At 61.4% G+C, this 48994-nt stretch carries 42 protein-coding genes, 2 tRNA genes and 3 pseudogenes; 21 read left to right on the top strand and 26 right to left on the bottom strand.

From position 1 onward, the window contains the following. Nucleotides 1-39: 39 nt before the first annotated feature. The 8 genes and pseudogenes from D8Y22_RS04385 to D8Y22_RS04420 form a co-directional block, all read right to left on the bottom strand. Entirely contained in the window at nucleotides 40-1683 is a 1644-nt protein-coding gene (locus D8Y22_RS04385) for a M48 family metalloprotease (protein WP_141463506.1), read from the bottom strand. A gap of 166 nt (nucleotides 1684-1849) precedes the next feature. After that, complete coding sequence (locus D8Y22_RS04390; protein WP_141463507.1) at nucleotides 1850-2575, bottom strand: ribosome assembly factor SBDS; 726 nt, start codon at nucleotides 2573-2575, stop codon at nucleotides 1850-1852. A 167-nt stretch (nucleotides 2576-2742) separates the two neighbouring features. After that, nucleotides 2743-3498 carry an archaeal proteasome endopeptidase complex subunit alpha gene (gene psmA, locus D8Y22_RS04395; protein WP_141463508.1) on the bottom strand — a complete coding sequence of 252 codons (756 nt, stop codon included), beginning with the start codon at nucleotides 3496-3498 and terminating at the stop codon, nucleotides 2743-2745. 4 nt (nucleotides 3499-3502) lie between these two features. Then, a pseudogene (locus tag D8Y22_RS04400) lies at nucleotides 3503-4088 on the bottom strand (Rpp14/Pop5 family protein). Continuing rightward, the gene (locus tag D8Y22_RS04405) at nucleotides 4085-4735 is read right to left on the bottom strand and encodes a class I SAM-dependent methyltransferase (RefSeq protein ID WP_141463509.1); all 651 of its coding nucleotides are present in this window, start codon (nucleotides 4733-4735) and stop codon (nucleotides 4085-4087) included. The pseudogene D8Y22_RS04400 and the gene D8Y22_RS04405 overlap by 4 nt, the downstream one beginning before the upstream one ends. Continuing rightward, nucleotides 4719-5420 (bottom strand): RNase P subunit p30 family protein, encoded by a 702-nt coding sequence (locus D8Y22_RS04410; RefSeq protein WP_141463510.1) that lies wholly within the window; start codon nucleotides 5418-5420, stop codon nucleotides 4719-4721. Before D8Y22_RS04410 ends, D8Y22_RS04405 begins: the two co-directional genes overlap by 17 nt. 96 nt (nucleotides 5421-5516) lie before the next feature. After that, complete coding sequence (gene tbsP / locus D8Y22_RS04415; protein WP_141463511.1) at nucleotides 5517-6335, bottom strand: transcriptional regulator TbsP; 819 nt, start codon at nucleotides 6333-6335, stop codon at nucleotides 5517-5519. 761 nt (nucleotides 6336-7096) lie between these two features. Beyond that, nucleotides 7097-9196 carry a hypothetical protein gene (locus D8Y22_RS04420; protein WP_141463512.1) on the bottom strand — a complete coding sequence of 700 codons (2100 nt, stop codon included), beginning with the start codon at nucleotides 9194-9196 and terminating at the stop codon, nucleotides 7097-7099. 248 nt (nucleotides 9197-9444) lie between these two features. Here D8Y22_RS04420 and D8Y22_RS04425 point away from each other — a divergent pair, with 248 nt between their 5' ends. Both D8Y22_RS04425 and glyA read left to right on the top strand, forming a co-directional pair. Further along, nucleotides 9445-10722 (top strand): RNA-guided endonuclease InsQ/TnpB family protein, encoded by a 1278-nt coding sequence (locus D8Y22_RS04425; protein WP_141463513.1) that lies wholly within the window; start codon nucleotides 9445-9447, stop codon nucleotides 10720-10722. Between the two features lie 189 nt (nucleotides 10723-10911). Next, the gene (glyA, locus tag D8Y22_RS04430; protein ID WP_141463514.1) at nucleotides 10912-12162 is read left to right on the top strand and encodes a serine hydroxymethyltransferase; all 1251 of its coding nucleotides are present in this window, start codon (nucleotides 10912-10914) and stop codon (nucleotides 12160-12162) included. A 109-nt stretch (nucleotides 12163-12271) separates the two neighbouring features. Here the strand turns inward: glyA and D8Y22_RS04435 are convergent, their stop codons facing one another. The 4 genes from D8Y22_RS04435 to D8Y22_RS04450 all read right to left on the bottom strand — a co-directional run bounded on the left by D8Y22_RS04435 (nucleotide 12272) and on the right by D8Y22_RS04450 (nucleotide 17463). Next, nucleotides 12272-13537, bottom strand: coding sequence for an APC family permease (locus D8Y22_RS04435; RefSeq protein ID WP_246084351.1), 1266 nt, complete (start codon nucleotides 13535-13537; stop codon nucleotides 12272-12274). Between the two features lie 253 nt (nucleotides 13538-13790). Continuing rightward, nucleotides 13791-15050 (bottom strand): inorganic phosphate transporter, encoded by a 1260-nt coding sequence (locus D8Y22_RS04440; protein WP_141463515.1) that lies wholly within the window; start codon nucleotides 15048-15050, stop codon nucleotides 13791-13793. A gap of 428 nt (nucleotides 15051-15478) precedes the next feature. Next, the gene (locus D8Y22_RS04445; protein ID WP_141463516.1) at nucleotides 15479-17134 is read right to left on the bottom strand and encodes a potassium channel family protein; all 1656 of its coding nucleotides are present in this window, start codon (nucleotides 17132-17134) and stop codon (nucleotides 15479-15481) included. 134 nt (nucleotides 17135-17268) lie between these two features. Beyond that, on the bottom strand, nucleotides 17269-17463 hold the full coding sequence (locus D8Y22_RS04450; protein ID WP_246084352.1) for a hypothetical protein: 195 nt from the start codon (nucleotides 17461-17463) through the stop codon (nucleotides 17269-17271). A gap of 207 nt (nucleotides 17464-17670) precedes the next feature. Here D8Y22_RS04450 and D8Y22_RS04455 point away from each other — a divergent pair, with 207 nt between their 5' ends. Together D8Y22_RS04455 and D8Y22_RS04460 are read left to right on the top strand one after the other, a co-directional pair. Next, the gene (locus D8Y22_RS04455; RefSeq protein ID WP_141463517.1) at nucleotides 17671-18564 is read left to right on the top strand and encodes a bifunctional methylenetetrahydrofolate dehydrogenase/methenyltetrahydrofolate cyclohydrolase; all 894 of its coding nucleotides are present in this window, start codon (nucleotides 17671-17673) and stop codon (nucleotides 18562-18564) included. 106 nt (nucleotides 18565-18670) lie between these two features. Further along, nucleotides 18671-20305 carry a cobyric acid synthase gene (locus D8Y22_RS04460; protein ID WP_141463518.1) on the top strand — a complete coding sequence of 545 codons (1635 nt, stop codon included), beginning with the start codon at nucleotides 18671-18673 and terminating at the stop codon, nucleotides 20303-20305. Between the two features lie 70 nt (nucleotides 20306-20375). Here D8Y22_RS04460 and D8Y22_RS04465 read toward each other — a convergent pair whose 3' ends face one another. Beyond that, nucleotides 20376-20765 (bottom strand): CopG family transcriptional regulator, encoded by a 390-nt coding sequence (locus tag D8Y22_RS04465; protein ID WP_141463519.1) that lies wholly within the window; start codon nucleotides 20763-20765, stop codon nucleotides 20376-20378. Between the two features lie 254 nt (nucleotides 20766-21019). Here D8Y22_RS04465 and D8Y22_RS04470 point away from each other — a divergent pair, with 254 nt between their 5' ends. The 3 genes from D8Y22_RS04470 to D8Y22_RS04485 all read left to right on the top strand — a co-directional run bounded on the left by D8Y22_RS04470 (nucleotide 21020) and on the right by D8Y22_RS04485 (nucleotide 24906). Then, nucleotides 21020-21271, top strand: a complete 252-nt coding sequence (locus D8Y22_RS04470; RefSeq protein ID WP_141463520.1) for an MTH865 family protein — start codon at nucleotides 21020-21022, stop codon at nucleotides 21269-21271. A 278-nt stretch (nucleotides 21272-21549) separates the two neighbouring features. Continuing rightward, the gene (locus D8Y22_RS04475; RefSeq protein WP_141463521.1) at nucleotides 21550-23526 is read left to right on the top strand and encodes a bacterio-opsin activator domain-containing protein; all 1977 of its coding nucleotides are present in this window, start codon (nucleotides 21550-21552) and stop codon (nucleotides 23524-23526) included. A 624-nt stretch (nucleotides 23527-24150) separates the two neighbouring features. Next, on the top strand, nucleotides 24151-24906 hold the full coding sequence (locus tag D8Y22_RS04485; protein ID WP_141463522.1) for a peptidase M10A and M12B matrixin and adamalysin: 756 nt from the start codon (nucleotides 24151-24153) through the stop codon (nucleotides 24904-24906). A 32-nt stretch (nucleotides 24907-24938) separates the two neighbouring features. On the opposite strand, the gene D8Y22_RS04490 is transcribed toward D8Y22_RS04485, so the two are convergent. The 3 genes from D8Y22_RS04490 to D8Y22_RS04500 form a co-directional block, all read right to left on the bottom strand. Continuing rightward, nucleotides 24939-25286: a winged helix-turn-helix transcriptional regulator gene (locus tag D8Y22_RS04490; protein WP_141463523.1), complete on the bottom strand. Its 348-nt coding sequence runs from the start codon at nucleotides 25284-25286 to the stop codon at nucleotides 24939-24941. 175 nt (nucleotides 25287-25461) lie between these two features. Continuing rightward, nucleotides 25462-26274, bottom strand: coding sequence for a trehalose-phosphatase (otsB, locus tag D8Y22_RS04495; protein ID WP_141463524.1), 813 nt, complete (start codon nucleotides 26272-26274; stop codon nucleotides 25462-25464). A 5-nt stretch (nucleotides 26275-26279) separates the two neighbouring features. Beyond that, nucleotides 26280-27953 (bottom strand): alpha,alpha-trehalose-phosphate synthase (UDP-forming), encoded by a 1674-nt coding sequence (locus tag D8Y22_RS04500; protein WP_141463525.1) that lies wholly within the window; start codon nucleotides 27951-27953, stop codon nucleotides 26280-26282. A 145-nt stretch (nucleotides 27954-28098) separates the two neighbouring features. Between D8Y22_RS04500 and D8Y22_RS04505 the strand changes: the two genes are divergently transcribed. Continuing rightward, nucleotides 28099-29247 carry a M24 family metallopeptidase gene (locus tag D8Y22_RS04505; protein ID WP_141463526.1) on the top strand — a complete coding sequence of 383 codons (1149 nt, stop codon included), beginning with the start codon at nucleotides 28099-28101 and terminating at the stop codon, nucleotides 29245-29247. Nucleotides 29248-29324: 77 nt separating this feature from the next. Here the strand turns inward: D8Y22_RS04505 and D8Y22_RS04510 are convergent, their stop codons facing one another. Further along, nucleotides 29325-29519 carry a hypothetical protein gene (locus D8Y22_RS04510; RefSeq protein WP_141463527.1) on the bottom strand — a complete coding sequence of 65 codons (195 nt, stop codon included), beginning with the start codon at nucleotides 29517-29519 and terminating at the stop codon, nucleotides 29325-29327. Between the two features lie 193 nt (nucleotides 29520-29712). On the opposite strand from D8Y22_RS04510, the gene D8Y22_RS04515 reads away from it, so the two are divergent. From D8Y22_RS04515 to D8Y22_RS04525, 3 genes are read left to right on the top strand one after another with little or no spacing between them, the layout of a single operon-like run. Then, nucleotides 29713-30561 (top strand): SCO family protein, encoded by an 849-nt coding sequence (locus D8Y22_RS04515; protein WP_141463528.1) that lies wholly within the window; start codon nucleotides 29713-29715, stop codon nucleotides 30559-30561. 2 nt (nucleotides 30562-30563) lie between these two features. Beyond that, a complete protein-coding gene (locus D8Y22_RS04520) occupies nucleotides 30564-31208 on the top strand; it encodes a TlpA family protein disulfide reductase (protein ID WP_141463529.1) in 645 nt (214 codons plus the stop codon). After that, nucleotides 31205-31879 carry a cytochrome c biogenesis protein CcdA gene (locus D8Y22_RS04525; RefSeq protein WP_141463530.1) on the top strand — a complete coding sequence of 225 codons (675 nt, stop codon included), beginning with the start codon at nucleotides 31205-31207 and terminating at the stop codon, nucleotides 31877-31879. Before D8Y22_RS04520 ends, D8Y22_RS04525 begins: the two co-directional genes overlap by 4 nt. A gap of 428 nt (nucleotides 31880-32307) precedes the next feature. On the opposite strand, the gene D8Y22_RS04530 is transcribed toward D8Y22_RS04525, so the two are convergent. The 3 genes from D8Y22_RS04530 to D8Y22_RS04540 all read right to left on the bottom strand — a co-directional run bounded on the left by D8Y22_RS04530 (nucleotide 32308) and on the right by D8Y22_RS04540 (nucleotide 33759). Next, a tRNA-Gly gene (locus D8Y22_RS04530) sits at nucleotides 32308-32378 on the bottom strand. Nucleotides 32379-32472: 94 nt separating this feature from the next. Then, nucleotides 32473-33177, bottom strand: a complete 705-nt coding sequence (locus tag D8Y22_RS04535; protein WP_141463531.1) for a class I SAM-dependent methyltransferase — start codon at nucleotides 33175-33177, stop codon at nucleotides 32473-32475. A 45-nt stretch (nucleotides 33178-33222) separates the two neighbouring features. Next, complete coding sequence (locus tag D8Y22_RS04540; protein WP_246084353.1) at nucleotides 33223-33759, bottom strand: hypothetical protein; 537 nt, start codon at nucleotides 33757-33759, stop codon at nucleotides 33223-33225. A gap of 361 nt (nucleotides 33760-34120) precedes the next feature. Here D8Y22_RS04540 and D8Y22_RS04545 point away from each other — a divergent pair, with 361 nt between their 5' ends. The 3 genes from D8Y22_RS04545 to D8Y22_RS04555 all read left to right on the top strand — a co-directional run bounded on the left by D8Y22_RS04545 (nucleotide 34121) and on the right by D8Y22_RS04555 (nucleotide 36435). Next, nucleotides 34121-35131 (top strand): tyrosine-type recombinase/integrase, encoded by a 1011-nt coding sequence (locus D8Y22_RS04545; protein ID WP_141463533.1) that lies wholly within the window; start codon nucleotides 34121-34123, stop codon nucleotides 35129-35131. 237 nt (nucleotides 35132-35368) lie between these two features. Continuing rightward, nucleotides 35369-35884, top strand: coding sequence for a DUF7437 domain-containing protein (locus D8Y22_RS04550; protein WP_141463534.1), 516 nt, complete (start codon nucleotides 35369-35371; stop codon nucleotides 35882-35884). A gap of 5 nt (nucleotides 35885-35889) precedes the next feature. Next, nucleotides 35890-36435 carry a FliH/SctL family protein gene (locus D8Y22_RS04555; protein WP_141463535.1) on the top strand — a complete coding sequence of 182 codons (546 nt, stop codon included), beginning with the start codon at nucleotides 35890-35892 and terminating at the stop codon, nucleotides 36433-36435. Between the two features lie 41 nt (nucleotides 36436-36476). Here D8Y22_RS04555 and D8Y22_RS04560 read toward each other — a convergent pair. Further along, nucleotides 36477-36551 (bottom strand) — tRNA-Arg (locus D8Y22_RS04560). 149 nt (nucleotides 36552-36700) lie between these two features. On the opposite strand from D8Y22_RS04560, the gene D8Y22_RS04565 reads away from it, so the two are divergent. From D8Y22_RS04565 to gltB, 6 genes and pseudogenes are all read left to right on the top strand, one after another. Beyond that, the gene (locus D8Y22_RS04565; protein WP_141463549.1) at nucleotides 36701-36883 is read left to right on the top strand and encodes a DUF7511 domain-containing protein; all 183 of its coding nucleotides are present in this window, start codon (nucleotides 36701-36703) and stop codon (nucleotides 36881-36883) included. Between the two features lie 115 nt (nucleotides 36884-36998). After that, nucleotides 36999-37847 carry a geranylgeranylglycerol-phosphate geranylgeranyltransferase gene (locus D8Y22_RS04570; protein WP_141463536.1) on the top strand — a complete coding sequence of 283 codons (849 nt, stop codon included), beginning with the start codon at nucleotides 36999-37001 and terminating at the stop codon, nucleotides 37845-37847. 163 nt (nucleotides 37848-38010) lie between these two features. Further along, nucleotides 38011-38631, top strand: a complete 621-nt coding sequence (locus tag D8Y22_RS04575) for an RAD55 family ATPase (RefSeq protein WP_141463537.1) — start codon at nucleotides 38011-38013, stop codon at nucleotides 38629-38631. 71 nt (nucleotides 38632-38702) lie between these two features. Next, nucleotides 38703-39113, top strand: a complete 411-nt coding sequence (locus tag D8Y22_RS04580) for a CoA-binding protein (RefSeq protein WP_141463538.1) — start codon at nucleotides 38703-38705, stop codon at nucleotides 39111-39113. 145 nt (nucleotides 39114-39258) lie between these two features. After that, nucleotides 39259-39438 (top strand): annotated as a pseudogene (locus D8Y22_RS04585) (hypothetical protein); the annotation flags it as partial. A gap of 274 nt (nucleotides 39439-39712) precedes the next feature. Continuing rightward, on the top strand, nucleotides 39713-44269 hold the full coding sequence (gene gltB, locus D8Y22_RS04590; protein WP_141463540.1) for a glutamate synthase large subunit: 4557 nt from the start codon (nucleotides 39713-39715) through the stop codon (nucleotides 44267-44269). 24 nt (nucleotides 44270-44293) lie between these two features. Here the strand turns inward: gltB and D8Y22_RS04595 are convergent, their stop codons facing one another. From D8Y22_RS04595 to D8Y22_RS22230, 3 genes are all read right to left on the bottom strand, one after another. Continuing rightward, the gene (locus tag D8Y22_RS04595) at nucleotides 44294-44896 is read right to left on the bottom strand and encodes a peroxidase-related enzyme (RefSeq protein ID WP_141463541.1); all 603 of its coding nucleotides are present in this window, start codon (nucleotides 44894-44896) and stop codon (nucleotides 44294-44296) included. Between the two features lie 69 nt (nucleotides 44897-44965). Further along, nucleotides 44966-45379, bottom strand: a complete 414-nt coding sequence (locus tag D8Y22_RS04600) for a GIY-YIG nuclease family protein (protein WP_141463542.1) — start codon at nucleotides 45377-45379, stop codon at nucleotides 44966-44968. Between the two features lie 134 nt (nucleotides 45380-45513). After that, a complete protein-coding gene (locus D8Y22_RS22230; RefSeq protein WP_174811753.1) occupies nucleotides 45514-45684 on the bottom strand; it encodes a hypothetical protein in 171 nt (56 codons plus the stop codon). A gap of 236 nt (nucleotides 45685-45920) precedes the next feature. Between D8Y22_RS22230 and D8Y22_RS04605 the strand changes: the two genes are divergently transcribed. Continuing rightward, nucleotides 45921-46982, top strand: a complete 1062-nt coding sequence (locus tag D8Y22_RS04605) for an NAD(P)-dependent glycerol-1-phosphate dehydrogenase (protein ID WP_141463543.1) — start codon at nucleotides 45921-45923, stop codon at nucleotides 46980-46982. Nucleotides 46983-47003: 21 nt separating this feature from the next. Here the strand turns inward: D8Y22_RS04605 and D8Y22_RS04610 are convergent, their stop codons facing one another. Together D8Y22_RS04610 and D8Y22_RS04615 are read right to left on the bottom strand one after the other, a co-directional pair. Further along, the gene (locus D8Y22_RS04610) at nucleotides 47004-48032 is read right to left on the bottom strand and encodes a lysylphosphatidylglycerol synthase transmembrane domain-containing protein (protein WP_141463544.1); all 1029 of its coding nucleotides are present in this window, start codon (nucleotides 48030-48032) and stop codon (nucleotides 47004-47006) included. Nucleotides 48033-48094: 62 nt separating this feature from the next. After that, nucleotides 48095-48898: pseudogene (locus D8Y22_RS04615) on the bottom strand (alpha/beta hydrolase family protein); the annotation flags it as partial. Between the last annotated feature and the right edge of the window lie 96 nt (nucleotides 48899-48994).

A 48994-nucleotide genomic window follows, 5' to 3' on the forward strand; every position in this document is an offset into this window, starting at 1 on the left:
TTGAATCCCGTGCTCGGATCGCTCGCGTCGGACCGTTGCTCACGCCGGTGTCGCCGCGAGTTCGTCCTCGAGGTCGGCGTCTTCGATCAGTTCGACGAGTCGCTGTCCGTCGACCACCGTGGGATCGGACGGCAACGCCTCGACCGACTCGTCGATACGACCGGTCGTGATGACCAGAACCGTCTCGACCGTGGTGTCACACTCAATGCGGCCGCGTTCGGACGTGAGTTCGTCGGCCGTTACCGGCTCGTCAGACGGCCGATGGACCGTCCGAAGCAGCTCGTGTGTCCCATCCTCTCTGGTCGCGACGACGTCGATCCAGTCCTCGGCCGCCTCGGTTACGGTACACGCTCGTCCCCACTCCGACCGAAACGTCGCGACGAACTGTGCAAACGCCGTCGCGTCCATCGCGGCGAGGCGTCGACCGATCGCGACGCGAGTCGAGGTGTGCCATCCCGAATCCCTGTCGACCGAGTCCCCCTCGGTTCGTTCGTCAGCGACGTGGCTCAATTCCATCGGCTCGAGGTCGTGTTCGCGTTCGATTCGGCGAATGCGATCCGCCATCGGGGGTTCGACAGCGAGTTTTCGGTTGGGGTCTTCCCGGGTCTGTTCCTGATCGACGACGGTGATCGTCTCCGCATACCGATCGTAGACGCGTCGGACGACGTCGGGGTCGACTACCGACGTCGCAGCGCGGTCGGCGGGATAGATCGTCCGTCTCACGAGCCGGTTTCCACCGAACATGCTAACGATCGATACACCCGCGAGGGCGACCCACGCGAGCGGGGTGTCGGGGTCGCCGTTCAGCGCCAGGACGGTGATCACCTGGGCGACGATAACGACCATCGTCACCAGACACGCACACCACGCGAGATAGACGAGCACGTACCGCTGGTAAAAGTACCGACGATTCTTTTCGGCTTCCGCGGCTATCACCGCAGCGAGCTCGTCATCGGTCGTGTCTGCAAGCAACGATGCCTGGACGTAGAGCGTCCGAACCGCGTTCGTGCCGACGAGCTTGGCGGCGAGGTCTTCCGCTTCGTCGTCGAAGACGATGATTCCCGGTAACTCCCGATCCAGTCGCTCGAAACAGCCCTCGAGGCGCGACCGCTCCGGCACCGTGGGATCTCGAGTCCGACAGGCTCCAGAGACCACTGGAAGGCGAAGGAGTAACCAGCAATAGACGATCGGCGTGATCACGACGAGATACCAGAATACCGCCAGTTGCGTCGTCAGCACCAGTATCAACGCCATCGACGCACCGATCGAGACGACCGCGACGGACACCCAGTAGCGTCTGCGGGAGTGGGCCGGCACCGTATGCCGGCGCTCCATGACGTCTCTGATCGTTGGCGCAATGGCTCGGTGGACAGCGAGGACGACCCCGAATACGACCACACCGAATCCGAATCCAGTCCCGAGTACTGTCCCGAGTTGGAGCGGTTCGAACTCGAGTCCGGTGGCGGCCGAATCGAACGGTGCGAACATCGAATACAGCGCGACGGTGAAATAGACGCCGATGCCAATCAGTGCGAGGCGCGAATACATCGTGAGACGCCCCATCCGCCGTCCCGTCCGGCCAGTCCGTCGTATACCGGCGCCGACTAGCCGGGAAAGAACGTACAGTCCGACGAGCAACGCACAGACGAGTCCAATCCCCATCGCAGTTCCAGCGACTCCCATCGGAGTTTGATTCACGCCCTCCGATGAAAATTATTGCGAAACGTGACGATAGATCGACGTAGGGAAGTGCCGAAACGTACGCAACGCGAACGTGGGTGTCGATGTCACCGACTGATCGCTGCGAGCGAGCGGCCACCGTGGTCGCACTCGAGTCGTGGGCCGATGACTACCGCGTCTTCAGATCGTCCGTATCCTTGACGATCTCCGTCTCGGCGTTGCCGCTCGTGTGCTCGTTGACGGTATCGTAAAAGTCGTTTTGCATCCCCGCAGGGAACGTCAACACGCCGATCCAGGAGCCGTCGGGTTGCCACTCCTCGCGCTCTAGGTCGCCGAAGGTTCGAATCTTCGCCTGCGCACTGCCGGCGTGTTCGGCCGGGATCTGGACCGCGACGGTCACCTCCTCGAACCGGATCGGAATCACGGGCCGCAGATCGTCGAGTGCATCGTCGACCTGCTGTTCGACCGGTTCCATCGGATCGACGGTGAAGCCGGCCTCCTCGAGGGCGTTCTCGATGCGCTCGGGCGGATGGGGCGCGTTGTCCATCTGGGGATTGACCGCGTTGCGCGTGATCGTATCGATCAACTGCTTGCGCTTTTGTTCTTGCATCTCGCGGCGCTGATCGGCCGTGATCTGGATCTCCCCGTCTTTGATCACTTCGGGGATGATCTCGAGTGGCTCGGTGGTGTCGAAGACCGTCTCGAGGTCGTTTTCGGCGGGCCGGTCGCCGCGCGAGGCGTCCTCGAAGACGTCTTCGGCGGCGATGACATCCGCTAAGTCCCCCTCGAACTCGTCGCGTTTGATCTCGAGGGCCGCGTCCGGGTCGACGAGTACTTCGAACCGAGCGCCGTGTGACTCGAGTCGCGCCGTCACCGCCTCCTCAAGTGATATCATACCGGGGAGTACCCGCGGCCACCTAAAAGAGCTTTTCCTGCCGGCGACCGGTCGTGGTCTACGACCGCTCTTGCCGGTTCGACGGGAGTGGCTTCACGAGTACAGATACCAAGCCGGGGGCTCTCGGACGGAAATCGGAAAAGTCGCCCGACAGCGACTCGGTTACGTTATTCGTCGTCGGTTTCTTCGCCGTCGTCGAGGAGGTCGTTCTCCTCGAGGTGATCGGCGATACGGTCTTGTTCGAACTGCTCGAAGGCTTCCGTTTCGACGTCGACGGTCGCCAGACCAACTTCGCTCGGCAGCAAGGAGCCGTCGTTGACCGACGCGAGGGCATCGAGTGCGAGGCCGATGCCGCCATCGAGATCGGCGTCGTCGTCGTAGTTCTCCTCTAAGTACTCTTGGAGGTCACCTCGATCGGCGCCGACGGCCAGTGCTTTCCACTCGTAGGGCGTTCCCGAGGGATCGGTCTCGAACAGACGCGGTTCGCCGTTGTCGATCCCGCCGACGATCAGCGCGACGCCGAAGGGGCGAGCGCCACCGACCTGCGTGTACTGCTGGATGTGATCGGTGACTTCCTTGGTCAGCGTCTCGACCCCGACCGGTTCGCCGTAGCGCAGGTGATTGACCTGCGCCTGGCGACGCGCGAAGTCGATCAGCTGGCGGGCGTCGGCGACGTGGCCCGCGCTGGCGATGCCGACGTGGTCGTCGGCCTTGTGTATCTTCTCGACGCTCGAGTCCTCGAGCAGCGGGGAGGGGACGCGCTTGTCCACGGCCAGGACGACGCCATCGTTCGTTCGAACACCGATGCTTGCTGTGCCTCGTTTGACCGCCTCGCGAGCGTACTCGACCTGATAGAGTCGGCCGTCGGGCGAGAAGATCGTAATACCGCGGTCGTAGGCCTGCTGTTGGGCTTGTCCCTGCATAGTATCACACTAAATCGGAATCGAGGTCTGTCGCGTCCACGAACACTCCCTCGAGTCGCACGTCTACGGACCGCTGACGGACGACGGCGACTCGCTCCTCGTTCGCGAACACGACGTTTCTCTCTTCCGTGACTTGCCCGCGGCGTCCTAAATAGTTTTCTTACCACGACGCTCGTGTGCGGGCCAAAACCACCCAAGACTTACAATCCCATAGTAGCCGCCTGATCCAGTTCGCAGACTCACGACGTGAGAAATTTCGCTTCGGCGGCGCGGATCGTTCCGCTGATTCCCCGGACGTGGATGCCGACCGACGCACCGTCTATCTCGTCGATGCAAGCCAGTGCCGCTCGCGCCGGATCGGTCTCGCCGCGACGGGCCCTGACGATCGCTTCGCCAGCACCGTCGGCGAACTCGAAGCGCAACACTCGCAGATCGGCTCGAGCACTCCCCGGATCCCCGAGTAGGTTCTGACCCGCGTACCAACACTCCCGTTGAAACGCCCGCCTGTCGATCGACTCGTCGGGCCACGTCTCGAGGCCGACGGCGAGGTATCGCCACCGTGGCTGGAGGTGTTTGGGGAGGTGTTTCATTCGTCGTCGGTCGCTTCGGGGCCATCTCCATCCGGCCCGTGGCTCGGCGTTCGCTCGGCGACGAGCACGCCGACCTGTTCGTGTACTCGTTCGACGGCGGTCAACGAAAAGCCAGCGTCGGTAAACGCGTCCGCGAGGGTGCCGACAGTCGCCGGATCGTCGACCTCGGGCGAGTAAAACGGTACCGCCGGATCCGGCTCGCCGAAGAACATCACGTCGCCGAGGACGAATTTTCGGGGCTCGAGGCCGGCTATCACCGAAATCGCCTCGCGTTTTTCTCCGTCCGAGAGGTGATGCATCGCGAAGTTCGAGGTAACGATATCGACCTCGCCGGCGTGATTTGGATCGCGAAATCGGCCCTGATCGAACGCGACGTTGTCGAGTCCGGCCTCGGCGGCTTTCGTCCGCGCTCGCTCGAGCATGCCTTCGCTGATATCTCGCCCGACCACGCGATCGGCGTCGGGGGCGAGTGCGAGCGCGATCGCCCCGGTTCCGGCCCCGAGATCGAGGACGACATCGTCGTCCTCGGGTGCGGCGTGTTCGATCACCAGATTTGCGCAGGCGCGGTACTCCTCGGAGCCATCGTCGTCGTACTCGCTTGCGATCTCGTCGAAGCGGGTAGCGTGTTCCTCAAGACTCTTTTTCATATCGTCCCCGTTCGATCCCCGGCTCAATGAACGACTCGGAGTCGACCCGTCGATTTCGCTCTGCGAGCCGTCCCCACTCCGCAAGGCCGTCCTCGACGAACGTCCTCGAGAACCCGATCGCCTCCCCCACCGCCTGCAGTTCTCGCGGGGCTCGAAGCTCGAGGTGGGCCGCCGGATCGGCGCTGACGACGTACGGCGCGTCGTAGTAGTCGACGATCTCGGCGAGCTTTCGAAGCGACTGGATGGTCCGCACTCGCCGACCGCCGTGGGTTCGGAGCACGCCCGCGAGATTGAATTCGAACCGAACGCCGTTCTCGGCGGCCGCTTTCGCGAGGACGTGATTGACATCGCCACCGTCCATCGGATTCGCGAGGACGTCGACTTTCTCGTTCTCGACGGCGAAGCGATTCAGTGCGTTGGTCCCGCCCTCGACGGCGACGATCGTCTCGTCGGGTCGGTAGTTCCCCACCGCACCGCTTGCCTGCTGGGGATCGTCGGCCCGGACCGCGACGCCGCGAACGACATCGATCCCGTACTCCGCCGCGATTTCGGCGGCGTCGTACTCGGCTCGAGCGCCCGAGTGATTGCACACGACCACGCCCTCGAACCCGTACTCGGCCGCCGTCTCCGCGAATCTGGAGACCGTGCTCGCTCCGTCGGGCTGGGCGTGGACGGCTTCGTACATACTCGAGTGCTCTCGCGGTGGGAACTTGGGGTTTGTGTCACGAGTCGCTGATGGGGACGCTGTCGTCAACCCGCCGGAACACAGTCGAAAAGAGAGTTAGTTGAGAATCGATTGAGCGACGGTCGCGAGCTGGCCGTTGTCTGCCTCGCGCAGGCGGTCGTCGCCGATCTTGAGTCGGAGACGCGGTCGACCGACATCGATCGGGACTTTCTCGGTGTCGATCAGGCCCATATCCTCGAGTTTGGTCTTCGTGCGGCTGAACGTCGCTTTCGAGGCGATGCCGACGTCTTCGCCCCACTTGCTGATGTCGTACAGCAGCGCTTCGTTCTTCGCTGCGACCAGCAGCGAGATGGTGACTTCGTCGAGTCCGTCGCCGTCACCACGGGCGGTCTCGAGGGAGTTTAGGATGGCGGCGAAGTCGTCTTCGGCGTCGGGGCTGATCTCCGCCGAGAGGGTGTCTCGGACGTCGGTGATCGGTGGGGTCCGAAGGTTGAACTCGGTGGCGTCGTCCCAGCGATCGGCGTAGGTGGCGTAGGTATCCTCGACGAAGCTCTCGTCGTCGGTGATGAGGCCACCGACGCGGTCACCGGCGTGGACGACGGCGACGACGCGGTCTTCGGTGAGCAACAAGGAGTTTTCTGGAGCCTCCTCGATCGTCCGCAGGGAAAGTGCATCTTCGGCGATGAGGTCGGCCGCGTTCGAGGCGACGATAAAGTCGTCCATTACGTCTTTGAGCGTCCGCTCGTCGGCGAGCATCCGTACCGACGGTACCGATTCGTCGAAGCCCGTCGCAACGCTGACGAACTCTTCGATTGCGGCCCGGGACGGGTTGACCATGTACACGTCGCCGGTTGCGTCCTCGAGAACTGTCTCGAGGATATCATCAATCTGGTGGTTGAGTAAATTCGAAGCCATGTCTATACAGAAGTAAACGCAGTTGCTGTACTTAATTTTGGTGGCCGTTCTCACACCATAAGTTCTTCTCTCGGGAGAGAACCGGTGATTTTTGTCCCAAATTGTATTGTTTTTCCAACTGCTTCTCCGAGTTAGGTAGTCGTTCGATCGTTGGGAACTGGAATGGAATACGTGTTTCGATCGCTGGAAACCCCACGACTGCTCGCCGCTGTCTCGACAGGGGTGGGAGATCGCTGTCGCCTGTTCGAGCGCAGTCGCCAACTGTGGGTTGGTCGTATCGGGCGTCGACACGACAAATATTCCATCTTTGCTGATGGTGACGGACCGATAACCAGTAGCTATAAATGGATGACTTGTTACTACAGTATCGTATGAGAGGCAGTCCCTATCAGCGAACGTGGGTGGCAATTGGATGTCTCGAGACGTGTTTTGCGGCGGTCTTTCGGGGAGCCACGGGCCGACTTCAAGCGAAACGAATCAGCACGTACGGCGGTCCGTAGCACGTACGGCGGCGCCTAGTGGATACGCATACGGATCGCTGTGGTCTGTTCCAGGACACCGCGAGCAGTCCTGCGATCGAATCAGTGTGTCGACACGGTCTAGTACCACCTGCAACGGATGACACGCTGATCGCACAGCTTGCTCACGGCTCACGTCGTTCCCCGTTCGCTTTGCCGCAGTTTTCTTCTTCCGTTCGCTCCGAACCGCGTCCGTCGTGCGATCAGGTCTGCAGTGACCGGCAGTGGCTACGATAAACCGTCTCAGGACTCGAACTGTGACCAGAGCTGCTCGGACCAGTAGATATCGCCGTCGTAGACGACCGACGCTTCGGTTTCTTTGAGCAGCGACGCCAGTTCCGCACTCGAGAGGGTAAAGTGTGACTCCTGCCCACAGAGATACGCGTGGTCGTTGTCCGCCGTATGTGGAAAGTAGTACGACCCCGTCACTCGTGTCGAGTAGCAATCGACAGTAACGAAGTAGCTACCAGGCTCACCCTCCAGGGGATCGATCGTGATCGTCGTCGGGACGCGGTGTTCGCCCTGGGTGAGCGAGTGAGTGCCGTCGCCGACGACGGCGTAATCTTTGCCCATCATGATCCGCCGGCGAGCCAGCCCCATCGCGCGTTCGATGCTGAATCCGTGAACGAGCAGTTTGGCGAACGTCGAACCGACCTTGATCGCGTGGTCGTTCAACACCTTGGTAAACGTGACGGCGCCGGCGACGCTGCCTTTCTTGAGGAGGGTCGTTCCCTCGTAGAACGAGCCACAGGCGTTGAGAAAGAATGTCTGGACGCGACAGTGATCCACACTCGAGGCCGAGAGATAGCCGTTCGAGCAGCGCAGTCCGTCGGTCTCGCAGTGACCGATGTAGTGGACGAAGTCGTGCTCGGATTCGAACAGGCGGGCGAGTTCGTCGGTTCGCAGGGACTCTCGAACCACGACGTCGATCGGAAGGTCTTCCGATCGCTGCCGATAGATCTCGGTCACGTCTGCGTGTTCGCCGGCCATATCGGGATCGTTCAGGACGACCCGGATCGAAATCTCGTCGCTTGCACCCTGGAGATAGTCGAGGCGGTTCTCGTAGGCCTCGGTCGTCGATTTGAAGACGTCGATCGGGACGCCGTCGGCCAACCACCCGTGGACGCGGCCGTGTCGAAGATCGGGTTTGACGACATCGACGGAGGCGACCTGGCCGGCACTCGCTCGAGTGGGTGCCGATTCGGCGCCGCCGCGATAGAAGTCGTCGAGCGAGCGTTCGACGAGTTCCTGACCCTCGAGCTCGGACGTTCGCGGCGTATAGAGCAGGCTCAGTCGATCGAGGAGGAACGGCAACACCTCGAGGTGATCGTAGTCGGGCGTGACGTACGTCGAGAGGTGCCAGTCGGGGATGCGGTGTTCGATCGCGGCGTAGGGAACCTCGAGGTAGGTCGCGAGTCGTCGCTGGGGACTCGCGTCGTAGAGTGCCGCGGCGTCGAGTTCGAGGGCGTCGAGGACGCTCAGTTCGGACAGCGATGTCCCGTAAGGGCCGGCGTTGCGAACGAGACAATCGAGAAAGAACGTCGTTCGAAGCAATCGCGCGACGTCGTACTCGAGATCGGGCATCGAGGAAAGCCGTTCGTCGATGCCGTAGTCGGGAATGCGAAGCCGCGGGCCGGCGGATTCCGAGCGGCGCTGCTCGAGGAGGGAGACGTCGGCCTGCAGATAGTACGCCAGCGGCGCGATCGTATACAGCGACGCGTAGTCGGGCGGGACGAGCAACTCGACCGGATGGGAGGGCGTCGTCTCCCGGATGCGTTCGGGTATTTGGAGGCTCTCGCCAGGCTCGAGCAACGGCGGATGACCCCGGAGAGTCGGATAGGATCGATCCGGACTCGCGGTCTTGTGCGAGGAAGCGAGGTGGGGGAGGGCAGCAGCGACGCCGTCCGTGGAGTCGGGGACGGTGATGGTATCGGCCGGGAGTTCGTGGCGACTTCGAAAGCCGAGGACGACCCGCGTCCGTTCGGGAAAGGAGACGACGACTGATTCAAAGTCCGCCGTTCGTTCGATGGTCGCTCGCCCCGAAAATCGGAGGTAGGTTTTGATCTCCGTATCGACATCGACGACGTACTCGCCGGCTTCGAGCTCGAGTGGCTGCCCACAGGGATCGAGTTCGTATCGGTCGTCGCGACCGAGTGCGAAGGCGTAGACGACCGCGTGTGGGAACGAAAGCGAGTCGGTCGTCGTGACGACCGTCTCGTCGACCGGACGCGGAATGTCTGTCGCTGCCGGCTGGACGCTGAGATCGCTCCCGCGGACGGTTACCTCGGCGGTATCCGCATCAGTAACACGGAGAGCGTGGTCGCCCACCTCCCACTCTATCATTCGATCGATCGAATGTCAGCCCGTTAAGTTAGTTGTATCGGATGAGGTGTTAGCTGAAAAGAGGGGCTAAGCCCCCGTCCTCAAGGAGCGCTCGAAGAGCGCGAGTAGGGCGGAGATACAGCGTTCACAAGAGCAAGCTCTTGTGCAGCCCATCAGAACCTTCGGTTCTGAGGACGCCCGCACGAGTCTCAATCACTCTCAACCGACATGTTTAACAAACTACGTAGCGAAAACCCGAGTACACGCGCATGGATTACAGCCCACGTTTCAGGCTCTTGCCAACCTCCGAACAGCGAGAGCTACTGGGCTGGCAGCGCGACACCGTGCGCCAAGTTTACAACCACGCGCTCTACCGGTTCGACCAGTTACCCGAACGCGACGACCAAACGGTCCGCCAACGCGTCTGGCAAGTCCGCGACGAACTCCCCAACTGGAAGGCCAAGTGGGGCAAATGGAGACAGGTGTACTCCACCGTCCTACAAGCCACAGTGGAACGCATCTACCACAGTATCACCGGGCTCGCCCAGCAGCGCGATAATGGACACAACATCGGGGATTTGAACTGGAAGAAGCCGCGAGAGTTCCAGAGTTTTACGTATCGCCAGCGGGGCTTCGAACTCAACGAAAAGAGTGGTCCTGCTGGCCGTGGACTCTTAACACTCAAGAAAGTGCGCGGGGAGACGCTCGAAATCCCCATCCGACTCCACCGTGACATCGACCCGAACGACATCAAACACGTCACCGTCAAGCAAGAGGCGACCGGGGCGTGGTATGCGTCGTTCAGCGTCGAACGCAACGAACCAGAGAAACCAGACCCCGAAGATATCGACCCAGAGGATACAGTAGGCCTCGACCTCGGCGTGTTGAACTTCGTCCATGACTCGAATGGGCGATCAATCGATTGCCTTGACTTGTCCGATGACCGCGAACGCCTCAAGCGTGAGCAACAGTCGCTCTCCGGGAAAGAGTACGAGTCGAACAACTGGCACAAACAACGCCAGCGCGTCGCTAAAGTCCACATGGACATGCGGAACAAGAAACGGGATTATAAGCACAAGCTCGCTCACGCGTACACGACGACGTACGACGCCGTGTTCGTCGAGGACTTGAACGTGAAGTCGATGCTGGAGGGCGATGGTAACGCGCGGAACAAAGCCGAGGTAGGCTGGCGCGATTTTATCACAATTCTCAAGCACCACGGCCGGAAACACGGGTGTCACGTGGTAGAAGTCGAACCAGATGGGACGACGAAAGAGTGTGCCTCGTGTGGAGTGGAGACGGAGAAACCGTTGTGGGTGCGCGAACACTCGTGTCCGTCGTGCGGGTTCGAGTTGGACCGGGATTTCAATGCGTCGCTGAACGTTCTTTCTCGCGGCCTTGCCAAGCTAGGAGTGGGTCACTCCGAAGAAACGCCTGTAGAGACTGCTACCTCTGTGGATACGGGTTCCGTATCTTCAAGTCGCGTCGTTGAATCAGGAAGCCCCTGCCTCAAGGAGCCGCCGAAGGCGGCGAGTAGGCAGGGGTAGTTCACTTACGGAAATATCCGGGACGGGGCGGCGTACTCCACTCCCTAGCGAGCGATGTCCCGAACACCCATTGTCGCGTCGACTACCACATCCACAGCTATCGTCCGATCGATGTCTCGAGCGTTGTGATGGAGACGATACTCGTCGGGGAAAGGTACACTTATACAGCCGCCAACCGCCACAACGGACATGGACCACGATCAGGTTCGGGACGTCGATCCCGACGTCGCTGACGCACTCGAGAGCGAGGTAGATCGCCAGCGGGAGACGCTGCAGATGATCGCAAGCGAGAACCACGCCAGTCAGGCGGTCATCGACGCACAGGGGAGTGCCCTGACGAACAAGTACGCCGAGGGCTATCCCGGCTCGCGGTACTACGGTGGCTGTGAGCACGCCGACGAGGTCGAACAGCTCGCGATCGATCGCGCCACGGAGCTGTTCGGCGCCGAACACGTCAACGTCCAGCCCCACTCGGGCACGCAGGCCAACCAGGCGGTCTACTTCGCGATGTTAGAGCCCGGCGACAAGATTCTCTCGCTGGATCTCACCCACGGCGGGCACCTGAGCCACGGCCACCCGGCGAACTTCGTCGGTCAACTGTACGATGTCGCACAGTACGAAGTCGACGCCGAGACGGGCTACGTCGACTACGAGGGCCTCGCCGAGCAGGCCGAGGCGTTCGACCCCGACATCATCGTCTCGGGCTACTCCGCGTACCCGCGCGAGATCGAGTGGGAGCGCATTCAGGAGACCGCCGACAGCGTCGACGCGTTGCACCTCGCTGATATCGCACACATCACCGGCCTCGTCGCCGCCGGCGTCCACGAGTCGCCGGTCGGCGTCGCCGACTTCGTCACCGGCTCGACGCACAAGACCATCCGCTCGGGTCGTGGCGGCATCGTCATGTGCGACGAGGAGTACGCCGACGATGTCGACTCGGCGGTCTTTCCCGGCGGACAGGGCGGCCCACTCATGCACAACATCGCCGGCAAAGCCGTCGGCTTCAAGGAAGCACTCGAGCCCGCGTTCGAAGACTACGCCGAACAAACGGTCGCCAACGCGAAGGCCCTTGGCGAGTCGCTGTCCGAGCACGGTTTCTCGCTCGTCTCCGGCGGGACCGACAACCACCTCGTGCTCGTCGACCTGCGCGAGAGCCACCCCAACACCTCCGGCGGCGACGCCGAGGAAGCGCTCGAGGCTGCCGGCATCGTCCTCAACGGCAACACGGTCCCCGGCGAGACGCGCTCGGCGTTCGACCCGTCGGGTATCCGCGCCGGCACGCCCGCGCTAACAACCCGCGGTTTCGACGAGGACGACTGTCGGACGGTCGGCGATCTGATCGCTCGCGTCGTCGACGCCCCGGACGACGACTCCGTCATCGCAGACGTTCGCGAGGAGGTCACGGACCTCTGTGCGGCGAATCCGCTCTACGACGAGTAACTGCCGAGCCGCCCTCTTTCAGTTCAGTGGACCACGGGTTGTCATCGGTTGCGTTGGCAACCGCCGCCCGGATCTCGGGTGCGCCGGCAATGACGTACAGGAAACCGTATCAGTCGTCGGTCGATCCACTCGAGTCGCCGCCGATCGCTTCGTGTTTGTGAAGCAGCGACATCTTCTCGCGGAGGTCTTCGTCCTCGTCGCCGTACGTTCGGATGCGGTAGACGTACAGCAGTGTCGCCAGGCCGATCCAGACGAACTGGAAGAGAAGTGCCGACGGGGCGCCAAGCGCGACGAAGATCATGAACACGGCCGAGACGATGACGTTGCCGACGGCGACGACCTTGAGCACCGGCAGCGGCAGCTTGTAGAACGAGTACTTGTACCGATCCGGAAACACCGTCGGCAAGTTCCACAGCGCGACGCCACTGATCATGAAACTGATGAAGATGCCGGTGACGGTGACGGTGACGAGCCAGTCCAGTACGTCGACGGCGATCAGTTCGCCGAGAGGACCGGTAAGCGGCGCGGCGAGCAACGGTGGCACTGCGAGCAACAGGAGCGCGCGGTTGGGCGTTCCGAACCGCTCGCTGATTCCCGCGAAAAAGCCGGGGACGACGTCGTCACGGGCCGCTCGCATGATCGTTCTGGAGTAGGAGGTATACAGCGTGTTGGTCGTCGTCGCCGCCGCGACGAGTGCCCCGAGTGCGACGAACGCGATCGCCCATCCCGGCAAGATACCGTCTGCAACGGCCGCGAGGCCGCCGTCGATCGCTTCACCGTCCTCGGCGATCGCTTCCCAGGGAACCGACCCAACCAGCGCAACGACAACGGCGATCGTGAGGACAGCCACGAGCGTCATTCCCGCAGCCAGCACGCGCGGGATGTTCTTGGCCGGGTTCTCGAGTTCTTCGCCGATCTCGATGATCATCGCAAAGCCCTGAAACGGGATGTAGAGGGTGACGGCCGCGAGGAAGAACGTCCCGTAGCCGTCGGCGAACGGTTCGCCCTCACCGGCCGGGAACAGTGGGTCGAGATTCGACGCGTCGAAGGAGGTGAAACCGCCGAGGGCGAAGGTAAGCATCGCCGCCATCAGTACGCAGACGAGGACGATTTGGATGTTCGCGGCGAGTCGAACCCCGACGTAGTTAAACACCAAAAAGGCACCAAGCAGGAGATACACCGAAAGCAGCGTCGGTAAATCAGCGAAGACGGGAACGAACTCGGCGAACCCGAGTGCAGCAAACAGGAGATACGCCCACACCGACATCACCGGCACGGCGACGCCCAGAAACCCCCAGTATGGCCCAACCAGCCTCGAGGCGTAGACGTAGGCGCCACCAGCGACCGGTATCGCACCGCCAAGTTGTAACAGCAATACAGCGTGTCATAGAATCGTTCACAACGATCAGTAGAGCTGCGAACTGACCGGTGAAGGAGCCACCAAATGCGATTGATATTCGAACTGGTATGCAAGATATAGAGTGAATTCATCGGTCTCGCCTTTCTGGATTTGAGGATGGGAGTTTTGTAGCGACCGGATATAGAACGCACATGGAAGGAGAGTTGCATCGAAAGCTTGTCGAAGAATCTTCGGATATTGCGACGATCATCGATTCAGAAGGGTTCTCTTAGCCGAGAAGTGAAAACAAGGCATAGGATCCCACGAGCGACATCATCGGCGTGATCACCCAGAGTGTCACAACGCGAACTGCCGCTGCCTGGTGGAACAGACCTTCGGCAGACAGTTCCTCCGGGTCTTTTTCGCCGATGCTAGACACACCATCCCCGGATGCGTGCTGTCTGTCCGGGTGAGGAGTCTCGCCTTCAGCGAGTTCGCCCACAGTCGGGCCCGAATTGACCCCCTTGTTGCCTTCAACTGGGTGAAGTCTGAGTGCACCAGTCGTAAACTTTGGAGCGGATTCATCGGCGGGAGATCGTGTGACTATTTCTGCGAGCGTCCGCGCTCGGCTTGCACGGCCCCACCCGAGTCCAATAATACAACTGGTCGTACTCACGGCGAGACTGGCTGGAATTCCGAGCCACGATAGGACGGTGATAATCGTCGCACCCACGGTCGAAACAATGAGCGCAGCCAGAATCGGCATCTCAGTAATATCGTTGCCAACGGTCGCCAGCGTCCGCCGGGCAATCGTGAAGCCGCCCACGCTGATGGCCCCAATTGCGAGGAGAATCGCCGGGCTAGGGTCAAGGGAACCGTTACCGACAAGCGGGGCGACTGCGTTCGCCGCGTTCGAGGCCCCAGCACTGAACGCCATGTAGCAGGCAATTGCCACCACAAGCGCCGACCCGATCAGATCCCGAGGCGAGACGTTATCGTTGACCGATAGCCGTGGGAGTCTCCCCTGGGTATCGATTGCGATCAACGGGTTCGTGAGGCGACCGAATTCGAATTTGGCGTCGAGGTGCGGGTACAGATATCTGCCAATAAACACACCTGTGAAGACGGCGATCAGCGGGGCGACGATCCATGCCGACAGGATGGTAAACATTAGCGCAGTGTTGAGCGTCCCCGTTGCCAATCCGAGTCCGACGATTGCTGCGACGGCTGTCATCGAGGTTGACGCCGGGACACCGTAGAGGTTCGAGATCAGGAGTGCGAGCCCGGTAAAAAAGAGGACGCCAACGCTCGCTGCAGGTGTAAAGGCTGCTGCATCGATGATTTCGGTACTCATCGTCGTGATGACCTTCCGCCCAATCGTCCACGCTCCGAGGAACGCAAACACGGTAAACAGTGCTCCGGCGGTGACTTTTCTGACGGCCCGGCTGCCGACTGCCGGTCCGAAGGCGACCCCGGTTGATGACCCGCCGATATTGTACCCGACGAACACCGCCACCAGCAATCCCACGAGAATGAGTAATTCTGCCACGTGTCTGCGTTCGGTTCGCATGCGAAAAAATAGTGCCGTTTCACTGCTGAACTGTTGGCTCCGACCGATAGACGCAGTAACACGGATATCTAGGACCGATTCGTCCCCATACGGGTTGCCCAAAGATCAGTGATCGATATGCGCCTTCTCTCCATCAACCGTTGAACGGACATTTTCACAAGCTGTTAGAAGGTGGTCTGCATCCAGAGGCTGAGGGCATTGGAGAAGGGGGGTTTCGCTATATGATTGCTGGTAAGAGAGCCTGTACCGCCCGAAAACCAGTATCAACTCCCTAAGGACTCCCCTTTTTGCGCGCTCAGAGGCTGTAGTCAACACATGTATTTCATTCCGTCAGAGCCCAGCGGAACAATTTGCTGGAACTCTCGGCCAAGATTGAACACCAGAACGTGATGTAGCACCAGAGCGACTCATCTGAATGTTGTAATGAACGCGTTGACAGCGTCGTCACTTCCTGTGACAATGAGGCGGTCGTTTCCTTTGATTACTGAACCGGCTCCGGGATTTGTCAGCAATTCACCGTTCCGCTCAATGGCGACGACGGTCGCTCCGGTTCGGTTGCGGACAGCCGATTCCTTGAGCGTTCTGCCGACAAGCTCAGGGGCAGTTGTCCGGATAATTTCGAACTGTGTTTCCGGTGTGAGAACTTCTAACTGCGTTTCCGGTGTGAGACCTTCTTCGTCCTCTAAGAGAACGGATGAGACCATTCGCCCGGTAACGGTCGAAAGGGCGAGCACGTACTCGGCACCAGCCCGGTAGAGTTTTGCTGTGTTTTCGACATCGTTCACCCGTGTTATCACTTCGATATCGGGTGCCAACTCTTCGATTGCGACGGTAGCGTACATTGTGGTCGTGTCGGCATCCAGTGCCAACACGACAACGCTTGCATTTTCGACACCGGATTCAGAGAGTGTTTCCTGCTGATTAATATCGCCGGTAATATCGACTCTGTCGTCCTCAGTTATATCAACCACCGTGGGTGAAACGTCGTTTGTCTCCAGAACGTCGATGACTGCTTGCCCAACGACACCATAGCCCGCCACGATGACCTGCTCACTACCGGGGGTCATTGGAGAAATTGTTCGGCTCTTCACCTCTTGGAGGGCCTCGTGATTTCCGGCAACAAGCAAAATCGTATTTGCGTCAATCCGCGTATTGGGCTCCGGAGCAGGACTGAACTCACCATTGGACCAGATCCCATTGACGGTAATCCCGAGCTCTCTCGGCAGTTTCAATTCCGCAAGAGTCTGCCCTGCGAGGTCGCTGTTTTTCTCGACGAGGATTTCTGCGAGTTCAAAATCGTCACCGAGTTCAATCGTCTCTTGGAGTTTTCTTGTAACCGAGAGGGTCGCTTTATTGCCGAGCGCGCGACCAAGGGCTTGTCGAGGTCGAATCACCTGGTCAGCGCCCGCATACCGATGATACTCTGCATCCTGTTTATTCTCCGCGACACTCACGACCATCAGATCTTCCCGGAGTTCTCTAGCAGTAAGAATTACTGAGATGTTCTCTTCGTCAGAAACATCGGCCACCAGCGCCTGGGCTTCGTTGATGTTTGCGGCTCGGAACGTCTGCTCATATTCGGGATCGCCGCAGATCGCTTCGATTCCACGGGTATTCAGATCCAGCACCGTTTTGGGATCATCATCGATAATAACATAGGGGACATCCGCTGCCTCAAGCTTAGACCGAAGGACATCTTCGCGCGGGTTGTATGAACAGATGATGACGTGGTCAGTAAGTTCGGTCGATTCCTGTGGGTTATCTTTGAGGGCTTGTTGAAATAGCGGCACGACGAACAGCGGTAGTGCTAGAAACACGAGGAGCACGCCGGAAAGGTTCATCCAAACGACGATGAGATTCATGATGGCTGTGTTCCAGTACCCAGTATCGCCACCGAATCCGGCTGTCGTGAGTGCCTCAATGACGACTTGTAAGGAATCAAAAAACGCGATCTCTACCCCTTCAAACGTGAGCATTGCCCACTGGTAGAGGAGCGTGTACACAAAGACAAGCAGGGCCACGGCAGACAATAACATGACAATCCGTCGCTGCCATTCTATCATTATAGCTCGATAGGACTGATTTGATTAAGTATTCTTTTATTGTACAGTTGGTGTTGAATATGCGCGTTCCATCTTGCACGCGAGTCTTGACAAGACTTGGATAAGCAGAGCGTGCGAATCTTTCTATGACACGCTCACAGCAATAGGATACCAAGAACCATCGGCACTATTGCGAGGACTATCGCGAGGACGATACTCGGCCCGGCCACGGCTGCCATCTGGGTCGGCACGATGAAGATACTCATTCCGACTGCCGTCCCAATGAGTAACGCCACCGCCGCGATCGGGCCCACCTGCTCGTTGATCAACTTGAAATCGTCATCGGCCATCGTTTGTATGTCAGTGAATCTCTCCCACTGACTTTAACATTAGTATTAATATGCCAGTATATGGCGGAACGCCAGCCACGAAGTTGGCTATCACTGGTACGTCCATCCGACGAAGAATCCACGATCGTGGATACACCTTCGCATTGCGGACCCTCATCTGGGCACGGATCCGAGCATTGATTAGCCTCGCGGTCGCCACCTCGAGTAATGACCGAAATTATCGACGGCAACGCCGTCGCCAGCGAGATTCGGGACGACCTGACGGACGCGATCGAGACGCTTACCGACGCGGGTGCTCGACCCGGGCTGGCGACCGTACTGATGGGCGACGATCCTGCCAGCCAGACCTACGTGAACATGAAACAACGCGACTGTGAAGAGGTCGGCATCGAAAGCGTCCACGTCGACGTCGCTGGCGATGCGTCGCCCGAAACGCTCTACGAAGAAATCGCTGCGCTCAACGACGATCCCGCGGTCCACGGCTACATCGTCCAGGCTCCCGTCCCGGATCACGTCGACTACCGGGAGGTCATCCGTCGCGTCGATCCCGCGAAGGACGTCGACGGCTTCCACCCCGAGAACGTCGGTCGCCTCGTCGCCGGCGACGCTCGCTTCCGTCCCTGTACCCCCCACGGCGTCCAGAAGCTCCTCGAGAGCGCGGGCGTCGACCTCGAGGGCAAAGACGTCACCATCGTCGGCCGGTCGGACATCGTCGGCAAGCCACTGGCCAATCTGCTGATTCAGAAGGCCGACGACGGCAACGCGACCGTAACGGTGTGTCACTCCCGGACCGAAGACCTCGCTGCCAAGACGCGAGACGCGGACATCGTCGTCGCGGCGGCCGGCGCGCCGGAACTCGTCGATGGCTCGATGATCGGTGACGGCGCCGTCGTGATCGATGTCGGTGTCAACCGCGTCGATGCGGACACTGAGAAGGGGTACGAACTCGTCGGCGACGTCGAGTTCGAGTCCGCGAAAGAACAGGCTAGTTCGATCACGCCCGTTCCCGGCGGCGTCGGGCCGATGACTCGCGCGATGTTGCTCTACAACACCGTCAAAGCTGCGAGTCTGCAGGAAGGCGTCGATGTCGACCTCCCCTGAGTTCGTCCCGTGCAGTTCGAAGACACCACGTCGTTCCGACCACACCGGATCGACCGCACCGAACCGATAGGCCGATAGTATCGGCCTCGAGAGTACCAGTACGCGAATGACGCGAACGCTTCTCGTCGCCGGAACTGCGAGCCACGTCGGCAAGTCGACCGTCGCCGCGGGGCTCTGTCGACTGCTGGCCGACCGCGGCGTCGCCGTCGCGCCGTTCAAGGGCCAGAACATGAGCAACAACGCTCGAGTCGTCCTTCGAGCGGACGTGATCGACCGAGACGAGCCACGCGACACCGAGGGCGATCCAGCGGCCGACCAGTGGGGCGAGATCGGCGTCTCGCAGTTCGTCCAGGCCAGAGCCGCCCGGACGACCCCGACGACGGACTGCAACCCCGTCCTGTTGAAGCCCCGTGGCGACGGCGAGAGCCAGCTCGTCCTCCAGGGCGAGGCCCACGAGCACGTCCCCGCGGGGACGTACTACGAGGAGTACTGGGAGCGAGCACGTGAGGCCGCCGAACAGTCCTACCGACGGCTGGCGGCCGACCACAAGGTGATCGTGGCCGAGGGCGCCGGCAGCATCGGCGAGATCAACCTCCACGACCGCGACCTCGCGAACGTCGAGACGGCTCAGTTCGCGGATGCCGACATCCTCCTGCTGGTCGACATCGAACGCGGCGGCGCGTTCGCCAGTCTCTACGGTACCCTCGAGTTACTCCCCGAGAGCCTCCGCGAGCGCGTCGTCGGGGCGGTCATCACGAAGTTCCGCGGCGACCGGTCCCTGCTCGAGCCGGGGATCGAGGAGATCGAATCCCGAACCGGCGTCCCCATACTCGGCGTCGTTCCGTACGCGGATCCCGGACTTCCCGAGGAAGATAGCGTCGGGCTCCCCGGTCCCGAATCCCGTGGCGTCCACGGCGAGGACGACGGCATCCCGGAGCAGTCCCGTATACGGATCGCCGTCCCGCGGCTGCCACGCATCTCGAACGCGACCGACCTCGAGGCGCTGGCCGGCGAACCCGGCGTCTCGGTCGAGTACGTCCCGGTCGCACCCGGGGAGAAGACGACCGATCCGACCGCCGCACTTGCCGACGCCGACGCCGTCGTCGTCCCCGGCACAAAAAACACGGTCGACGATCTGCTCGCGCTTCGCGAGGCCGGCTTCGACGACGCGCTCGCGTCCTTCGACGGCCCGATCGTCGGCATCTGTGGCGGCTATCAGCTACTGGGCAAACGGATCACCAACGCCGCCCTCGAGGGGACCGGTACGGGCGACGTCGTCGAGGGTCTCGGCGTTCTCCCCGTCGAAACGCGCTTCGAGACCGACAAACACGTCGAGCAAACGACGGTCCCGGTCGAGGCGAACGCGACGCCATTGCTCGAGGGTGCAACGGGGGAGGCGACGGGCTACGAGATTCACGCCGGATGCACACACGTGCTCCCGACCGCGAGCGTCACCCGACCGCTGGGCGACTCGAGCGTCGCCCACGAACGGATACTCGGCACGTACTTGCACGGACTCTTCGACAACGTCGCCGTTCGGGAGGCGTTTCTCGAGGGCGTGGCGAGGTCGGCCGGCGTCTCATGGCCGCCGGAAACCGAGACGACGCCGGGGGACGACGGATCGACGACATCGACACTCACCGGTGAGACGCCTGCGGATCGGGCGGCGACGCTCGTCCGGGAACACGTCGCCCTCGAGACGTTGGGTGGCCACTTCGTCGGGGCATCGAACGATCGGTGAGAACCGAGAGGAGTGCGAGCGACGGAGTATCGACCGACAGCAACGACCGAGAACAGCAGACTGCGTGTCGCTACGTCGGACTGGATCGGTAGGTTCCGAGTAGCTCCTCTAAGATGATACACTCCTGGTCGGTCGAGTCGTAGTGGGTATCGATGAATCGCTCTGCGGCCTCGTAATCGCCGCGAAGGCCGTGTTTGCGAACCGTGATGACGGCGTCGAGAAAGAAGGTTCCGCCGTCGGTCCCGAGGGCTTTGGCGTGATCTTCCTCGCTGATGTCGAGTTCGGTCTTGATCTCGTCGAAGTTGAATGTCTTGACGTCGTGATCCGGGTTGATAAGCGTGAGAACGTACTCCGCGGAGAACCGATAGAACTCGGATTTACTCTCGAACATACCGTCTTCGACGAGGTGGTCGATCTCTTCGACGACCTCGTCAGGATATCTGACGGTATCTTTGGCCATGATCTCAACTACCTCGCTACTCGCTAATTATAGTTTCGGATGTGTCGGGTATGCTAACACTCGAGACCGGGCGCGTGGCGGGCAGCCGAGACGTTCCAACTCGGTCGCTTCTGATCCGTCATAATCGATCGAATAAAGATAGAACAGGCGTTACAACGCCTGAGGGTTGTTCTATAGTTGTCTCGAGGGATGTCTATGAGGTGTGTGCAACTACCTGCAGATTTATTATTTATCGCCTGGTAGTGGGAGATGCAATGGCAGACGAAGACGAAATCCGCGAGCAGATGATCGAGGCGTTCGAGGGCGCTGACTATCCGGTCTCGAGTGCGATGGATCTCGTACCCGCACTCCCAAACGGTCCCGGTACGAAGTTCGAGTCCGGTGACTTCTCGATGACCGCGATGGAACTGAATACGAAAACGTCCGGGGGCGACTTCCCGTACGACGATGTCGAACCGTTTGTCGACGATATCATCGACGATCTCAAAGAGCAAGGCGAGATTTGAGACGGCCAGATAGTTCCGTTCGCCGGTGATTGCCAAACCGCACGTCGATCGTCGACTGCGGTCAGACCCGATCGGTTTCCTCGAGTGCAGACAGCGTCGGCTCTGGGGCTGCTCGAGATAGCGGGCCCACCGACACTTGGCATCACTATCACTGTATAGATACGTCGCTGCGTCCCCCATCGAACCGTCAAAATCACCAGGTTTTTATTCCGGAATGTTTTCTGCAGCACAAAGTGGCGGAATGAAGCGGCGGTGTGGGGACGAGCAAACTGAGACGTATGGAACGTGACATACAACAGGACACGATCGTCCTCGTGACAGAATCCGTCGAGACGGATAGCTACTGCTGTGATCGACTTCCCGACACCGACTACCCGGTCGATCCTGTCACAGCCGACTCGCTCGAAACGACACTCGAGACGGTAACGCCGGTCGGCATCGTCGTTTCGCTCGAGGCGGTCGAGTCGATTCGCCACTGTCTCGAGACCGTCCAGGACGTCGCTACTCGCGTCCCGACGATCGTTTCGCCACGGGAGGGATCGGAGGCGATCGCGGCGGCCGCGGTACGAGGCGGCGCCGACGAGTACGTACCGCTGGAGTCGGATGCGCGACGCGAGCGGATTCACACCACACTCGAGAGCGGTACTGAGACGGCACACCACCAGTCGGAATCGTATCACCGAATTCTCGCGACGGAACTGCCCGACGAAGGGTTCGTCATCGCTGCGGACGGTACCTATCTCGAGGCGAGACTCCGGCCGGAGGCGACGGAACTGTACTCGATGCCCGCCGAGGAGTTGGTCGGGAGTGGCCTCGCTGACGTGTTCCCCGAGGAGACTGCACGTCGGCTCCAGACGTGTATTGCACGCACGCTCGAGACCGGCGACCGGCAGTCGATCGAGTACGACGCTCCGACGACGGAGGGTCGTCGCTGGTACGAAGCACGGGTCGTCCCGACGGACGAACGGGTCGACGGTCGCCGGGCCGTCGTCTGGCTTGCCAGAGATATTACCGAACGGGTGCGACGGGAGCAGGAATTACGCTCCCGCCAGAGCGAACTCGAGACGTTCAACAAGATCAACGCGGTCGGTCGCCAGGTGTTCGAGACCCTGATCGACGCGACCGACCGAGACGCGATCGAGACGGCAATCTGTTCGAATCTCGTCGATTCGGAGCTCTATAGCGGCTCCTGGATCGCCGAACGCAAGCCCGACGGCGAACTCGTGTATCGAACCGGCAGCGGCGAAGCGATGTCGTATCTCGAGTGTGTCGAGTCCAGATCAGCCGACGACGGATTCCCCGCCGCACAGGCGGCAGTGACCGACGAGAGCCATACTGTAACACGCATTCGAGAGCGCGAGCCGCTCCCGGATCCCTTACAACAGGCAGCCTGTGACGACGATGTCGAATCGGTGCTTGCGGTACCGATCGCGTACGAAGACGCAACGTATGGCGTCCTGACCGTCCTGTCACCCCGAATTGATGCCTTTAGCGACCACGAACAGAACGGGTTCGAACTGCTGGGTGAGACGATGGGGTTTGCGATCATGGCGGTTAAAAACCGGCAACTGTTGTTCGCCGACTCGGCGGTCGAGCTCGAGTTCCGAATCGACGGGGGCGATAGCTTTTCGTTCGATCTCACCCAGCAATACGACTGTACGTGTACGCTCGAGTGGACGGGGATGACGACCGACGGACAGACCTATCAGTTCGTGACGATCGACGGGCTCGACGGGGAGACGGTCTGTGACGAGGCGGGCGCTCACCAGTCGATCGAGACGTATCGACTTGTTTCCGACGGGACCGACCAGTGTACGATCGAAATGCAACTGTGCGAATCGGGTGTCCAGACGTTGACGAACCACGGCGTAACGATTCGAGACGTTACGGTCGAGGACGGTGTCGGAAACTGTCTCGTCGAGGTCTCACAAGACGCGAACGTTCGGGAGATCGCAACGGCACTCGCAAACGTTTACGAACATACCGAACTCGTCGCTCGTCGGGCGGTTGACCGGCCGGTCCAGACCGCAGCCCAGCGGCGGGATCGTATCCTCGACGAACTAACCGACAGACAGCTGACGACGCTTCGACTCGGATACTATGGCGGCTTTTTCGAGTGGCCACGCGAGAGTACCGGCGAAGAAATCGCCGACGCGATGGACATCTCCCCGCCGACGATGCACCAGCACCTTCGCAAGGGCCTCAAGACGGTGCTACGCGAGTTCTTCGAGAACAGTGCTGCCACGGGCCGATGAGCCGACGCGTAACGGTTCGCCTTGTCTCCGACTCGATGCGAAACCGATCACCGACGAGGCGCCCAACCCCACGTCATCGAGACTGTCGTGAAACGATCGGGCGGTCGATTCCTCGACACTCCACATCGCCTGTCGGTGTGGATACGTGACGTGTATCGACAGCACGAACCGTTTCGCGGTCGATACGAATCTCGAGCCAGTGTGGCGCTGCAGCCGGGTCGACTCGCCGTAAGGCGAGCAGGGACTGTTCGCGCGTTTCGACGACGAGACGGTCAGGGTCGGTCTGGCGCAAGCAAAGCCGCCAGTCCCCGCACCGTCGCTTGCGACGGAGCTCCCAGTCAGTGTAGTACTGTCCGTTCGAGCCCGCAAAGAGATCCTCGACGGAGCTCACGGTCTTCCCCCGGCCGGTGGCCGCTCGCCCACAGTATCGCTACCGTCTGTGACTACCATCGTAAGCGAATCCAACGGCCGGTCGGGCATCGACGCTCGGATTCATTTCGACGACGTTTATAGTAGCGTGACTCTCTTTGATTCGTGAACATTTCGTCACATATCAGCGACTGTGTATAACACGTGAATATGTGAACCCGGACCATCTGTACGCATCACGCGAAACGAGTATCTGTGACTCGACGAGCGTTCCTCGGTGCAGTCGGCTCGCTGCTCTCTGTTGGAGCGCTCTCGTATACGACGCGCGATCCGGCCGATAGTCTCGAGGTTCGATTTTGGCTCTCGGAACGAGCGGCGACCTACGACGACGTCGCCGAGCGCGTTCGATCCTCCCTTGAGCGGTTGCTGTCGTTCGAGTGGTGGGCACTTGAGGTGAGCTTCGGCGGCACCGTCACGGTCTCGACCGAGGACGGCGCTCGCGTGACGGTTGGTGGCGAGTGGCCGAAAGCGGTCTCGGCGGGAGCACTCGGTCGGACGGAACTCGAGCCCGCGACGGACGTGAATCTCCTGATCACCGACGGACAGATGGCTGAGGCACCGACGGGATACGGGCTGCCCCACGTCGCTTCGGTCGGGGGTGCCCGGCACGTCGCGGCGCTCGAACCGATCGACGAGCTACTCGCGACCGACGATCCGCAAAAACGGGTCCCGCTGTCGACGCCGACGCGGACCATGCAGGTGTTGCTTCACGAGGTCGGTCACGCACTCGGTCTCGACCACGATCACGGTCTCGCTTACTGGGACGGACGAGCCGTCGTCGCGACGCCGATGATTAGCACGTACGCCTTCGATCCGGACTATCCAGTCGACCAAACACAGTGCGGGACGGCCTACGCATCCTCCGTCGCGACGCCGCGAAAACTTAGTTTCGCCTTTGCTGCGTGTGCCAAACGCGAACTCGAGACCTACAGCGGCGGCTTTCGTCCCTAATCCAGATAAGGAACCAGCAGCCGTCGGTCGGCTTACTCGTCGTCCGCTTGTTCGTCGTCGCCGCGAGCGAAACTTGCCTGGCTCTGTCCGTCCTCGGCGCCTGGGCTCGGTCCCTCGATGAGCGCTTCGAAGTCGTCGGCCTCGTCGTACTGCTCGCGGTAGACCAGCGCTGCCTTCCCCGTCGACGTAATCTCGTAGAGCCCGGAGCGCTCTGCTGGGCCGATCTTCTCGACCAGCCCGTAATCTTCGAGCACGGGCAGTCTCGTGTTGATGTTCTTGCGGCTCTTCCCCGTATGTGCAGCCAGATTCGTCGCGACGTTGCGTCCTTTGGCTTCGAGTGCCTCGAGGATCAGGAAGTCAGTTGGTTGGCGTAGTTTCACTCTCGTTCACTCTCGTACTGACTCTTTATTTCCAGTGGTAACTAATACTTTCGGCCTACAGTGGTTATTTCTACCAGTAACTCATCCGATGTCGACTGCAGGCTCGAGACGCCATTAGTGCGCCCGAGCCCCGGCGGTTGTACCGGAACATCGGGCAGCGGCCCGTCTCGGTCGGTCAGATCTGTTCGAGCGCGTCGAGTCCGGTCGAGTCGAGCCACTCCAGAAACGTCGCGACGTCGGCGGGAGACGAAACGCGATAGGCAGCTGCGGACGGAGACGCCTGGCCGACTCGAATGCCGATTCCATCGGGTGCGATAGCGCGAAACGCGGATTCGTCGGTCACGTCGTCGCCGATGTAAAGCGTCGTCGTTCCCGGCGGCTGATCCGCTTCGAGTAAGGCCACGGCATTACCTTTTCCCCAGGGAATCGACGGCCCGATCTCGATGACGCGTTTTCCCGTCGATACCGAGAGGGTGCCCTCGCCAACCCGATCGACGGTCCGTCGGGTGAGTCGCGTCACGAGGGGTCGAGCCTCGGCCGGTACCGTTCTCACGTGGACCGTTCCCGTGAGGCGTTTATTCTCTATCCTGATATTTGGTACGGGATCGAGGACGGTCTCGAGCACCGAACAGACGACTCCAAGCCGTTTTGCCCGTTTCCTGGCGACGGGATGGACCGCGATTGACTCGTCGCGTGCGAGCTCGAGTCCGTGATTGCCGGCGTAGAGACGCGGTCCGGCGATTCGCCGACGAACGTCTGCCAGTGCCCGACCGCTGACGATGGCTGTCGTGACTCGGGAGTCGGCGACGAGCGACGCAAGCGCTCGTTCGGTCGCCGGCAGCGCCGTCGCCTCGTCGGGATCTTCGACGATCGGGGCGAGCGTGCCATCGAAATCGAGACAACACAACAGCCGCCGACTCCCCGCCAGACGAGCGCGAACGTCGTCGTAGGAATCGACCAGTGGCCGGGGTGACACGTCAGTCGCCATCCGACTCAGATCGGTGGCGTTCGTTCCCGAGAGTCGTTATCGGTGTCCGGACGGGACACCGTCGAACGGTTCCGCGTTTGTACCCGTCGGATCCACTCGAATTGGGACTCCATCCACTGCTCGAGATCAGCCTCGAAGACGCGTGTTCGAAGCGTTTGCAGCCGGCGGTGGCGCTCGTGTGGTGCCATCGTGAGTGCCCGCTCGATCTGGGTGGCCGTCTCCTCGACATCGGTCGGATCGATAGAAAGTGCGTGCGAGCCGAGGTGGTCGTGTGCGCCGGCTTGGTCGCTCAATACGACGGTTCCAGTGCCGTCGACGCTCGCAGCGACGTACTCCTGGGTGACCAAGTTCATCCCGTCGAGCAACGGGCTCACGATCATCACGTCAGCGCGACGATAGAGCCCACAGAGCGTCTCGTGCTCGAGGTAGGCTTCGGTGTAGACGATCGGCTGCCAGTCGTCAGTTTCGAACCGGTCGTTGATCCGCTCGACCTCCTCTCTGACCAATTTTCCGTACCGTTCGTAAGCTGGAATATCGGTTCGGGAGGGTGTTGCCTTCTGGACGAACGTAAACTCGCCTTGCCACGCCGGATTGCGCTCGAAAAAGCGCTCGAGGGCGACCAGCCGGTCGAGGATTCCTTTCGAGTAATCCAGCCGGTCGACGCCGAGCCCGAGAACGGTTTCGGAAGCCACGTCGTGGTCCTCGAGCACCGGGTTTTGGTCGGTCTTGGCCGACCGTGCCTCGCGGTCGTAGGAGTCGGCGTCGACCCCCATCGGCGTCGCGACGACCTGCGTTTTCGAGCCGTCGTACTCGACGGTACGCTGGCGATAATCGACGGTCGCCGCCGGAACGAATCGGTCGACCGACTCCAGGAAATTCGTCACGTACCGATCGACGTGAAAGCCGAGCAAGTCGGCACCGAGCAGTCCGGTGAGGAGCTGGTCGCGAGCGGGACACGCCGCGAAGATGGACGGCGTCGGCCAGGGGATATGCCAGAACTGTGCGACGGTCGTCGACCGTGGTGTCGCCTCGCTGACAAGCTTCGGTGCGAACGCGAAGTGGTAGTCCTGAAACCAGACGACCGAGTCCGCGTCGGCGTGGTCGATGACCGCGTCCGCAAAGCGCTCGTTGACTCGCCGATACCACTCGAGGTCGGTCGGCCGATCGTCGACGAGATGGGGGAGCTCGTGACACAGCGGCCATAGCACGCGATTGCTGAACCCGTAGTAGTAGCCGTCGACGGCCGCCTCCGAGAGGTCGACCCGCCCCAGCGTGTAGGCCTCGTCCTCGGGTGGAACGGCGACGCAGCCGCTGTCGTCAGTGACGTCGAAGTCGGCGTCGCCATCGCCCCAGGCGATCCACGTTCCCCGTTGCTCCCGGAGGACGGGATCGAGACCGGCCGTCAATCCGCCGGTCGGCTCGTCGACCGTTATCGATCGCTCGTCGGGATCCGGTCGATCCGATTCGGGCGCCTCGGTGGGTGGTTCCGTCCTGCCGTCGCCACCGTCATCCGCGTCGTCGTACTCGTGACGGTAGGGTTGACGGTTGGAGACGACGATCAACGATCCGGGAACGGCCGTCCCGTCGGCGTCGGCTCCATCCAGTCGTCTGCCGCCGTCTGCTCGTATCCGGTGCGTCCTCGAGTACGTCAACGACAGTCGCTCGTCGGGAACTCGCATTCGCTGCAAACAGACAGCGCGGGCACGGGTCGGTGCACGGCCTGCAGCCGCATGGTGCTCATACTGTCACCAACGGTAAACACACAATTACTGCGGACTGTAGGCTGACCCAAACGTTGATCGGCTCCGTCGGTGACACTCCCGTATGGCCTCTCTGTACGACGATCGGATCGACGCCTGTCGACACGAACTCGAGGCGACCGACGCGGCGCTTGCGGTCGTCTTTCCCGGCCCGAATCTGACGTATCTTACAGGGTTTCAGGAATCGCCGTCCGAACGACACTTCCTCTGTTTTGTCCCGCGAGAAGGCGATCCAACCGTCGTCGCACCCTCCCTGTATGAGTCCCAACTCGCGGCGCTGCCCGTCGACGGGCTCACCGTCAGGACCTGGAGCGACGACGACGATCCCGTCGCCGTCGTCGCGGACATCCTCCAGTCGTACGGGATCGAGACCGGTCGCGGTCGGACGATCCTGCTCGACGACAGACTCTGGGAGACGTTCTCTCAGGACGTTCGATCGCTGTGTCCTGGCGCCGACTTCGGGCTCGCCAGCACCGCCCTCGAACCGTTACGCCTCCGAAAAGACGCGGTCGAACGGCAGGCCCTGGCCGAAGCTAGCGCGATCGCAGACGAGGTGTCACTCGAGATACGAAAACGTGGGACGGACCTCGTTGGGACGACCGAGGCCGAGCTCGCGGCCGAGATCGAGAGACACCTCGCCGACGCCGGTGGCGTCGAACCCGCCTTCGAGACCATCGTCGCATCGGGCCCGAACGCGGCACGGCCACACCACCACAGCGGCGACCGCGAGATACAGCACGGGGACCCGATCGTCCTCGATTTCGGCGCGTTCGTCGACGCCGAGCTGCCGGCCGGAGCCGGTCGGTATCCAGGTGACCAGACGCGAACGATCGTTGTCGGTGACCCACCAGCGGGCTACACCGCGGTTCACGACACCGTCTGTGAGGCACAACAGGCAGCCATCGGCGTTATCGAGCCAGGCGTCAGCGCCGCGGCCGTCGATCGAGCCGCCCGCGACGTCATCGAAACCGCTGGCTACGGCGAGGCGTTCCGCCACCGAACCGGCCACGGCGTCGGCCTCGAGGTCCACGAACCGCCCTACCTCGTCGCGGACAACGATCGCGAACTCGAACCGGGGATGGTCTTCAGCGTCGAGCCCGGCATCTATCTCGACGACCGGTTCGGCGTCCGGATCGAGGACCTCGTCGTCGTCACCGAAGACGGGAGCCAACGGCTGAACGACTCGCCGCGAGGCTGGGAAACGGAGACGTAAATCGAGAGTGGCACCGGCTGGACTGGGGCCAGACGAATCGAACTCGCCACGGAAATGGATCAGCAACCGGGACGCTCTCAGTAATAATAGAGTTCGAGTTCGTGGCCACAGTGCTGACAGCGAGTTTCGGTCCCTTGCAGTCGGTTGCTATCATCCTGGAGCGTCTCGTCGCTCACATCGACGAGACCCGGACCGGGCGGCAACGGCGTATTCACGGTCGCGTTACACGCCGGACAGCCGATACGCATACTCGAGCGGTTCGATCGAGACATGATCTGGGCGTACTCGACACCCACCGATAGTTATCCCGCTCGTACCCGCTCGTTTCGACCGATTTCGGATCGTTCGACGGATGTACGATGTCGTTTACGAGTCTCGAGTGGCGACGGCGCGGGGGCCACCACTCGAGTGCGTTCGAGAGCCACACCAACGGACCTTTGATCGTGCCGTCTCTAGGTATCGCGTATGCAACGACGGACACGACGGCGATGCCTGCAGACACTCGGCGTGGCGGGGGCGGCCGGACTCGCCGGCTGTCTGGACGACTTCGGGGCGTCGGGGAGCGCCAACGGGGACGGCACGCCCGAGGCTGAACGCGCCTCGAGCGAACCGGACGGCCCGACCGTGCTCGATCCGCCGCGTGAGTCACGCGGCGATCCCTCACACCCGATTCACGGCGACGCATTCCCGTCGTTTTCGCTTCCTGACCCACTCACCGACGAGACCGTCTCGCTCGAAGATCACCTCGGCGAACGCGCGTTTCTGCTGACGTTTTTCTTTACCGCGTGTCCCGACGGCGCCTGTCCAGCACTGCTCCTGCGGCTACGACGCGCCCAGGAAGATGCCGCCGAGAATGGGTATGCCGACGATCTCAACCTGCTGGCGATGACCTTCGATCCCGAACGCGATACCCCCGAGGTCCTCGAGGAGTACGGCCACCAACAGGGCGCCGATCTCGAGGCTGGTAACTGGCACTTCCTCCGGCCAGCAAGCTACGAAGAGGGCGAGCAGCTGATCTCGGAGACCTTCGGAATGCCGTTCCAGCGCGTCGAAGACGAGGAGGACCTCGAGGAGGGAGCGAGCGACCAACACGATGGTGACGGCCAGCATCACGATGGTGACGACGGAAACCACGACGGTGGCGATCACGACGACCACGATCACGGCGAGTACACCTTCACCCACTACAACTTGATCGTGCTCGTCAACACGGAGGGGATCGTCGAACGGGCCTATCCAAACGCCGTCGGAGATCGCGAGGCCGTCAGCATCGAGACGATCGTCGACGACGCCCGAACGGTCGCCACCGAGTGACGATGCGCCGACGAGACATCCTCGCGGGTCTGGGGAGTATCGGCGTCCTCGGTGGTGCCGGCGCAGTCGCCGTCTACGGTCTCCCCTCGTCCGACGCGTTACTCGAGGACGGCCCGGATGGAGACGTACCCGGGGCCAGTGGCGACGACGGGAACCGCGATGGAGAACGCGACGGCGAGGGAGCCGGTATAGCCGGCGATCAGGATCCCCTCGAGATCGAGACGATCGACGCCCAGGGCAGCGAGGCCGGAACGGAACTGGTGCCGGCACCGGATCGAGCGACGTTCATCGATATCTTCGGCACCTGGTGTCCGCCCTGTATCGAACAGATGCCCGCCCTGGCCGAGGCCAACGATCGGATCGGCGACGAGGTACTGTTCATGTCGGTCACGAACGAATCCGTGGGCGAAAACGCGGCGATTACGGAGGACGAACTCCGGGAATGGTGGGCCGACAACGACGGTGACTGGACCGTCGGCCTCGACCGTACGGCCGAATTGACCGAACGCTACCTCGCCGGTGGCTATCCAAGCGCCGTCGCCATCGACGCCTCGGGGACCGTCCAGTGGTCCGACTCCGGCGTCAAGACGGCCGACGAACTCGTCGCCGGCATCGAACAGGCACTCGAGGCATCCGAGGACCGATGATCGACGCAGCGGTAGCCTCTTCGGTCGGATTCGCACTGACGATGGGCATCCTGACGTTCTTCTCACCCTGTGCCTACCCGCTGTTACCGGGTTACGTCGGCTTCTACGTCAGCCAGACCGAGGGCCAACAGGCTTCCCTCCCCGGCGCGATCGGCCGCGGTCTCGTCGCCGGAATGGGCGTTCTCCTGACGTTCGCCGTCGTCCTCGGACTGGCGTTTCTGGTCGGTCACGCGACGATGTCGTCGATCGTCTACTTCGAGCCGCTCATCGGCGCCATCCTCGTCCTCGCCGGCCTCCTCGTCTTCTTCGACCGCGAACCGTCCATCTCGATTCAGCTGCCACAGCGGCGCTCGAGTCTGCTCGGCTTCGGTATCTTCGGCGCCGGCTACGCCCTGGCCGCGGCCGGTTGCTCGGTCGTCTACCTCTTCGGCGTCGTCGCCCGAGCCGTCGCGCTCGAGCCGTCGGGTGCCCTCGCGGTCCTTGGTACCTACGTCGGCAGCGTCGTCGTCCTGATGGTCGCCCTGACCGTCGCGACGGGGATGGGACTGGTCGCCAGCGCCGGCCGACTCGCCGCACACGGCGACACGCTCAAACGCATCGCCGGCGTGGTCATGATCGCCGCCGGTATCGGTCAGCTGTATCTTTCGATCGTTATCCTCGACGTGCTCTGATACGGTTTACTGGTACGATTACTGCAGCTCACGCGTTTGTTCGCCGTCCGAGGGGGCGAACCGAGATTTGAATCACGCGAAGACGATCGCGTTCCGCTTCGTTCACGCGCTTTGATGTCCTTCGTTAATCCCTCTGTCTCGCATTTTCACCCCACGTCCGCTTGGCGTGATACGGTTTACTGTAAGTCATTGCCGGCGCACCCGCGACCCGGGCGGCGGGTACGCCGGTAAATCGTTACAGCAATCCGTATGAGTCTTCGCCCTACGACGTATCGCTGACTACGTTCGCGTTACCGCCGAAAAGTGCGTAGACCGGGATTTGAACCCGACTGCGAGACGGTCGTCCTCGCGCCGCTTGGACGCTGGGACTCGCGTGCTTCAAATCCCTATTCGATTCCTGCGGCTCACGAATTCGTTCACCGCAGGAATGCGCGGACCGGGATTTGAACCCGGGCCATGAGCTTGGAAGGCTCAGGTCCTACCACTAGACCATCCGCGCTCGACACCCAAAATTGGGTGCGTCGAATTTAAGACTCTTCTCATTTCGGTCGGCCCGCTGGCGGTCGTGCCGGAACAGACGACAGCAGTCCGACTCACTCGACATCCGCGCCGGCGACTGTCGCATAGCAGTTTCCACTCGAGAGCTCCCACTCGAGACAGCGGAGATCGCTCGCGTCGAGATCCGCTTCGAACTCGTCGGGGGCGTAGATGTGGTAGAAACGATCTACAGTGGTACCGCCGGGCAGGGTCCACTCGACGGTCGTGTCGAACCCCTCTGTGGCGTCGAAGCGGTCGTGAGCCGTCGACCAGACGCTGAGCAGCGCTCGCCCATCCGGCTCGAGGACCCGTGCGAGCTCGTCGAGACTTCGCAGTCGGCTCTCCCGAGACGGCAGGTGGTGCAACGTGGCAACGTAGACGCCGACTGCGACGACATCGTCGGCGAGTGGCAACGCCGCGGCGTCGGCCTGCAGGAGTTCGACATCGAACGCCCGCTCGTCTGCACGCGCTCGAGCCGTTTCGAGAAGGCCCCGGCTCACGTCGATACCGAGCACGCACTCGAGGCCGGCCCGCGAGGCGAGGAGTTCGGCGTGCCGGCAGTTCCCACAGCCGAGATCCACCCCAACGCCGCCACGCGAGTCGGCCGACTCCCGGCCGGTCGCGTGGTTGTCTACGAACGCCTCGACCTCGGGCCAGGCGTACTCCCGCGTCGACGCGAAGTGGGTGGCAATGCGATCGTACGTATCCCGGACGCCTGCTCGAGTCGGCTCCGCGACGTGGCGACCGTCCGTCTCGTCCATCGTCGGTGTTCGATCCGGCAGGGACAAAAAGCGTTCTGAACCGGGTTAGGTCGACTGGTCGTCGTCGCGGGGCTCGCTCGAGGTGCCGGCCACCCGGTTTGCCAACAGTTCGGCCATCGGATCGAGCGAGACGTACATTCGAGCCGCGAGGATTCCGAGCGGCGGCAACGCTATCGCGAGGAAGACGAGGTCGTATACCCACCCGAGACCACCCAGCAGGGGACCGATCGCGGGTGCGAGTCCCTGGTGGGCCACCAGCACCGCGACAAACACCACCACTAACTGGACGATCGCCGCGATATCGTCGACGACCTGTTCGGGGCCCTCGAGCACCGATCGAACGAGTTTCGCGAGTGCAGGCGCCAAATAGACGAGTAATCCGACGATCGCGAGGGTGACGACGGCGCTCACGACCGCAACGAACGATATCGGTGTTCCGGGAACGAGTCTGTCGATCCCGGGCAACAACGACACCAGTGACGACAGCACCACCAAGCCCAGGCAAGCGAGCAGGAACTTCCCGACTCGGCGCACGGTTTCGTGATCGACGCTCTCGTGGTGATCCGGTCGAATGTCGGTCATCGGCATCTCGAGTGCAGTCGTGACTGCCTATAGATCCCGACAGTCGTCAGCGTGAGTTTCTCTCTGTTTTCGATCGTTCACGCTATTTTATTCGGTCGTTTTATCGAGAGAGTATGTGGCTCGAGGGAGTCATGCGACGGTCCCGACCCTCGTGTAAAAAGCGTATGAACTCTTGCGCGTCTGAGCCCAAACTGAAATAAATGCGCCGCTGCTGGGTGTTAGATTCGCACCGAGTCAAAGACGGATGGGCGCTGCAGGCTCTCGGTCACGAGGTGAACGAAGTCCCTTGCTGGCCCTGAAACGGCGTAAATCGGCGATCTGAAATCGGTGGCTCTGGCCTCGAGTTCGCACCCAGAGAGTCATGAGTTTGGAACCAATCGAACCGGAAACCGCGCTCGAATTGTACCTGGCTGACAGGGAGAACAACGTCACCGAAGCGACGATTCGCTCACATCGATCCCGACTTGGGCATTTCATCCGGTGGTGTAACAACGAGGAGATCACGAACCTGAATAATCTGACTGGTCGAAAGCTGCACCGATACCGGCTGTGGCGGCGGGATGAAGGTGATCTCTCACCCGCAACCGAGAAGACCCAGATGGACACGCTACGGGTCTTCATCAGGTGGGTGGAATCGATCGATGGAGCACCGGAAGACCTCCACGTGAAAATTCGATCGCCGAACCTGACCGGTGATGATAACGTGCGTGACGAGATGCTCGAGGAGGAGCGCGCCGAAGAACTACTCGCGTACCTCCGTTGCTACGAATACGCATCTCGACATCACGTGGTGATCGCACTGATGTGGCATACGATGATGCGAGTCGGAGCGATTCGGTCGCTTGACGTGGACGATTTCGATCCTGAAGAGAAGTCCTTAGAGGTCGTCCATCGACCTGAGACGGATACGCCGATCAAGAACAGCACAGACGGTGAACGGTTTATCGCGCTGTCGGACGAGGTGTGTCAGCTTCTGATCGACTGGATTGACCAGCGCCGGCCAGCGTCGATGGATGAACACGGGCGTGAGCCGCTTATTACGACGTCACAGGGGCGAGCTCATACGACGACGCTTCGAGGAGACTGTTATCGGTATACGCGGCCATGCATTTCGACTGGGGAGTGTCCCCATGGACGTGACATCGACGACTGTCCAGCGACTGATTACGAACGTGCTTCGGAGTGTCCGTCGAGCGAGAGCCCGCATGCACTTCGTCGCGGTGGAATCACCCACTCACTCCAGCAAGACTGGCCAATGAAGGCAGTCGGCGATCGAGCAAACGTCTCCGAACAGGTGCTTGAGATGCACTACGACCAACGTACAGAGAAAGAAAAGATGGAACAGCGGAGGGATTATCTAGATCGGCTATAACACGACACTCTGGTCGTATCGATCAGTAATTGAGCACTTCCATATCTTTCTGGCATTGCCCGCAGATACAGTCGTGAGATAGCGATGGAAGTCTCGCTTGGTACGCAAGACGCGCTGTTCCAGTGGCCTCTTTCAGTCTATCGAGTACCATCACCAGATTTGTCCGTACAAACGGACATCTCGTTCGGTTCTGTCTCAGCAAGGCTTTTGCGTTTCGCGTGCAATTCGCTACTAGAGATGGCAACGAGAGAAGCGAACTGGGAAACTCCGCTCGATACTGGTGGCGAGGTGTTTGCACTGCTTAGAAACGCCCGCAAAGCATGGATCTATACCTATATCCGCCATCATCCGGAGACCACGATCCAAGCAATCGTCGAGACGCTTGAGCTTCCACAGCGGACAGTCTACGAATACGTCGACGATCTCGAAGCCGCAGGCTTCATCGACCAAGCAAATGAGGGTCGGCCGGCAGAGTATACAGCTCAGGAGATCGACCTCCAACTGGTAGAAGACGATACCGAACGGCGAATCACGGCGGAGTTGGTCGAGGCGATTGCCCGTCGAACGCAGGACGACGACATCGATACGTACATCGATCGCCACGGATTGGACGGGCTCGCCGTTGCGATCGAATACGCGCAGGAATACGTCGACGGATCGGTGACGCACCAGATTATGGCTCGCGAGCAAGAGATCTCACCCTTGGAAGCAGGCGTTATTTTGAACGCACTACGGCCCGTCGTTGAGGACTGATCGGTATGGAAAGCGACAGAGACGTCGTTTTCATCGATTCGTCGGTCCTCATTAGTTGTGGACGGCGGGAGAGCACACGCTTCCAAGCGCTGGCCCGCGAAGCCCGTCGGCGCGATACCGTCTTCCGTATCTCGCCACAGGTGTATGCCGAAGTGACCGGCGACCCAGCTCTCGAGGAGTATACCGCCGATGATGCAGCCGTCGACGAAGCACTTCAGGAGGGGTGGATGAAGGTCACCGAAAGTCCATCCTATTCGATGTCGGAGGTGTCGAACGTGATGGATCAAGCGCGGAGTTTCATTGCGAGTGCCAGCGATCGAACAGAGGACACCGTCGAAAAAGCAGATACGGAAATTGTGGGTCTGGCGCTCGAAATGCTTCTCAAAGACACCGCTGATCGAATCACGATCGTAACAAACGATATCCCGCTTGGTGAAGCGGCAGAATCGCTACTTCCACAGTACGGGTTCGACAGCGAGCAGATCACCTGGCTTACCGGACGGGAACTCGCTGGCGAACTCGCCGAAGACTTCGTTTCCGAATTTGATTGAGTTCTTCGATACTGTTGGATTCCAACCATCCAGAAAACGAATGGGCGCTGCAGGATTTGAACCCGCGACAGCTTGGTCCGAAGCCAAGTACTCTGTCCAGACTGAGCTAAGCGCCCTCGAGGAATAGTTTCCGACGGTTCCGTATAAGTCACTCGATTTGCACTGCTTTAGAGAGTGGTGGCCACACCGTCGGTTACAGACGATTCCCATCCGTTGAAAACGACCGAGGGTGATCTATAGAACGAGAGATAACCGAATGAGTGTGATGTCGGTACACGACGCCCCCATTTCGGATGACGATGTGCGTGAAGAGTTGCCACTCGAGTTGTTGACCGACGATGGCGAGATGTGGACTGCGGTGCCGATCGATGCGAGTGGCGATCAACGGGTGAGTCAGTGGCTTTCGGTCGACCGTGAGACGGTCTGTGACCTCGAGGTGTGGCGGTAGACGGACTGTTGTCGTCCATTATGGGGAAATGGGGGGTTGTGGATCACGAATGGATCGGTCCAGCAGTCGGTCTCAGATCGGACCGCTTAACCACTCAGACTGAGCAGGCTCGAGTATGCCAGCGGGCGAGACGGTTCGTGGATTGCTCGAGTTGACCCGGCCGGTGAACGTGGTCGCGGCGAGCGTATTGACGTTTATTGGTGCGTTCGTCGCTGGTGGCGTCCTCGAGCAGCCACTGGCGGTGGGTGCAGCGGTCGCCGCGACTGGGTTGGCCGTCGGAGCGGGGAACGCGATCAACGACTATTTCGATCGTGAGATCGATCGGATCAATCAGCCCGAGCGTGCGATTCCACGTGGTGCCGTGAGTCCACGTGGGGCACTCGGCTTTAGTATCGTCCTTTTCGGGGCGGCAGTGAGCCTCGCGGTGACGTTGCCGACGGTGGCGATCGTGATCGCTGGTCTCAACCTCGCCGCGCTCGTCGCGTACACGGAAGTATTCAAGGGGTTGCCCGGGCTCGGCAATGCGTTGGTAGCGTATCTCGTCGGGAGTACGTTCCTTTTCGGGGCTGCTGCGGTCGGCGAGATCGGTCCGGCAGTCGTCCTGTTTATCCTCGCGGCGATCGCGACGGTGAGCCGAGAGATAATCAAAGATGTCGAAGATCTCGAGGGGGACCGCGAGGAGGGATTACGGACGTTACCGATCGCGATCGGCGAACGCCGGGCACTACAGATCGCGCTGGGATTGCTCGTCGTCGGTGTGTTTGCGAGTCCGGTACCGTTTCTCTTGGGTTACTTCGGCAGTGCGTACCTACTGGTGGTGATTCCGGCTGACATCCTCATGTTGTATGCAGGATACGAGAGCTTCGACGACCCGACTGCCGGGCAGTCACGGCTCAAGTATGGAACGTTTCTGGCTGCGCTCGCGTTTATATTCGGTCGAGCCCTCGAGTTTGGCGGGCTGTAACCGGTCCGACGCTCGAACGGGTCGGATAGCTAATTACCGGAAGTAACGATCCGTAATCAAAAGGACTATATTCTGGATTCTGCATCGTTATAGCAGACTTCGTGTGGACTGCGCCATCAGTACGGATCCACACACCGAGTGTAGACGGATGTGACTACCTGGCATGTATGACCTCGTAGATAGCGTTCCAGTCGACGAGATTGACCCGGGGACGAACGTTCTCGTTGCGGGCCCACCGATGACTGGTAAACGGTCGCTGGTGTTCGAGAACCTCGTCCGTGGTCTCGAACAAGGGGAGGGATCGATCGTCGTAACCACCAAAGACAGCGCCGACAAAGTATTAGATGAGTTCACCGGCCAAGCCGAATCTGACGGATCGAATATCGGCGTCGTCGACTGTGTCACGAAACAACGAGGAATCGGCACCGTCGACGACGATCCCCGGATCAAGTACGCCTCGTCTCCGGTCGACATGACTGGTATCGGCATCAAGCTCTCGGAATTTCTCCAGGAGTTCTACGAGGGAAGAAACGTCACCGAAAATCGCGTCCTCTTGCATTCGGTCTCGACACTGTTGATGTACTCGGATTTACAGACCGTCTTTCGATTCTTGCACGTATTCACCGGCCGGATTCAAAGTGCCGACGCGCTCGGGCTGTACGTCATCGACTCGACGGCACACGACGACCAGACGATGAATACGCTCAAACAGCTGTTCGACGGTATCATTACGCTCGAGGCGGATACCGACGACGAACCCGCGATTCGGACGGCCGGTCTGTAGTGGCGACTGCGCTTCGATCTGACGGCTATCCGTCCCACGACATTTAGTATCTGGCCACGGACGGATCGAGTATGCCAGTCGATTCTGCGACGGAGATCCGTGACATTCTCGAGTACGAAACGATCGCGGTCGTGGGTTGCTCGAGTTCGCCCGGAAAGGCTGCACACGACGTGCCGGCGTATCTCCAGAAACAGGGGTACGACATCCATCCGGTCAATCCGTTCGCGGACGAGATACTGGGTCGTGTAGCGGCCGATTCGCTGTCGGCAGTCGACGCGGCGATCGATATCGTCTGTATTTTTCGCCCGAGTGAGGAAGTAGCGACGATCGTCGACGAGGTGCTCGAACGAGACGATGTCGACGTGGTGTGGATGCAGCTGGGAATCCGCGATGACGATGCGGCGGCGCGTGCCGAACGCGAGGGTCGCCAGGTCGTTCAAGACCGCTGTATGAAGGTTGCACATCGGGAGTTCGGTGGATAATATGGGCTACCGTCGTCAGCTCCGGTGCAACGGTAATCACCTGCGATCGCGCCGATAGATCGGTCCAGCAACCCGTATCAGGATGGTATAGGGTGATCTACCGACAGAGACTTACCTGCAAGTAGTGTACCCGTCACCAGAACGCATGTGTGACCAGTTCGGAGACTGTTCGAACGACGGGACCTGCCAGCTCGTTCTCAGGAACCGAGCGACGGGGATGGAACTGGTCGAACACCACTGCAAAGCACATCTGGTTTTGCGCATCTGGGAGATCGAGCGCGACGACGTCTTCGAGGTCGTCGACGCGCGGCCACTCGATCGGTCGCTCGATCCAAACGAGGCGACGGATACGGACGCGACGGAACCGACGACCGTCGATCCACCGCTCGAGCAACCGGATATCGACGAGTAGCGGACATCGTGTCGAGTCGTACGACACACCGAGAGAGCCCAGCCATCGGTTCCCGCCGCCGATAGCAAGACCGGTCGCGGCTGAGAGACTGTTGGCATAGTACTCCTTAAATACAATTATATGTGTACATAATACACTTAGTCATTATGGGGTAGCCTCATATAGGGGTGGCTCACTACGTTTGTGTATGTCACAGCCACATCGAGCGGCATCCACCGACCGTTCACAGGGGCTCGCAGACCCTGGGGACGCACGGTCGAACTGCGGCGTTGGCGTCGTCATGGACTTAGATGGCGACGTCAGCCACGACGTCGTCGCTGACGGTCTCGAACTTCTCGAGAATCTCGAACATCGAGGGACCACTGGCGCGGAGAAAAACACGGGCGATGGTGCCGGTATCATGCTTCAAATTCCGGAGCGCTTCTTCGCGGACGTTCTCGAAACGTCGTTACCGGAAACCTACGCCGTCGGCTCTTTGTTCTTCCCACAATCTGCAGCGTCGTGCGAGGCACTCGAAGAGCTCGTCGCAGACACGTTCGAAACGTACGATCTCGAGGTACTCGAGTGGCGCGACGTGCCGACGACGAACGACGACCTCGGGGCGACGGCCGTCGACTCCGAACCCGACGTTCGACAGGTCGTCGTTGCGCCCAACGACGCCGTCGAGGGTGAGGATTTCAGTCGCCGACTGTACGTCGCCCGACGCGCTCTCGAGAACGCCGTCGAAGATGCCGACATCGAGGGGACGGAACGTTTCTACGTCTGCTCGCTCGATTCGAAGACGATCGTTTACAAGGGCCTTCTCAAAGGGGCTCAGGTACCGGCATACTACCCCGACTTGACCGACGAGCGGGTCGGATCGAATTTCGTGATGGTGCACGAGCGGTTCTCGACGAACACGCTCGGCGCCTGGCATCTCGCCCACCCCTACCGCAACATCATCCACAACGGCGAGTTCAACACCATCCAGGGCAACATCAACTGGATGCGCGCCCGCGAGACCGACATCGAAAGCGACGTCCTCGACGACCTCGAGGCGGTCAAGCCGATCATCGACGATCCCGAGCAGTCAGACACCGCAAGCGTCGACAACGCGCTCGAGCTCCTGATGGAGGACGGCCGTGATCTGGAACACGCCCTGCGGATGCTCGTCCCCGAGGCCTGGCGCGGCGACGACGCGATGGACCAGGATCGCAAGGACTGGTACGACTTCCACGCGTCGCTGGTCGAGCCCTGGGACGGCCCCGCACTCGTGGCGGCGACCGACGGCGAACGCGTCGGGGCCGTCCTCGACCGCAACGGCCTGCGGCCGTGTCGGTACGACGTGACGACGGACAACCAGCTCGTCATGGCCAGCGAAGCCGGCGCACTCGAGACCGAACCCGAGGAAATCGAAGAGCGCGGTCGCCTCCAGCCCGGCCAGATTTTCCTGGCCGATCCCGAGGAAGGTCGGGTCATCCCCGACGACGAAGTCTTCGAGAACCTGACCGACGACCGCTACGGCGAGTGGGTCGAGCAGGAACAGGTGCATCTCGACGAGGTGCTGACGACCAGCGATAGCACGCCCCAAGGATCCGTCTCGGAGCTTCGAGCCAAGCAGGCCGCCTTTGGCTACACGCACGACGAACTCGAGAACATGATCGAGCCGATGACCCAGAAGGGAAAAGATCCCGTTGGCTCGATGGGCGACGACACGCCGCTGTCGGTGCTGACCGAGTTCAATCGGCCGCTGTTTTCCTACTTCAAACAGCTGTTCGCGCAGGTGACGAACCCGCCGCTTGATTACATCCGCGAAGAACTCGTCACCTCGATGGAGAGCCGGCTGGGCTTCCAGCGCAACCTGCTCGACGAGTCGCCCGAACACGCCCGCCAGCTCGTCCTCGATTCGCCGATCCTGACCGATGCCGAACTCGGGTCGGTACGAGACGCGTCGGCAAACGGCCTCACGGCGGCGACGATCGATGTCACCTACGAGCCGACGAGCGAGGAACTCGGCACGGATCTCGAAGCTGCGATCGAGCGCGTTCGCGAGGATGTCGTCGAGGCGATCGAAGACGGCGGTCACGACGTGATCGTCCTCTCCGATCGAAACAGCGGGGCCGACCGAGTGGCGATTCCGAGCCTGCTGGCGACCGGCAGCGTCCACCATCATCTCGTTCGTAACGGGCTTCGAAACCACGTCGGCCTGGTCGTCGAATCCGCCGAGCCGCGGACGGTGCATCACTTCGCGACGCTGGTCGGCTACGGCGCGGGCGCGGTCAACCCGTACCTCGCGTACCAGACGATCGAGGACATCACCGCCGGCCCGGACGGCGCAGACACCCAGGTCGCGATCGACGCGTACATCGGCGCGCTCGAGGACGGCCTGTTGAAGATCATGGCCAAGATGGGCATCTCGACGGTCGAGAGCTACCAGGGCGCCCAGATCTTCGAGGCCGTTGGACTCGATAGCGATCTCGTTGCGGAGTACTTCGAGGGAACCGAGAACCGAACCGAGGGGATCGGTCTCGCGGAGGTCGAAGCGGACGTTCGGGAACGTCACGACGCCGCCTTCGGTACGGACGACGACGCCAATCTGGACCGCCACGGCGAGTTCGAACACCGTTCGAACGGAATCTACCACCAGTGGAACCCGGACACCGTCGGCGCGCTCCAGCAGGCCGTCCGATCGAACGACTACGAACGCTACGGCGAGTTCGCCGAGCAGATCAACGAACAACAACAGAATCTCCAGACGCTTCGCGGACTGCTCGAGTTCGATTCCGATCGGGAATCGATCCCGGTCGAAGAGGTCGAGCCGATCAAGGACATCGTCCAGCGCTTTTCGACCGCGGCAATGAGTCTGGGCTCGCTCTCGCCGGAGGCCCACGAGAACAACTCGATCGCGATGAACCGCATCGGCGGCAAGTCAAACTCCGGCGAGGGCGGCGAACCGCCGGAACGGTTCGACACCGAAAAGGAGTGTAACGTCAAGCAAGTCGCCTCGGGTCGCTTCGGCGTCACCTCGACGTATCTCTCGAGTGCGGACGAACTCCAGATCAAGATGGCCCAGGGTTCAAAGCCCGGCGAGGGTGGCCATCTGCCCGGCGAGAAGGTCAACGAGATGATCGCCCACGTGCGCAAGTCGACGCCGGGCGTCGGCCTCATCTCCCCGCCACCGCTGCACGACATCTACTCGATCGAAGATCTCAAACAGCTAATCTTCGATCTGAAGGCGGCCAACGAGGACGCCGACATCAACGTCAAACTCGTCTCCGAAGCCGGCATCGGCACCGTTGCCGCCGGCGTCGCGAAGGCCAACGCCGACGTGGTCCACATCTCGGGCCACTCCGGCGGGACGGGTGCATCGCCACGCACCTCGATCAAGAGCGCTGGTCTTCCCTGGGAACTCGGCCTCGCGGAAGCCAACCAGATGCTCTGTCAGACCGGGCTCCGCGACCGCATTCGCGTCTCCGCCGACGGTGGGATGAAGACCGGGCGCGATGTCGCCGTCGCCGCCCTGCTGGGTGCCGAGGAGTACATCTTCGGGACCGCCTCGCTCGTGACGTCGGGTTGTGTGATGGCCCGGCAGTGTCACAAGAACACCTGCCCGGTCGGCGTTGCCACCCAGCGCGAGGACCTGCGCAAGCGGTTCCCCGGCGAACCCGAACACGTCATCAACTACATGACGTTCATCGCCCAGGAACTGCGCGAGATCATGGCCGAACTCGGCTTCGAGACCGTCGACGAGATGATCGGGCAGGTCGACGTTCTCGAACAGCGCACCGACGTCGACCACCCGAAAGCCCGCAACGTCGACCTCTCGGCGGTCATCGCCGACCCCGGCAGCGACGTGCGGCGCAAGATCCGCGAACAGGACCACGAACTCGAGGACCAACTCGACCGGGACCTCATCGAAGCGGCTGCAGACGCCATCGAGAGCGAAGAGCCGGTCTCGCTCACGACCGACGTCACGAACGTCGACCGCACGGTCGGTGCGATGCTTTCGAATCGTATCACGGATCGCTACGGCGAAGCCGGCCTCCCGGAGGATACGATCACGGTCGACCTCGAGGGGACCGCCGGCCAGAGTTTCGGTGCCTTCCTGGCAAGCGGCGTCTCGATGCACTTAGACGGCAGCGCGAACGACTACGTCGGCAAGGGACTCTCCGGCGGCAAAATCGCCATCCGAACGCCCGAGACCGCGAGTTACGATCCGACCGAAAACATCACGATTGGTAACGTCGCGCTCTACGGGTCGACCGACGGACAGTGTTACGTCAACGGCGTCGCCGGCGAGCGATTTGCCGTCCGCAACTCCGGTGCCAAGGCCGTCGTCGAAGGCGTCGGGGATCACGGCTGTGAGTACATGACCGGCGGGGTCGTCGCCGTCCTCGGGGAGACTGGTAAAAACTTCGCGGCCGGCATGTCCGGCGGTGTCGCCTACGTCTACGATCCGGACGACGAGTTCGAAGCCAAGGCAAACACCGGGATGGTCTCGCTGCACGACGAGTTAGAGGATGCAGACGTGGAGATGCTACGCCGACTCGTCGAGAACCACGTCGCCTACACCGGCTCCGACCGCGGCAAACAGTTGCTCGAAAACTGGGAGCGCACGCTCGAGTCCTTCGTGAAGGTCATGCCTGAAGCGTACTACGAGGCGATCACCGAGCAAGGGTCGGACGACGTTCGTGACGAACTGCCCGGCACGCCCGAGGCGGTGGTCGAAGCGGAGTCGACCAGTTACGCGGCAAGTGACGACTAACCGTCGGTAGTCTCGATTCGTTTCTTACTCGCGACCGAGCGTGTGGAACTGCTCGTTTGGCTGCATATCTGCAAACGTCGCCAGCCGATTGCTCAGATTGTAGTAGGCCGTGACGGCGGCGATATCCCACATCGCTTCCTCGCTGAAGCCCGCCTCGCGGAGGCGCTCGAGGTCGGCGGCCTCGAGTTCGGCCGGGCGTTCGGTCAGTTTGACGGCGATGTCGAGCATCGTCCGGTGGGCGTCGTTGATGTCCGCGGCGCGATAGTTCGCGACGAGTTGGTCGGCGAGCGTCGGATCCTCGGCGTAAATCCTGACGAGCGCGCCGTGGGCGACGTTGCAGTAGTAACAGTGGTTGACGCCCGAGACGGCGACGACGATCATCTCGATCTCCTCGCGCTCGAGGGCGGTGTCCTCGACGAGTGCGTCGTGAAAGGCGAAAAACGCCCGAAAGTGAGATGGTTTGTAGCCGAAGGCGGCGAAGACGTTGGGGGTGAAGCCAGCCTGTTCGGTCTCCTCGTCGATCCGCTCCTGTAGGTCCTCGGGTAGTTCGTCGTAGTCGGGAACCGGGAATCGTGTCATCGCGTCGTCCTCGAGCGTCGGCGTCGAATCTGAGCCGGGATTGCTCATAGCTACCAATTCACCAGGCACTGTAATAGCCTATTGGCTTCCAGTAGTCGAGTCCGGTTGATGAGGAAGTCATTCCACGGCGAGTTCCCCGCCGGCCTCGAGTACCGCCTCGCGGACGGCGTCTCGACTGGGGGCCGCGAGCAGGTGTGCCCGACAGTCACAGTCCGACGCGCCAAATTCGTCGACGGGATCGCCCGGCAGATCTGTCGCCAGTTCACACTCGCGGTCGGCGCCGGGAAACCGGACGGCGGCCTCGAGCGTCGTCCGCGAGTGACCGAGAAGGTAGTCGACGTGCCAGTGTCGCGTGTCCCGATCACCGCGGGCGAGTTCGCGGTGGCGATCGATTCGGGCGAAGCCGCCGGGGCCGAAGGCGCTCCCCACGTAGGCGTAGGTTCGGGGGTCGAACTCGAGGGTGCCGAGCGCGCCGACCTCGATCGTCGTCACTTCAGACACGTCGATCACCAGGACGTACGTGCCGCTCATAGCCGTCCGCAGGGAGCGGGCGGCAAAAGCACCGATGGTTTCGACCGCAGCCGATGGGGCGAGGACGTCTTAGTACTGGTCGTGTGGTGTCCCGTCGTCGCCTTGCTCGCCGTGATGTACGTGGCGGCGGTTGCTCACGTCTTCGTCCGATTGACCTGGCTGGTCGACGTGTTCTCGAGGGTGGTGCTGGCCGCCATCCCTCGGACGCCCGGTGTTGCCTTCGGTCCAGTCACCGGATTCGTCGCGATATCGCTCGCGCTCGGTTGTCCGGTCGGTTCGTCGATCCGTTCGGTCTCGCCGGTCATCGTGTCGATCGTTCATCGTTGACTGAATGGAAACTTCGGTTGGCTGTCGCTCGAGCACTGTGCTGATGGCCGTCGCTTGCTACGTTCTACGGTCGTCGCTTGGCCGATCACGCGAATAAGGTACTGGCATGCGTTCGCTTGCAGATGCTTGTCGGTCTACTGGACAGTCCATCGTCGTCAGCCAGACCGTCGGACGGAGAACAACACGTATAGGCCGCGGGTGTGAGGGATGGGGTATGTTCGAGAAGTCGACGTGGATCCGCCTGCCGCGAAACGTCGTCGTCGGCCACGGCGTCCGGGAGTCGGTCGTCGAGGTCCTCGATGACCTCCACATGCAGGGTCGACCGCTGTTGGTTACCAGTCCGACACCGCGTGCCGTCGCCGCCGACCCCATCGCCGCCGACCTCGAGGACCGCGGTGTCGATCCGGCGATCGTCACAGTCGAAACGGCGACGTTCGACGCTGTCGAGACGGTTATCGCGACCGCGGAAGCCGAGGAAGCGAACTACCTCGTCGGCGTCGGTGGCGGGAAGGCCATCGATATCGCGAAGATGGCGAGTGAGCGCCTCGAGATGGGATTTCTCTCGGTGCCGACGGCGGCGAGTCACGACGGCATCGTCAGCAATCGAGGGTCCGTCCCCGACGGGAACACCCGTCACAGCGTCGCGGCCGAACCGCCGCTGGCGGTCGTCGCCGACACCGAAATCTTGGCTGAAGCGCCCTGGGAGCTGACGACTGCCGGCTGTGCCGACATCATCTCGAACTACACCGCGGTGATGGACTGGCGCCTCGCAAAACGCCTCAAAGACGTCGAATACTCCGAGTATGCGGCCGCTCTCTCGGAGATGACGGCCGAAATTCTCGTCGACAACGCTGACCTCATTCGGCCCGGCTTGGAGGAATCCGCCTGGATCGTCACCAAGGCGCTCATGTCCTCTGGCGTCGCGATGAGCATCGCCGGCTCCTCGCGACCGGCCAGCGGGGCCGAACATCTCTTCTCGCATCAACTCGACCGACTCGAACCTGGCACAGCCCTGCACGGTCACCAGGTCGGCGTCGGCTCGATCATGACCGCCTACCTCCACGGCGGCGAGCGTGGCTTCTGGCAGGACATTCGCACTGCTCTCTCGAGCATCGACGCGCCGACGACCGCCGCCGAACTCGGAATCGACGACGAGACCGTCCTCAAGGCGCTGACGACCTGTCACGAGATTCGCGATCGGTATACCATTCTGGGCGATGGGATGAACGAACGGGCCGCTCGGGAGGTCGCGACCAAGACCGGCGTCATCGAGTGATCTCGACGCCACACCGGTTTGCTAGGTCCGTTTGGTGGGCCGTTTGGTGGGTGACAGCGAAAGGTAGAGTGCGCCACAGCCGCCGATCACGAGGTGGCTCCAGTAGGTCGTGAGTCGGTAGAGAATCGCCGCCGCCGTCGCGACCCCTGCGGAGACGCCCACGGTCGCGACCAACAGGCTCGCCAGTACGACTTCGATCCCGCCGCTGCCACCCGGCAAGGGGACGACGCCGCCGAAGGATGCAAGCGGCGCACAGATCAACACCAGCGCGAACGGCACGTCGACGCCGAGTGCAAGCAGACAGAAGTAAAGCGGCGCGGCGTTGAACAGCCAGCCGATCACGGCGAACGAAAACGCGACTGCGAGCGTTCGCTGGGATGCTTGGATCGTCTCGAGCGTCCGGAAGAATCCGTCGATGCGTTCGGTGAGCGCCCCCTCGAATCGCGACAGCCAGGGGAGCCGGCCGACGCCGCTCTCGAGTCGCGACGCGACATCGATCGTGACGGCTCGAGCGACGCCCCGATGGAAAACGATCGCCACGAGACCGGCGGCGAGGAGCCCGCCTCCAGTGAGCATCGCGACGCTCGTCGTGACCGTCTCGGTCGACTCGCCGCCCAGTGCCAACACGGAGACCGCGAAACCGACGCCGGCGACGACGAGGCTGGCGACCACGTTGAACCCTTCTGCGGCAGCGACGACCGCGAGGTTGTCCTCGAACTCCGAGTCGGAGTTGTTCGCCAGCAGGTAGGCCATGACCGGCGTGCCCGTCGATCGTCCCCACGGCAAGGCGCTCCGTGCGAAGTACCCCGAGAGAAACGCCGTCGCGAAGGCGAGTCCCCGGGCTGGGCCGTCGACGGCTGTAAGCAACTGGTTGATCACCAGTCCGCGAAGCACGAGCATCCCGAACCCGGCGACGAGCGCGGCCGCGAGCGCAGCCGGATGGGCATCGCTGACGTGCTCGAGGACGGTTTCCCAGCCGACGCCGTAGACGAGCAGTCCGACGACCGCGATTGCGACCACAAGTCCCAGGGTCCCTCGACGCCAGCGCATAACCACAGTAGCGATCTGCGATTGGTTAACGCCAGCGAAACGGCACCATTGACCCCTTTTCTCTACGCGTGCTCGTCGAGGAAATCGGCGATCGCCGAGTAGGCTTCGATACGGTTCTCGAGTTTCGAGAAGCCGTGGCCCTCGTCCTCGAAGATCAGTTTGCGGACGGGGACGCCCTGCGCTCGAGCCTGCTCGACGATCTGTTTGGCTTCGCCGACCGGGACGCGGGGATCGTTCTCGCCGTGGAGGACGAACAGCGGTGCTTCGATCGCCTCGATGTTGTTCGTCGGCGAAATATCCTCGAGAAATTCACGGTCCTCGGCCAAGCTCCCATACTCTGCCTCGCGGAGTTCGCGGCGCCAGTCACCGGTGTTCTCGAGGAACGTGACGAAGTTGGCGATGCCGACGATGTCGACGCCGGCGGCCCACAGGTCGGGGTACTCCGTCAGCGCGGCAAGCACCATGAAGCCGCCGTAGGAGCCGCCTTTGGCGACGATTCGGTCGGGGTCGACGGCCGAGTGGTCTTGCAGCCACTCGACGCAGGCCTGGATGTCGGCGACCGAATCCATTCGCCTTTCGACGTCGTCCAGCGCAGCGTACTCGCTGCCGTAGCCAGCCGAACCGCGAACGTTCGGTTCGAAGTAGGCGTAGCCGCGATCGAGGAAGTATTGCTTGACACTCGAGAACGAAGGCCGGCGTTGACTCTCGGGCCCGCCGTGGATGTCGACGACGACGGGAACGCCGTCCTCGTTTCCGGTCCCGTTGTCGCTTGCCGGCTCGTCGGGAAGCGTGAGAAAGCCGGGGACTTCGAGTGCATCGAAGCTCTCGACGTGGACGAGATCGGACTCGTCGAACGTCTTACGAGGACGCTCTTGTGTAGCACTTTGTTGATTTCACAGTGTAGCTTTGATAGCGTGTTTGAGCGCTTTTCTCCCCGGTTTTCGAAATAGTTTCCGCCGAAG

It is taken from the genome of Salinadaptatus halalkaliphilus (assembly GCF_006543045.1).
Taxonomy (GTDB): Archaea; Halobacteriota; Halobacteria; order Halobacteriales; family Natrialbaceae; genus Salinadaptatus; species Salinadaptatus halalkaliphilus.

What these genes read in the sequence shown, in the direction of transcription:
- D8Y22_RS04600 (WP_141463542.1), bottom strand. Translation starts at nt 45,379, where the DNA reads ATGAGCGGCACGTACGTCCTGGTGATCGACGTGTCTGAAGTGACGACG.
- D8Y22_RS04550 (WP_141463534.1), top strand. Translation starts at nt 35,369, where the DNA reads ATGGCAACGAGAGAAGCGAACTGGGAAACTCCGCTCGATACTGGTGGC.
- gltB (WP_141463540.1), top strand. Translation starts at nt 39,713, where the DNA reads ATGTCACAGCCACATCGAGCGGCATCCACCGACCGTTCACAGGGGCTC.
- D8Y22_RS04545 (WP_141463533.1), top strand. Translation starts at nt 34,121, where the DNA reads ATGAGTTTGGAACCAATCGAACCGGAAACCGCGCTCGAATTGTACCTG.
- D8Y22_RS04605 (WP_141463543.1), top strand. Translation starts at nt 45,921, where the DNA reads ATGTTCGAGAAGTCGACGTGGATCCGCCTGCCGCGAAACGTCGTCGTC.
- D8Y22_RS04535 (WP_141463531.1), bottom strand. Translation starts at nt 33,177, where the DNA reads ATGGACGAGACGGACGGTCGCCACGTCGCGGAGCCGACTCGAGCAGGC.
- D8Y22_RS04405 (WP_141463509.1), bottom strand. Translation starts at nt 4,735, where the DNA reads ATGAAAAAGAGTCTTGAGGAACACGCTACCCGCTTCGACGAGATCGCA.
- D8Y22_RS04425 (WP_141463513.1), top strand. Translation starts at nt 9,445, where the DNA reads ATGGATTACAGCCCACGTTTCAGGCTCTTGCCAACCTCCGAACAGCGA.
- D8Y22_RS04575 (WP_141463537.1), top strand. Translation starts at nt 38,011, where the DNA reads ATGTATGACCTCGTAGATAGCGTTCCAGTCGACGAGATTGACCCGGGG.
- D8Y22_RS04455 (WP_141463517.1), top strand. Translation starts at nt 17,671, where the DNA reads ATGACCGAAATTATCGACGGCAACGCCGTCGCCAGCGAGATTCGGGAC.
- D8Y22_RS04445 (WP_141463516.1), bottom strand. Translation starts at nt 17,134, where the DNA reads ATGATAGAATGGCAGCGACGGATTGTCATGTTATTGTCTGCCGTGGCC.
- D8Y22_RS04580 (WP_141463538.1), top strand. Translation starts at nt 38,703, where the DNA reads ATGCCAGTCGATTCTGCGACGGAGATCCGTGACATTCTCGAGTACGAA.
- D8Y22_RS04515 (WP_141463528.1), top strand. Translation starts at nt 29,713, where the DNA reads ATGCAACGACGGACACGACGGCGATGCCTGCAGACACTCGGCGTGGCG.
- D8Y22_RS04420 (WP_141463512.1), bottom strand. Translation starts at nt 9,196, where the DNA reads ATGATAGAGTGGGAGGTGGGCGACCACGCTCTCCGTGTTACTGATGCG.
- D8Y22_RS04500 (WP_141463525.1), bottom strand. Translation starts at nt 27,953, where the DNA reads ATGCGAGTTCCCGACGAGCGACTGTCGTTGACGTACTCGAGGACGCAC.
- D8Y22_RS04520 (WP_141463529.1), top strand. Translation starts at nt 30,564, where the DNA reads ATGCGCCGACGAGACATCCTCGCGGGTCTGGGGAGTATCGGCGTCCTC.
- D8Y22_RS04565 (WP_141463549.1), top strand. Translation starts at nt 36,701, where the DNA reads ATGTCGGTACACGACGCCCCCATTTCGGATGACGATGTGCGTGAAGAG.
- D8Y22_RS04385 (WP_141463506.1), bottom strand. Translation starts at nt 1,683, where the DNA reads ATGGGAGTCGCTGGAACTGCGATGGGGATTGGACTCGTCTGTGCGTTG.
- D8Y22_RS04450 (WP_246084352.1), bottom strand. Translation starts at nt 17,463, where the DNA reads ATGGCCGATGACGATTTCAAGTTGATCAACGAGCAGGTGGGCCCGATC.
- D8Y22_RS04410 (WP_141463510.1), bottom strand. Translation starts at nt 5,420, where the DNA reads ATGTACGAAGCCGTCCACGCCCAGCCCGACGGAGCGAGCACGGTCTCC.
- D8Y22_RS04595 (WP_141463541.1), bottom strand. Translation starts at nt 44,896, where the DNA reads ATGAGCAATCCCGGCTCAGATTCGACGCCGACGCTCGAGGACGACGCG.
- D8Y22_RS04555 (WP_141463535.1), top strand. Translation starts at nt 35,890, where the DNA reads ATGGAAAGCGACAGAGACGTCGTTTTCATCGATTCGTCGGTCCTCATT.
- D8Y22_RS04390 (WP_141463507.1), bottom strand. Translation starts at nt 2,575, where the DNA reads ATGATATCACTTGAGGAGGCGGTGACGGCGCGACTCGAGTCACACGGC.
- D8Y22_RS04465 (WP_141463519.1), bottom strand. Translation starts at nt 20,765, where the DNA reads ATGGCCAAAGATACCGTCAGATATCCTGACGAGGTCGTCGAAGAGATC.
- D8Y22_RS04570 (WP_141463536.1), top strand. Translation starts at nt 36,999, where the DNA reads ATGCCAGCGGGCGAGACGGTTCGTGGATTGCTCGAGTTGACCCGGCCG.
- D8Y22_RS04475 (WP_141463521.1), top strand. Translation starts at nt 21,550, where the DNA reads ATGGAACGTGACATACAACAGGACACGATCGTCCTCGTGACAGAATCC.
- psmA (WP_141463508.1), bottom strand. Translation starts at nt 3,498, where the DNA reads ATGCAGGGACAAGCCCAACAGCAGGCCTACGACCGCGGTATTACGATC.
- D8Y22_RS04525 (WP_141463530.1), top strand. Translation starts at nt 31,205, where the DNA reads ATGATCGACGCAGCGGTAGCCTCTTCGGTCGGATTCGCACTGACGATG.
- D8Y22_RS04510 (WP_141463527.1), bottom strand. Translation starts at nt 29,519, where the DNA reads ATGTCTCGATCGAACCGCTCGAGTATGCGTATCGGCTGTCCGGCGTGT.
- D8Y22_RS04540 (WP_246084353.1), bottom strand. Translation starts at nt 33,759, where the DNA reads ATGACCGACATTCGACCGGATCACCACGAGAGCGTCGATCACGAAACC.
- tbsP (WP_141463511.1), bottom strand. Translation starts at nt 6,335, where the DNA reads ATGGCTTCGAATTTACTCAACCACCAGATTGATGATATCCTCGAGACA.
- glyA (WP_141463514.1), top strand. Translation starts at nt 10,912, where the DNA reads ATGGACCACGATCAGGTTCGGGACGTCGATCCCGACGTCGCTGACGCA.
- D8Y22_RS04610 (WP_141463544.1), bottom strand. Translation starts at nt 48,032, where the DNA reads ATGCGCTGGCGTCGAGGGACCCTGGGACTTGTGGTCGCAATCGCGGTC.
- D8Y22_RS04460 (WP_141463518.1), top strand. Translation starts at nt 18,671, where the DNA reads ATGACGCGAACGCTTCTCGTCGCCGGAACTGCGAGCCACGTCGGCAAG.
- D8Y22_RS22230 (WP_174811753.1), bottom strand. Translation starts at nt 45,684, where the DNA reads ATGACCGGCGAGACCGAACGGATCGACGAACCGACCGGACAACCGAGC.
- D8Y22_RS04505 (WP_141463526.1), top strand. Translation starts at nt 28,099, where the DNA reads ATGGCCTCTCTGTACGACGATCGGATCGACGCCTGTCGACACGAACTC.
- D8Y22_RS04470 (WP_141463520.1), top strand. Translation starts at nt 21,020, where the DNA reads ATGGCAGACGAAGACGAAATCCGCGAGCAGATGATCGAGGCGTTCGAG.
- otsB (WP_141463524.1), bottom strand. Translation starts at nt 26,274, where the DNA reads ATGGCGACTGACGTGTCACCCCGGCCACTGGTCGATTCCTACGACGAC.